This is a genomic window from Stappia indica, assembly GCF_020177335.1.
Classification (GTDB): domain Bacteria; phylum Pseudomonadota; class Alphaproteobacteria; order Rhizobiales; family Stappiaceae; genus Stappia; species Stappia indica_B.
This window is the reverse complement of the sequence record NZ_JAIVMG010000013.1, coordinates 55323-110579: the sequence shown is the minus strand read 5'-3', so window position 1 is coordinate 110579 and position 55257 is coordinate 55323. Positions and strand designations below refer to the sequence as shown.

General features: G+C 65.8%; 58 protein-coding genes and 1 tRNA gene (2 of these 59 running past the window's edge). 29 read left to right on the top strand and 30 right to left on the bottom strand.

The window, feature by feature from the left end; translation table 11 throughout:
• Both folE and hisI read left to right on the top strand, forming a co-directional pair.
• Window positions 1–388 carry the 3' portion of a GTP cyclohydrolase I FolE gene (gene folE, locus LC062_RS17050; protein ID WP_224912233.1) on the top strand. It extends 248 nt beyond the left edge of the window, so only the last 388 of its 636 coding nucleotides appear in the window; its start codon lies off the left edge, out of view; the stop codon is at window positions 386–388.
• A gap of 28 nt (window positions 389–416) precedes the next feature.
• Window positions 417–875, top strand: coding sequence for a phosphoribosyl-AMP cyclohydrolase (gene hisI, locus LC062_RS17045; protein ID WP_224912232.1), 459 nt, complete (start codon window positions 417–419; stop codon window positions 873–875).
• A 273-nt stretch (window positions 876–1148) separates the two neighbouring features.
• Here the strand turns inward: hisI and LC062_RS17040 are convergent, their stop codons facing one another.
• Together LC062_RS17040 and LC062_RS17035 are read right to left on the bottom strand one after the other, a co-directional pair.
• Complete coding sequence (locus LC062_RS17040; RefSeq protein ID WP_224912231.1) at window positions 1149–1580, bottom strand: CBS domain-containing protein; 432 nt, start codon at window positions 1578–1580, stop codon at window positions 1149–1151.
• A gap of 153 nt (window positions 1581–1733) precedes the next feature.
• Window positions 1734–2504, bottom strand: coding sequence for a rhomboid family intramembrane serine protease (locus LC062_RS17035; RefSeq protein ID WP_224912230.1), 771 nt, complete (start codon window positions 2502–2504; stop codon window positions 1734–1736).
• Between the two features lie 369 nt (window positions 2505–2873).
• Here LC062_RS17035 and LC062_RS17030 point away from each other — a divergent pair, with 369 nt between their 5' ends.
• From LC062_RS17030 to LC062_RS17020, 3 genes are all read left to right on the top strand, one after another.
• Window positions 2874–3527 carry a PAS domain-containing protein gene (locus tag LC062_RS17030; RefSeq protein WP_224912229.1) on the top strand — a complete coding sequence of 218 codons (654 nt, stop codon included), beginning with the start codon at window positions 2874–2876 and terminating at the stop codon, window positions 3525–3527.
• 182 nt (window positions 3528–3709) lie between these two features.
• The gene (locus LC062_RS17025) at window positions 3710–4330 is read left to right on the top strand and encodes a PilZ domain-containing protein (protein WP_224912228.1); all 621 of its coding nucleotides are present in this window, start codon (window positions 3710–3712) and stop codon (window positions 4328–4330) included.
• Window positions 4331–4838: 508 nt separating this feature from the next.
• Window positions 4839–5456: a transglutaminase-like cysteine peptidase gene (locus tag LC062_RS17020; protein WP_224912227.1), complete on the top strand. Its 618-nt coding sequence runs from the start codon at window positions 4839–4841 to the stop codon at window positions 5454–5456.
• Between the two features lie 159 nt (window positions 5457–5615).
• Here the strand turns inward: LC062_RS17020 and LC062_RS17015 are convergent, their stop codons facing one another.
• A complete protein-coding gene (locus tag LC062_RS17015; protein WP_224912226.1) occupies window positions 5616–6149 on the bottom strand; it encodes a gamma carbonic anhydrase family protein in 534 nt (177 codons plus the stop codon).
• A 64-nt stretch (window positions 6150–6213) separates the two neighbouring features.
• Window positions 6214–6531, bottom strand: a complete 318-nt coding sequence (locus tag LC062_RS17010; RefSeq protein ID WP_224912225.1) for a DUF6949 family protein — start codon at window positions 6529–6531, stop codon at window positions 6214–6216.
• A gap of 237 nt (window positions 6532–6768) precedes the next feature.
• On the opposite strand from LC062_RS17010, the gene LC062_RS17005 reads away from it, so the two are divergent.
• Window positions 6769–7485 (top strand): hypothetical protein, encoded by a 717-nt coding sequence (locus LC062_RS17005; RefSeq protein WP_224912224.1) that lies wholly within the window; start codon window positions 6769–6771, stop codon window positions 7483–7485.
• Between the two features lie 117 nt (window positions 7486–7602).
• Here the strand turns inward: LC062_RS17005 and LC062_RS17000 are convergent, their stop codons facing one another.
• Together LC062_RS17000 and cysE are read right to left on the bottom strand one after the other, a co-directional pair.
• On the bottom strand, window positions 7603–7818 hold the full coding sequence (locus LC062_RS17000; protein ID WP_224912223.1) for a DUF3126 family protein: 216 nt from the start codon (window positions 7816–7818) through the stop codon (window positions 7603–7605).
• 280 nt (window positions 7819–8098) lie between these two features.
• Window positions 8099–8938, bottom strand: coding sequence for a serine O-acetyltransferase (gene cysE / locus LC062_RS16995; protein ID WP_224912222.1), 840 nt, complete (start codon window positions 8936–8938; stop codon window positions 8099–8101).
• Window positions 8939–9317: 379 nt separating this feature from the next.
• Here cysE and LC062_RS16990 point away from each other — a divergent pair, with 379 nt between their 5' ends.
• Window positions 9318–10145 (top strand): enoyl-CoA hydratase, encoded by an 828-nt coding sequence (locus tag LC062_RS16990; protein ID WP_224912221.1) that lies wholly within the window; start codon window positions 9318–9320, stop codon window positions 10143–10145.
• Between the two features lie 664 nt (window positions 10146–10809).
• Here LC062_RS16990 and LC062_RS16985 read toward each other — a convergent pair.
• Window positions 10810–11679 (bottom strand): alpha/beta fold hydrolase, encoded by an 870-nt coding sequence (locus tag LC062_RS16985; protein WP_224912220.1) that lies wholly within the window; start codon window positions 11677–11679, stop codon window positions 10810–10812.
• Complete coding sequence (locus LC062_RS16980) at window positions 11676–12428, bottom strand: alpha/beta fold hydrolase (protein ID WP_224912219.1); 753 nt, start codon at window positions 12426–12428, stop codon at window positions 11676–11678. The genes LC062_RS16985 and LC062_RS16980 overlap by 4 nt, the downstream gene beginning before the upstream one ends.
• A 244-nt stretch (window positions 12429–12672) precedes the next feature.
• Here LC062_RS16980 and LC062_RS16975 point away from each other — a divergent pair, with 244 nt between their 5' ends.
• The 6 genes from LC062_RS16975 to LC062_RS16950 all read left to right on the top strand — a co-directional run bounded on the left by LC062_RS16975 (window position 12673) and on the right by LC062_RS16950 (window position 16858).
• Entirely contained in the window at window positions 12673–12918 is a 246-nt protein-coding gene (locus LC062_RS16975) for a zinc-finger domain-containing protein (protein ID WP_224912218.1), read from the top strand.
• A 63-nt stretch (window positions 12919–12981) separates the two neighbouring features.
• Entirely contained in the window at window positions 12982–14208 is a 1227-nt protein-coding gene (locus LC062_RS16970; RefSeq protein ID WP_224912217.1) for an FAD-dependent monooxygenase, read from the top strand.
• Between the two features lie 109 nt (window positions 14209–14317).
• Entirely contained in the window at window positions 14318–15064 is a 747-nt protein-coding gene (locus tag LC062_RS16965; RefSeq protein WP_224912216.1) for a competence/damage-inducible protein A, read from the top strand.
• A 13-nt stretch (window positions 15065–15077) separates the two neighbouring features.
• Window positions 15078–15584: a xanthine phosphoribosyltransferase gene (gene gpt, locus LC062_RS16960; protein ID WP_224912215.1), complete on the top strand. Its 507-nt coding sequence runs from the start codon at window positions 15078–15080 to the stop codon at window positions 15582–15584.
• Window positions 15585–15683: 99 nt separating this feature from the next.
• A complete protein-coding gene (locus LC062_RS16955; protein ID WP_224912214.1) occupies window positions 15684–16055 on the top strand; it encodes a hypothetical protein in 372 nt (123 codons plus the stop codon).
• Window positions 16056–16153: 98 nt separating this feature from the next.
• Window positions 16154–16858, top strand: coding sequence for a L,D-transpeptidase (locus tag LC062_RS16950; protein WP_224912213.1), 705 nt, complete (start codon window positions 16154–16156; stop codon window positions 16856–16858).
• A gap of 34 nt (window positions 16859–16892) precedes the next feature.
• Here the strand turns inward: LC062_RS16950 and sfsA are convergent, their stop codons facing one another.
• The 3 genes from sfsA to LC062_RS16935 all read right to left on the bottom strand — a co-directional run bounded on the left by sfsA (window position 16893) and on the right by LC062_RS16935 (window position 19320).
• A complete protein-coding gene (gene sfsA / locus LC062_RS16945) occupies window positions 16893–17600 on the bottom strand; it encodes a DNA/RNA nuclease SfsA (RefSeq protein ID WP_224912212.1) in 708 nt (235 codons plus the stop codon).
• Window positions 17601–17675: 75 nt separating this feature from the next.
• Complete coding sequence (locus LC062_RS16940; RefSeq protein WP_263625760.1) at window positions 17676–19100, bottom strand: TrkH family potassium uptake protein; 1425 nt, start codon at window positions 19098–19100, stop codon at window positions 17676–17678.
• 134 nt (window positions 19101–19234) lie between these two features.
• Window positions 19235–19320 (bottom strand) — tRNA-Leu (locus LC062_RS16935).
• A 309-nt stretch (window positions 19321–19629) separates the two neighbouring features.
• Here LC062_RS16935 and map point away from each other — a divergent pair.
• Both map and radC read left to right on the top strand, forming a co-directional pair.
• Entirely contained in the window at window positions 19630–20463 is an 834-nt protein-coding gene (gene map, locus LC062_RS16930; protein ID WP_224912210.1) for a type I methionyl aminopeptidase, read from the top strand.
• Window positions 20464–20561: 98 nt separating this feature from the next.
• The gene (gene radC / locus LC062_RS16925; protein ID WP_224912209.1) at window positions 20562–21272 is read left to right on the top strand and encodes a RadC family protein; all 711 of its coding nucleotides are present in this window, start codon (window positions 20562–20564) and stop codon (window positions 21270–21272) included.
• A gap of 73 nt (window positions 21273–21345) precedes the next feature.
• On the opposite strand, the gene LC062_RS16920 is transcribed toward radC, so the two are convergent.
• Both LC062_RS16920 and LC062_RS16915 read right to left on the bottom strand, forming a co-directional pair.
• On the bottom strand, window positions 21346–22749 hold the full coding sequence (locus tag LC062_RS16920; protein WP_224912208.1) for an MFS transporter: 1404 nt from the start codon (window positions 22747–22749) through the stop codon (window positions 21346–21348).
• 290 nt (window positions 22750–23039) lie between these two features.
• Window positions 23040–23564, bottom strand: coding sequence for a flavin reductase family protein (locus tag LC062_RS16915; protein ID WP_224912207.1), 525 nt, complete (start codon window positions 23562–23564; stop codon window positions 23040–23042).
• Between the two features lie 405 nt (window positions 23565–23969).
• Here LC062_RS16915 and LC062_RS16910 point away from each other — a divergent pair, with 405 nt between their 5' ends.
• The 4 genes from LC062_RS16910 to LC062_RS16895 all read left to right on the top strand — a co-directional run bounded on the left by LC062_RS16910 (window position 23970) and on the right by LC062_RS16895 (window position 27651).
• Complete coding sequence (locus tag LC062_RS16910; protein ID WP_224912206.1) at window positions 23970–24491, top strand: cupin domain-containing protein; 522 nt, start codon at window positions 23970–23972, stop codon at window positions 24489–24491.
• A gap of 118 nt (window positions 24492–24609) precedes the next feature.
• Complete coding sequence (locus LC062_RS16905; protein ID WP_224912205.1) at window positions 24610–24909, top strand: Dabb family protein; 300 nt, start codon at window positions 24610–24612, stop codon at window positions 24907–24909.
• Window positions 24910–25048: 139 nt separating this feature from the next.
• Window positions 25049–26275, top strand: coding sequence for an acyl-CoA dehydrogenase family protein (locus LC062_RS16900; protein WP_224912204.1), 1227 nt, complete (start codon window positions 25049–25051; stop codon window positions 26273–26275).
• Entirely contained in the window at window positions 26275–27651 is a 1377-nt protein-coding gene (locus LC062_RS16895; RefSeq protein WP_224912203.1) for a carboxylesterase family protein, read from the top strand. The genes LC062_RS16900 and LC062_RS16895 overlap by 1 nt, the downstream gene beginning before the upstream one ends.
• Here the strand turns inward: LC062_RS16895 and LC062_RS16890 are convergent.
• Entirely contained in the window at window positions 27624–28493 is an 870-nt protein-coding gene (locus LC062_RS16890) for a PaaX family transcriptional regulator (protein ID WP_224912202.1), read from the bottom strand. The genes LC062_RS16895 and LC062_RS16890 overlap by 28 nt on opposite strands.
• A gap of 329 nt (window positions 28494–28822) precedes the next feature.
• Between LC062_RS16890 and LC062_RS16885 the strand changes: the two genes are divergently transcribed.
• Window positions 28823–31108, top strand: a complete 2286-nt coding sequence (locus LC062_RS16885; protein ID WP_224912201.1) for a putative bifunctional diguanylate cyclase/phosphodiesterase — start codon at window positions 28823–28825, stop codon at window positions 31106–31108.
• Window positions 31109–31147: 39 nt separating this feature from the next.
• Here LC062_RS16885 and LC062_RS16880 read toward each other — a convergent pair whose 3' ends face one another.
• Complete coding sequence (locus LC062_RS16880; RefSeq protein WP_224912200.1) at window positions 31148–32107, bottom strand: ArgK/MeaB family GTPase; 960 nt, start codon at window positions 32105–32107, stop codon at window positions 31148–31150.
• Window positions 32104–34788, bottom strand: a complete 2685-nt coding sequence (ppdK, locus tag LC062_RS16875) for a pyruvate, phosphate dikinase (protein ID WP_224912199.1) — start codon at window positions 34786–34788, stop codon at window positions 32104–32106. The genes LC062_RS16880 and ppdK overlap by 4 nt, the downstream gene beginning before the upstream one ends.
• Window positions 34789–35163: 375 nt before the next feature.
• Here ppdK and LC062_RS16870 point away from each other — a divergent pair, with 375 nt between their 5' ends.
• Window positions 35164–36975: a tetratricopeptide repeat protein gene (locus LC062_RS16870; RefSeq protein WP_224912198.1), complete on the top strand. Its 1812-nt coding sequence runs from the start codon at window positions 35164–35166 to the stop codon at window positions 36973–36975.
• A complete protein-coding gene (locus LC062_RS16865; protein WP_224912197.1) occupies window positions 36965–37909 on the top strand; it encodes a 4-(cytidine 5'-diphospho)-2-C-methyl-D-erythritol kinase in 945 nt (314 codons plus the stop codon). The genes LC062_RS16870 and LC062_RS16865 overlap by 11 nt, the downstream gene beginning before the upstream one ends.
• Before the next feature lie 53 nt (window positions 37910–37962).
• On the opposite strand, the gene LC062_RS16860 is transcribed toward LC062_RS16865, so the two are convergent.
• Window positions 37963–38979 (bottom strand): polyprenyl synthetase family protein, encoded by a 1017-nt coding sequence (locus LC062_RS16860; protein ID WP_404829741.1) that lies wholly within the window; start codon window positions 38977–38979, stop codon window positions 37963–37965.
• A gap of 214 nt (window positions 38980–39193) precedes the next feature.
• On the opposite strand from LC062_RS16860, the gene LC062_RS16855 reads away from it, so the two are divergent.
• Window positions 39194–39448, top strand: a complete 255-nt coding sequence (locus LC062_RS16855) for a putative signal transducing protein (RefSeq protein WP_224912195.1) — start codon at window positions 39194–39196, stop codon at window positions 39446–39448.
• Entirely contained in the window at window positions 39445–40260 is an 816-nt protein-coding gene (locus LC062_RS16850) for a tRNA1(Val) (adenine(37)-N6)-methyltransferase (RefSeq protein ID WP_224912194.1), read from the top strand. The genes LC062_RS16855 and LC062_RS16850 overlap by 4 nt, the downstream gene beginning before the upstream one ends.
• A gap of 7 nt (window positions 40261–40267) precedes the next feature.
• Here LC062_RS16850 and LC062_RS16845 read toward each other — a convergent pair whose 3' ends face one another.
• Window positions 40268–40537, bottom strand: a complete 270-nt coding sequence (locus tag LC062_RS16845; RefSeq protein WP_224912193.1) for an usg protein — start codon at window positions 40535–40537, stop codon at window positions 40268–40270.
• Between the two features lie 264 nt (window positions 40538–40801).
• Between LC062_RS16845 and LC062_RS16840 the strand changes: the two genes are divergently transcribed.
• Together LC062_RS16840 and LC062_RS16835 are read left to right on the top strand one after the other, a co-directional pair.
• Window positions 40802–41734, top strand: a complete 933-nt coding sequence (locus LC062_RS16840; protein ID WP_224912192.1) for an AAA family ATPase — start codon at window positions 40802–40804, stop codon at window positions 41732–41734.
• 5 nt (window positions 41735–41739) lie between these two features.
• The gene (locus LC062_RS16835; RefSeq protein WP_224912191.1) at window positions 41740–43011 is read left to right on the top strand and encodes a vWA domain-containing protein; all 1272 of its coding nucleotides are present in this window, start codon (window positions 41740–41742) and stop codon (window positions 43009–43011) included.
• Between the two features lie 29 nt (window positions 43012–43040).
• Here LC062_RS16835 and LC062_RS16830 read toward each other — a convergent pair whose 3' ends face one another.
• The 11 genes from LC062_RS16830 to LC062_RS16780 all read right to left on the bottom strand — a co-directional run bounded on the left by LC062_RS16830 (window position 43041) and on the right by LC062_RS16780 (window position 52101).
• Window positions 43041–43766 (bottom strand): LrgB family protein, encoded by a 726-nt coding sequence (locus LC062_RS16830; RefSeq protein WP_224912190.1) that lies wholly within the window; start codon window positions 43764–43766, stop codon window positions 43041–43043.
• Window positions 43763–44155, bottom strand: coding sequence for a CidA/LrgA family protein (locus LC062_RS16825; protein ID WP_224912189.1), 393 nt, complete (start codon window positions 44153–44155; stop codon window positions 43763–43765). The genes LC062_RS16830 and LC062_RS16825 overlap by 4 nt, the downstream gene beginning before the upstream one ends.
• A gap of 180 nt (window positions 44156–44335) precedes the next feature.
• A complete protein-coding gene (locus LC062_RS16820; RefSeq protein WP_224912188.1) occupies window positions 44336–44953 on the bottom strand; it encodes a YeeE/YedE thiosulfate transporter family protein in 618 nt (205 codons plus the stop codon).
• Between the two features lie 12 nt (window positions 44954–44965).
• Window positions 44966–45481 carry a YeeE/YedE thiosulfate transporter family protein gene (locus LC062_RS16815; protein WP_224912187.1) on the bottom strand — a complete coding sequence of 172 codons (516 nt, stop codon included), beginning with the start codon at window positions 45479–45481 and terminating at the stop codon, window positions 44966–44968.
• Window positions 45482–45695: 214 nt separating this feature from the next.
• Window positions 45696–46214, bottom strand: a complete 519-nt coding sequence (locus LC062_RS16810) for a L,D-transpeptidase (RefSeq protein ID WP_224912186.1) — start codon at window positions 46212–46214, stop codon at window positions 45696–45698.
• 189 nt (window positions 46215–46403) lie between these two features.
• Window positions 46404–47507 carry a branched-chain amino acid ABC transporter substrate-binding protein gene (locus LC062_RS16805; protein ID WP_224912185.1) on the bottom strand — a complete coding sequence of 368 codons (1104 nt, stop codon included), beginning with the start codon at window positions 47505–47507 and terminating at the stop codon, window positions 46404–46406.
• Window positions 47508–47712: 205 nt separating this feature from the next.
• A complete protein-coding gene (locus tag LC062_RS16800; protein ID WP_224912184.1) occupies window positions 47713–48075 on the bottom strand; it encodes a DUF6867 family protein in 363 nt (120 codons plus the stop codon).
• Between the two features lie 190 nt (window positions 48076–48265).
• On the bottom strand, window positions 48266–48994 hold the full coding sequence (locus LC062_RS16795; RefSeq protein WP_224912183.1) for an ABC transporter ATP-binding protein: 729 nt from the start codon (window positions 48992–48994) through the stop codon (window positions 48266–48268).
• A complete protein-coding gene (locus LC062_RS16790; RefSeq protein ID WP_224912182.1) occupies window positions 48994–49839 on the bottom strand; it encodes an ABC transporter ATP-binding protein in 846 nt (281 codons plus the stop codon). Before LC062_RS16790 ends, LC062_RS16795 begins: the two co-directional genes overlap by 1 nt.
• Entirely contained in the window at window positions 49836–51161 is a 1326-nt protein-coding gene (gene livM, locus LC062_RS16785) for a high-affinity branched-chain amino acid ABC transporter permease LivM (RefSeq protein WP_224912181.1), read from the bottom strand. The genes LC062_RS16790 and livM overlap by 4 nt, the downstream gene beginning before the upstream one ends.
• 4 nt (window positions 51162–51165) lie before the next feature.
• A complete protein-coding gene (locus LC062_RS16780; RefSeq protein ID WP_224912180.1) occupies window positions 51166–52101 on the bottom strand; it encodes an ABC transporter permease subunit in 936 nt (311 codons plus the stop codon).
• 477 nt (window positions 52102–52578) lie between these two features.
• Between LC062_RS16780 and LC062_RS16775 the strand changes: the two genes are divergently transcribed.
• From LC062_RS16775 to LC062_RS16765, 3 genes are all read left to right on the top strand, one after another.
• Window positions 52579–53478: a LysR substrate-binding domain-containing protein gene (locus LC062_RS16775; RefSeq protein ID WP_224912179.1), complete on the top strand. Its 900-nt coding sequence runs from the start codon at window positions 52579–52581 to the stop codon at window positions 53476–53478.
• A 142-nt stretch (window positions 53479–53620) separates the two neighbouring features.
• Window positions 53621–54151: a flavin reductase family protein gene (locus tag LC062_RS16770; RefSeq protein ID WP_224912178.1), complete on the top strand. Its 531-nt coding sequence runs from the start codon at window positions 53621–53623 to the stop codon at window positions 54149–54151.
• Between the two features lie 46 nt (window positions 54152–54197).
• The gene (locus LC062_RS16765; RefSeq protein ID WP_224912177.1) at window positions 54198–55205 is read left to right on the top strand and encodes a P1 family peptidase; all 1008 of its coding nucleotides are present in this window, start codon (window positions 54198–54200) and stop codon (window positions 55203–55205) included.
• A 12-nt stretch (window positions 55206–55217) separates the two neighbouring features.
• Here LC062_RS16765 and LC062_RS16760 read toward each other — a convergent pair whose 3' ends face one another.
• On the bottom strand, window positions 55218–55257 hold the 3' end of the coding sequence (locus LC062_RS16760) for an indolepyruvate ferredoxin oxidoreductase family protein (protein ID WP_224912176.1). 3458 nt of this gene lie beyond the right edge of the window; 40 of the gene's 3498 nt are visible here — the last part of the coding sequence; the start codon falls outside the window, past its right edge; its stop codon occupies window positions 55218–55220.

Genomic DNA, 55257 nt, shown 5'->3' with positions numbered 1-55257 from the left:
TGACGACATCGTCCTGGTGCGCGGCATTCCGTTCTTCTCCCATTGCGAACACCACATGCTTCCCTTCGTTGGCGAGGCCCATGTGGCCTATTACCCGTCCGAGGGCGTGGTCGGCTTGTCGAAGATCGCCCGGGTGGTCGATATCTTTGCCAAGCGCTTGCAAACGCAGGAGAACCTGACCGCGCAGATCGTCGGCGCGCTGGACACCCACCTTGCGCCCCGCGGCATCGCCGTGATGCTGGAAGCCGAGCATCAGTGCATGACCATGCGCGGCGTGCAGAAGCGCGGCGTCTCCACCATCACCACCCGCTTCACCGGCGTCTTCCAGGACGACCCGAACGAACAGGTGCGTTTCATGAGCCTGGTTCGGGATCCCCGGCGCGGCTGAGCTGACCCAAACAACAAACGCCGGATCCATGACCGAACACACGCACTTTGCACCGCGTACCAGCAAGACCGAAATCGAACTGGGCACGGCCTTCCAACCCAAGTTCGACGCCGATGGGCTGATCGGCTGCGTCGTCACCGATGCGGATGACGGCACCGTGCTGATGGTCGGCTACATGAACGCCGAAGCACTGCGCCGGACCATCGACACCGGCGAGGCCTGGTACTGGAGCCGCTCGCGCCAGGAATACTGGAAAAAGGGCGGCACCTCCGGGCAGGTCCAGTCGGTGGTCGAACTCCTCACCGACTGCGATCAGGACGCGCTGGTCATGAAGGTGCGGGTCGCCGGCAATGGCGCCACCTGCCACGTGGGCTATCGCTCCTGCTTCTATCGCAAGGTGGTGCAGGGGCCGGACGGCGAACCCGCGCTCGAATCGACCGGCGCGGAGCGGGTCTACGATCCGGCAACCGTCTACGGCGCCGGCTGATCGAGATCGGGCGCGCACGGCTGCTCGGCGTCAATCCACTAAAACGATTTCCCCTCGGCTCTCCGATCCCGGCTCGGGGGCCGGGATGACGCTGAGGCGCGGGGCAAGGGCTGTTTTGCTCCTGACATCGCCTCACACTCCGCGTCTTCCCGGACGCGGCAAAGCGAAGATCCGGGACCGGGGAGCCACGACATTTCGGTTCCAGCCGATTGTGGACGCGCGCCGGCCGGAATTGCCCCGGCCCGCGCAACGCCCGGTCAGGTCATGGCCCGATCAGGTCATGGCGATGTAATTGCGCATCTCCTCCGCCTCGCGCTCGATCTGCGCGATCCGGTGCTTGACCACATCGCCGATCGACACCAGGCCCGCGAGCTTGCCGTCCTGCACCACCGGCACGTGACGGAACCGCCCGCCGGTCATCCGCGCCATCACCGAATTGACCGTCTCCTGCCCGTCACAGGTCTCCACGTTCTTCGTCATATAGGCCGACACCGGCTTGTCGAGCGCCTCGACCCCATCCTGCGAGACCGCCCGGACCACATCCCGCTCCGAGATGATGCCAACGATCGCATCCTTGTCGCCGGTGATCACGATGGCACCGATCCGCCGCGCGCAAAGAATGGCACAGATCTCCCGCAGGGGTGTCGCCGGCTGCTCGGTGGTGACCTCACGCCCCTTCTCGTTCAGTATCGATGCGACCGTCATACGCGCCTCCTCGCCTGCTCCCCCCCGTCGCCGCGAACACCCGCACACGAACAGGGCTTCAATGCCCCATCATGACAAATCTGCGTGCGTTCGCAATGCGCAAAGACCGCAGCGCGGATGTGGCTGGCGCGGGACCGCAAATGCGGGCGTCGCTCACCCGCGACCGGCGCGCACCGGATCAAACAGCCGAAACAGCAGGAAACCGGCAAGAAAGCCGCCGATATGCGCTTCCCAGGCAACGCTGCCGCCCTCACCGGCGAGCGGGACCGACCATAGGCCGAACAACAGGTTGATGGCGAACCACACCCCCAGAAAGGCAATCACGCTGGGATTGGCGAGCGAGGCGACAAGCCCGGTCGCGGGCACCCGGTAGGCGAGCGCATCCGTGCGCCGTATCGCCCCGAGCGGCCCGCCCATCTGGAAAACGAACCGTGTCGCCGCCGCCATCTGGCCGGAGATCGCCGCCGAGGCGCCAATCATCGGCACCGCCTCGCCGAAATGCGCCAGAAGATGCACCAGCGCACCGGCAATGGCGCAGACCGCCGACAACAAGAGAAACCGCGAGGGCCCGAACCGGCGCGCCACCGCGCTGCCGAAGACGGTCATCCAGAGCACGTTGACGAACACATGCGACCAGCTTCCATGCAGGAAGGCATAGGTCAGGAAGGTCCACACATCGCCCGCCGCGCCGCCGGGCAGCGTCATCCCGCCCATCAGCGTCGGGTCGTAGCGGATCGGCAGGAAGGCGAAGGTGAGCAGCACCTCCCGCGACAGATCGACCGGCAACCAGCCATCAATGGCATGGATCGCGATCAGCAAGACGGCCAGCGCCGTCACCACGCCGGGAAGATTGAACACCGGCTCCGGCACGTCGGGGCCAGCCGGTGCGGGCGGTTGCGGATCGGCGGAAACGGGATCGGTCATGGGCCTGCCTGAAAGCTGAGGACAGTCTCCCTTACGCAACTCCGCGGGGGTGATCAAGCCAGAGCCCCTCGCCCGCTGCCCTGGCGACCGCCTCCTCGCCGCGGGTGCCCGGCAAGCGGCTCGGGCTCCCCCGCTTCTGCAGCGCTCTTCAAGGAGGTAAGCGCCCCGACCCAACCCCAGGACCAGCCAGGCCCCTTCCACGGGGACCTCTTCACCCTTTGTTAACCCTAACAGAGAGTTAAACGCGCCCTCACCCGGGCTGGCACGCCCCCTGCTTCGTAGAGCCGGAGACCTTCTTTCGTCCCTTATTTTGTCCCGTTGCGGGACAGCCGGGGCGCAACAGACCGAAACTTCCGGGGGACAGGGACGATGAAACATCCAGTGACGCAACGGCTCTATGAATATTGGGACGGTTTGCGCGGTGCCCGCCCCGCTCCCGACCGCAGTGAGATCGAGCCGGGTCGGATCCGCAACATTCTCGGCGATACCTTCATTCTGGAGGTGCTGGGGCAGGACACCTATCGCTTCCGCCTTGCCGGCACCCGGCTGTGCGCTCTGCACTGCCGCGAACTGAAAAACCGCAATATTCTGCGGGGGTGGTCCGAGGAGGACCATGAGGCGCTCAGCACCCTGCTGGCCGCGACCAGCGAGGATGCGGCCGCCGCGGTCATCGGCCTGACCGGCTACACCGAACGGCGTCAGTCGGTCGACATGGAAATGCTGCTGTTGCCGCTGCACATTCCGGGCGAGGGATGCAGCCGGGTGCTCGGCTCCTGTGTCGCTTTGGAACAGCCTTATTGGGCCGGGATGCATCCGATCCTGTCCCAGACCATCAAGAGCGTTCGCCTGCTGTGGCCGGACGAGCGACCGGCCTTCCTCAGCACGGCGGCGCCGCAGTCGCGCTTGCCCCGGTCCGGGATCGTGCCGGCCGTCACGGCCGCCGAAGCGGCAAGCGCCATGCTGCCGACGTTCGGCGCCCGGCAGGTCCAGCATCTGACCGTGATCGACGGCGGCAAGCAGTAGCCCCTGCCTGACGGGGACAATCGGCGGGCCGAGCGCCCGCCGCCCCTTCCTGAAGAGGTGGTATGGCATGCCTTGCGCACGGGCGGGCATTACCCTCTGTTAACCCTCCCGGCGTATTTTTGATCTCGCAGTGTCCGCGCGGTGCATCCTGCCGTTGGCACCGGGAACAAGGCTGACCATGGATGGCATACGCCATAGCAAGACAACCTGACAAAGAGACGCCCGCCAAGCGGTTCGATCGGCGCCGCCACAGCCGCGTTGCTGTCAATGTTCTCGGCCGTTTCATGCTGGAGGACCGGCGGGAGTATCCCTGTCAGGTCATCAACATGTCACCCGGCGGCGCAGTCCTCATCGCCCCGGTTCAGGCAAAGATCGGCGAACGGGTGGTTGCCTATCTCGACCATATCGGCCGGATCGAGGGTGAGGTGGTGCGCGAGATCGAGGGCGGCTTCGCCATGCGCATCAACGCACCGCTGCGCAAGCGCGACAAGCTCGCCAATGTGCTGACCTGGCTGGCCAACCGCGACAGCCTCAATCTCGAGGAAGATCGCCGGCACGAGCGTTTTACCCCGAAGAACCCGGTCACCCAGATCGTCCTGGCCGATGGCCGCAGCTACCGCTGCCGCATTGTCGACGTTTCCTTGTCCGGCGCGTCCCTCAAGGTCGAGGTCAAACCGGAGATCGGCATGTCGATCCAGCTCGGCAAGATGCGGGCCCGGGTCGTGCGCCATTTCGAGGATGGCATCGCCGTGGAATTCGCCCATATCCAGAACCGGGACCTCTTGGAGCAGCACATCTCCTGAATCCCGCCAAGGCGTTTCTCGCCGGCGCTTATCCCCGGTCACCTCACCTGCGGCCGCGATGCGCCAAATGCGCTGCCTTGACGCCGAATTGACACCGCCCGCCCGGATATTGTCCGGCGCCAGGAACAATTTTTCGAAAATTTGCACAGCATTCCAGCTCCACAAGACAGAGCGCGCACGCGCCTGACCGCCGGGAGACTGCCGACGCGCGGCTGTCCCCTGCCGCGACAACGGATGCCATCGCGGTGGCGCCCGCCCCTTGCCGAAGGTCCGACAATCTCTTGATTCACAATAGCTTTTAAAGCCCGCGGCAAACCTGTGAGCCGCCCGGCGGCGCGATTTCTCACTCTCGGAAGAAATTGAATCAAATTTTATTCAAATCAGAATTCAATTTGAATAAAACTTATATCTACTTATCGCGTACTTTGAACTAAATGCGATGACGCCACTTAGATCAGGATAAAATCGGGAAAGTCATAGTGAAGCCAGCCTTGGGGAGGGCTTCAACATGAGAAACTCGAAATTCGCACTGACTTTTGCTTTTGCCGCCATGACACTCATGGCCGCCGGAACCGCCCTCGCGGAGCAGAGCACCGGCCGTTTCATGACCATTTCCGGCGGCGCCCGCGCTCCGGTCGGGCACACCGGGTTCTGTTCGGAAAACCCGAGCGCCTGTCGCGGCGGCACGAACAAGCCCGTCGTCGTCAAGCTCGACCGCTCGCGCTGGAACGAACTGCTGGCGGTCAATGCCGAGGTCAACAAGCGGGTTCGTCCGGTCACCGACATCGAGCTGTTCGGCGTCGAGGAATACTGGACCTACCCGGACAGGGGCGCCGGCGACTGCGAAGAATACGTGCTTGAAAAGCAACGGGTTCTGAAGGCCCGGGGCTGGCCGGAAAGCGCCCTTCTGATCACCGTGGTCAAGGACACCAACAATTCGGGACATGCGGTGCTGACCGTGCGGACCGATCAGGGCGACATCATCCTCGACAACCAGATGGAAGCGGTCCTTCCCTGGTATTCGGCCCCCTATCGCTTCGTCAAACGCCAATCGTCGACCAACCCGGCCCGGTGGGCCGCCATCAGCGACGAGCGCGTCAGCACCGTGGCGAGCATCAGCGACTAAGCGCCCCGGAGGCAGCCCGACCGCCAACGCTTCGAACTCGACCTGGCCACGTCCCCTCCCCACCCAAATCGGGCCGGGTTGAAGAGCCGGTCCTTCGGGACCGGCTCTTTTCTTGGCCGGGGATCGAGGGGCCGGAACATCGAGGTTTGCGACGGCCGGTCAGAGGGTAACCGGCTGCAGCCCGGCCCGATAGCGCCGCCAGTTGCGCACATAGCCGCGCGCTGACGCCGCCGTTCCCTCGCCTGAAGGATCGTCAAGGGTCCGCACCACCCGCCCCGGCATGCCGACCACCAGGGAATTGTCGGGAATCTCCTTGCCTTCGGCGATCAGCGCATTGGCGCCGATGATGCAATTGCGGCCGATCCGGGCGCCGTTGAGCACGGTCGCTCCCATGCCCACCAGACTGTTGTCGCCAATCGTGCAGCCGTGCAGGATCGCCTTGTGGCCAATGGTGCAGTTGCGGCCGATCGTCAGCGGAAAACCCATATCCGTATGCAGAACGCAGCCGTCCTGGACATTGGAGCCCGGGCCGACCGTGATCCGCTCATTGTCGCCGCGCAGCACCGCGCCGAACCAGACGCTGGCCTCCGCCTCCAGAAGAACATCGCCGATCAGCACCGCATCGGGGGCGATCCAGTAATCGCCCTCTGCGGGCAGCGCCGGCTGGCGGTCATCGAGGCGGTAAAGCGGCATCGGGCAACTCCTCACGTCCGTGAAACTGACGAAATCCGGCCGGCACATCGCCCGCCCGCCGCCGTTATAGCAGAATGAAGAGTGCCAGATGCATCACCAGCACCCCCGAGCAGACGCTCCACATTCCGGCGATGGTAGAGGACGCAACCAGCCAGCCCAGCGGCCGCTGTTCGATCCGCCGGCCGCGAATCGCATGCCGCATGATGATAAAGGGTCCGGCGAAGAGGCACATAACGCAGGTCGCCACCCCTTTCAGCCAGGTCTCCACCGAAATCGAGAACCGGGGCGGCTCCCCCGTGACAAGCTGATGGAAGCTGCCGAGAATGCCGGCCGCCACAAAGCCGGCACACCCGATATAGGCGGCGATTGCCAATTCGCTCATCGCGCGTTAACCCCCCGTTAACCATTCAGCAGGAATGCTTGATCAATTACGCTACGGGGGCTCCAGCAATTTGCGTGCCGGGCAGGTCGGACCGATAACGAACTGGTAACCATAAATGGCGAGCAACATGTCCCGCGTGACGTATCGTTGTGGGATCGATGTCCCGCGACGGGACACGCGGCAAGGCGGCCGGATCAAGCGCCCTCCCGTTCGCGCTCGCCGCCCGGGAGGCGCCGCATGATGCCTCTGACCCTTCCGGAAAGCACGGGAATGCGCGCCCGGCACTTCACGCCGATGGTCGTGGCGCTTGCGCTTGCCGGGGTCGCGTTTCTGTTTCACATCATCGGCGGCTGGATCGCTTACACCGATGACAGCTCGCGCTGGAGCGGCAGCGCCGAAACCATTTCTCTCGAACTGGCGAATACCGCGCTCAACGTCCCGGCCAATCTGATCCGCCATCCGGAGCAGCGCCAGCCCGGCGCGCGGCTCGACCGGCTCGACCTCGCCATGCTCTGGCCCTCCGGCGAAGGCTATTCAGCCGCGGCCGCCCGCGACTTCAGCGACACCGGCGACACCTCACCGGTGATTCTGGTCACCTTGCAGGCGGACGATCAGTCGATGGATACGGACGAGCGCTTCGCGCGGGTCCTGCGCTCGCTCGCCGCCGGCGAGGCGTTGCCCGGACCAGGTGGCCTGTCCCTGTTGCCGCTGTCCGGCGATGGCACCGCCGGTACGGATTTCGTCGCGCACACCACCGCCGCGAGCGGTCCGGCCTACGCGGCACGCTGCTTCACGCCGCGCGACAAGGCGCTGGCGGCCAATTGCGAAAGAACGGTCCGGTTGGGAGAAGAGATGCTGCTGACCTACCGATTCCGCCAGGCCCATCTGGCGGACTGGCAGGCCCTGGACGGGCGCATTTCCGCGCTGGTGGCATCCTTCGGCGCGCCGCTCTGAGCGGCACACCCCGCGCCTGAGCGTGGGGTCTCACCTGAAAGCGACAGTGCCGCCGGCGACGGCGGGCCGCCTTGTTGAGAAAGGCGAAACCCGCGCTGGTCGCAGGAAAAGACCCGATCAGGCCTCTTCGAGATCGAATTCGAGAATGGCCATCTGGAAATTCCAGCACAGGTCCTCATCCTCGTCATCCCGGTAGATCACACCGATAAACTCATCGCCGATATAGACCTCGGCGGAATCGTCCTTCTTCGGACGCGCCCGGACAGTCAGCGTCGACAGTTCGAACTTCTTTTTCAGATAGGCTTCGAGCTTGCGGATTTCGTCGGGCTTCACATGCGCCTCCTGTTGCATCATGGCCACCGCAGCCTGGCGGCGGCACGGAAAGGTCCGGACCCGGCAGAGCAGGCGGACGAGCCTACTCGCCCCCTACCACGGCCAATTTGTGGCCGCGAAAGACAAGCGGCGATCCGAACGGGGATCGCCGCCTTGCCCGCGCTCGCGGACAAGGGCCCGGCGCGTGACCGCACCCTACACATTCAAAAGGCGCTGCCAAGGCAAATGCCTTGCCTATCCCCACACCAACGGCGCGGCGACGAGAGCCTCCCGCGCCGGATCAGCTCTCCTTGCTCTCGCCGTTCTCGGCGATCAACTGGTTCATGGTCCGCGACGGCTCGGCGCAGCCCGCCTGCCCCACCACCCGCGCCGGCACCCCGGCCACGGTGGAGTTCGGCGGCACGTCGCTCAACACGACCGAGCCGGAGGCCACTTTGGAACAATGACCGATTTCCAGATTGCCCAGCACCTTGGCGCCGGCGCCGATCAAGACGCCCGCGCGGATCTTCGGATGGCGATCACCGCTCTCCTTGCCGGTACCGCCCAGGGTCACGTTCTGCAGGATGGAGACATTGTCTTCGAGAAGCGCCGTGGCGCCGATGACGATGCCCGTCGCATGGTCCATGAACACCCCGCGCCCGACCGGCACCGCCGGATGAATGTCGACCTGGAAGATCTCCGAGGAGCGGCTTTGCAGGTAGAGGGCGAAATCCTTGCGCCCGCGCTGCCACAGCCAATGGGCCAGCCGATGGGTCTGCAGCGCGTGGAAGCCCTTGAAATAGAGCAACGGCTCCAGAAACCGCGTGCAGGCCGGATCCCGATCATACACGGCAACCAGATCGACCCGGAATGTGTCGGCGATCTCCGGCGCATCCGCCAGCGCCTCCAGATAGGTCTGGCGGATCAGCGACGGGGAGACCACCACATGGCCGAGCCTGTCGGCAAGGCGGTGGACCACCGCCTCCTCCAGCCGGTCGTGATTGAGAACCGTTTCATAGGCAAAGGACGCAAGCGCCGGCTCGCAATGAACCATCGCTTCGGCTTCGGCGCGCAGGCGCTCCCAAACAGGGTCATGGCGCGGCAGCGTCGCCGCGTCCGTCAAGGGGGTGGATTGCGGCATACTGGCCTCCTGTTCGCCATCCCCGCGCTCTCGTTTCGCAGGCGGCGGGCCGTTCGCATTCTGGGACCGGCGCGCCCTGGCGTGGCACCTCCGGTCCGACCTGTGATGTGTCGCGGCCGCCCGCGCCCCACCTGTCGGCGAGCGCCGGCGGGCCAGCGACGTTCAGCGGATGATATAGCGATTGCCCCCCAAATGACCATAGGTTCGCCCCACCGGAAAATGGTAACAAGGCAGCGGCGCCTTCCCGCTCCGGGATTTTCTCCCGCGCCGCAGGCGTGCATCGACGCCTCCGGCACGGATGGACAACCCGGCTGCGGGCTGTCAAAACCACCATTGCGTGTATTTACGCGGAAAATGCAGCCACATGACTGGAGGAACCATGTCCACCGCATCCACCACCGACACCGCCGCCAATGCGACCGCCCCCGGCAGGATTTCCGTGTGGAGGGATGGGCCGATCGGCTGGATCGCCATCGACAACCCGGCGCGTCGCAATGCGGTTGGCCTGGCCATGTGGGAGGCGCTTCCCAAGGCGGTGGACCAGCTCTGCGCCGAGGCCGAGACCCGCATCATCGTGCTGCGCGGTGCCGGTGACAGCATCTTCGTCGCCGGCGCGGATATTTCCGAGTTCGAGACCACGCACCGCGAGCCCGCCTCCGCTCGCGCCTACGAGGCCTCCAACACCGCCGCCTTTGCCGCCCTTCGCAACTGCCCGCTGCCGACCCTCGCCATGGTCCGCGGCTTCTGCCTCGGCGGCGGCCTTGGTCTCGCCGCGGCCTGCGACATGCGGATCGCCGACAGCACGGCCCGCTTCGGCATTCCCGCGGCCCGGCTTGGCGTCGGCTACCCACCCAGCGCCATCGCCGACGTCACCCGGCTGATCGGCCCCTCCCGGGCCAAGCTGCTCTACTTCAGCGCCCGGCGGATCACCGCCGAGACCGCTCTGGAGTTCGGCCTGATCGACCTGCTTGCCGCCGACGGTGCGCTGGAGGAGGAAACCACCACCCTCGCCCGGGAAATCGCCACCAGAGCGCCGCTGACGATCAAGGCCTCCAAGACCGCCATCGACGCGCTGACCGCAAGCCTGGCCCCGGCGGATCTGCTCCGCTGCGAAGCGCTCGCCAACGCCTGTTTCGACAGCGCAGACTTCGCCGAAGGGCGGACCGCCTTCATGGAAAAGCGCGATCCGGTCTTCCAGGGACGATAGCCGTTCACGGAGACGACAGACGACAGCCGGGACGCACGGCCTGCGCCCCGGCGGAAACCGCAACCGATCCGCCCCGTGAAAGCGATTTGTTAACCCTCAGCATGCAACATCAGGTTGCTTGAGGGGGCACAGGCGCGGCACCCGCCGCTGCCATCCATGCTTGACGACACCGAAGCAAAATGATTCGGTATCGAAACGGCGCGGCAAGTGATTCTCACCCTTGCGTCTTTTCCGGCCCGGCACCCTTTGCCCGGATCGCCGATGAGAGTTTACATGAAGCCGTTCATCCAACAGATGAACGGAACCCTCATTCTTTACATGAACTTCAACATTTCAACGCAAGCCCCTGAGGGGACTCGCACTTCCCCGCGCACTTGAATCGATGTGTGAGGCCAGTTCATGCGACGGGTGAAGCGAGCGAGCGGTCAGGCCGCCTGAGTGGAATGACAAAGCCCCTTCGCTTCGAAAGAAAAAGAAAAAAGGGGGGGGGGGCGCCCTCCTGGACGCAAGCACAGCCGAGACCCGGGATTGGCAACGCTTCACCTGTCGGCTCCAGCCGCTTGAAAACGCGCGTCTTTCGCCCCGAGATCCCGGGGCACACCTCAGCGTACCCGGGATGAGGTCGAGGGAAATCTGCCCCTTGTCGGCAGGCTGAGGCAGCCGGTCAGGCCGCCTTCAGCTTCGACAGGAAGGTCTCCACCGCACCGGCGAAAGCGTCATTGCGATCGCCGGCAACCATGTGGCCAGCACCCTTCACATCCGCGTATTCGGCATGGGGCACCAGCGACAGGAACTCCTCCACATGCTCGTCGGCAACGAGCTCGGAGCGCGCCCCGCGCACCAGAAGCACCGGGATCTCCAGCGCCCGCGCCGCCGCCATCAGCTGCTCCTCGATATGCCTGGGTTCCGCCTCGCGGATATCGCGCTGGGTCAGGAAGCGCGGATCCCAATGCCAGCGATAGCGACCGTCATCGTGCAGGCGCAGGTTCTTGGCAAGCCCATCGAGGCTGGACGGGCGCGCCCGATGCGGCAGGTACTCGGCGATGGCATCCGCCGCCTCCTCCACATTGGCGAAACCCTCATGCATCCGCTCGGCCATGAAGGAGATGACACGGTTCACCCCGCCCGGATCGACCCGCGGGGTGATATCGACCAGCACCAGCGCCGACAGGGTGCCGGGCCGCAATTGCCCTTCCGCCAGCAGCGAGGCGATGCCGCCGAGCGAGGCGCCAATGCCGACCGGTCGCTCCCCACCCTCGGCGGCCAGCGCATCGGCAACGGCAACAACGTCGCGGCCATAGTCCCGGAAGTCATAGCTCCCATCCTCGACCCAGGCGCTGTCGCCATGGCCACGCTGATCGAGGCTCCAGGCCCGCAGGCCGAGCGCCGCGAGGCGCTGGCCGGCCGCATCCCAGGCGTGACGGGTCTGCCCGCCGCCATGCAGCAGCAGCGCAGGCCGGCCGCTTTGTCCATAGACATCGGCGACGAGGCGATTGCCATCCGCCCCGCTCAATTCCACCGTTGTCGCAGTCATGCTCTCTCCTCCAGAAAGTCGACAACCCCCGCCTTGTACACCTTGTCGCCAACCGCGATCATGTGGTCGCGATTGGGGATCTCCAGCACCTTGGCATTGGGCATCAGCTCCGCCAGCTTCTGCGGCGAGCCGGCAATATCGTCCCGGGTTCCGACCGCGACCAGCACCGGTTGGACGATGCGCGCCACCTCCTCTTCGGAAATGCGCTGACGCGAAGAGCGCATGCAGGCGGCCAGCGCCAGCCGGTCGGATTTGGTCTGCTCGGCAAAGGCCCGGAAGGCACGGCCGGTCCGGTCGGTGACATCGGACAGCCGCGCCGCCTCCAGCGCCAGGGCGATCGGCTCCGGGTTGCCGACGCCGGTCACCATGCCGTAACCGAGCCCGCCGAAGACGGCGCTGCGCACCCGCTCCGGATGGTTCAGCGTCAGGAAGGCGGTGATCCGCGCGCCCATCGAATAGCCCATCACATCGGTACGCTCGATGCCAAGATGATCCAGAAGCCGGCGGGCATCCTCGGCCATCGCCGGGGCGCCGTAATCGTCCGGATCGTGGCTGCCCTCGCTCTCGCCATGACCACGATTGTCGATCGCGATCACCCGGCGCCCGCTCTTGACCATCAGATCGACCCAGCCGGGATAGACCCAGTTGACATCCTTGTTGGAGGCGAAGCCATGGATCAGAAGGATCGGCTCGCCCTCCCCCTCATCGAGATAAGCGAGGCGCAACCCGTTGGAGTCGAAATACGGCATTCGTACATAACCTTGACGTAAACGTAAAATGACAGGCCGCATACGATAGTGCCAACCCGCCGGCAAGGAAAGCCCCGCCTGCGGGGGCCGCTCCCGAGGCCGCTTGCCCGTGCTGCGGGCGCCCAGTCGCCTCCGACACCGATTTCCCACGGCAAAAAGCGCTGCTTGGCTCTTCTCAAACAGCGACTTCCTGCGTATGGTCCGCGCCATCAGACAATCAACATCAGCAACACGGGTTGGTCCGATGGCAGACGGTGTCGTCCCACATTTCCAGAACGATCGCGGCATCGAGATGATCGAGGTTGGCGCCAAGGAGTTTCAGTGCATCGGCGCGCGTCCGCCGTTCGATCATCCTCATGTCTATCTCGACATGGGTCATGAGACCGAAATCGTGTGCCCCTATTGCTCGACCCTCTACCGCTTCAATCCGAAGCTGGACGCGGGCGCGGCCGAGCCGGCCGATTGCGTCTGGACGCCGAAGGCGGCCTGACGACGCCGGACACCCCCGCGCGGGGGACGTCTCCTTCGCGCAGCGGCCGGGAACCGTCACCAGATGTCAGCACCTGAAACCAGCCCGTCCCGACACGCCGATGCGGCAGACCCTCATGATCGGCTGTTCATTGCCGGCGCCGGCATCGGCGGGCTGACCGCAGCCCTTTGCCTTGCGCGCGAAGGCCGGGCCGTCACCGTGCTGGAGCGGGCGGAGACCCTTGCCCCGGTCGGCTCCGGCCTGCAGCTTTCTCCCAATGCCATGCATGTGCTGCGCGGCCTCGGACTGGAAGAGGAGCTGCGCCGCCACGCTGTCGCGCCCGAAGCGATCCGCATCCTCTCCGCCCGCAGCGGCAAGGACCTTGCCCGCATTCCGCTCGGAGCCCATGCCGAGGCCCGCTACGGCGCGCCCTATCTGGTCATTCACCGGGGCAACCTGCAGGAAACGCTGCTGAGAGCGGCCCGCGCCTGCCCCGACATCACCTTGCGCCTCGGCGCGGACCTGCGCGATGCCCGGCAAAGCGCGGACGGCGTGACCCTCGAGATCGAGACCGCCCACGGGACGGATCATCTCTCCGGCGCCGCGCTGATCGGTGCCGATGGGGTCTGGTCCGTGACCCGGCGCCGGATCATGGGCCTGCGGCAAGCGGTGTTTTCCGGCCGCACCGCCTACCGGGCGGTGATCCCGATCGACAGGATCCCCGAGGAATGGCGCAAGGTCACCGGCCTGTGGCTCGGCGCCGATGCCCATGTGGTGCATTACCCGCTCTCCAGCGGCCGGCAGTTCAACATCGTCGCCCTCGTCAAGGAAGACTGGCACGAGGAAACCTGGTCGGCCCCGGCCGCCCGCGCCGATCTGCTTGCCCGCCTCGAAGGCTGGCCGCCGGCCTGCCGCACCTTGCTGGAGCAGCCGGAAAGCTGGCTGAAATGGGCGCTGTGCGGCATGGAGCCGGGCATGAGCTGGATCAACGGCCGCTTCGCGCTGCTCGGCGACGCCGCCCATGCCATGCTGCCCTTCGCCGCCCAGGGCGCGGCCATGTCGATCGAGGATGGCGCGGCCATCGCCCGCAATCTCGCCCGCACCCCGGATCCCGTCAAAGCCTTGAAGGGCTATCAGTCGGAGCGGCAGGACCGGGCGGAACGGGTGCTGCGGCTCGCCCGCTCCAACGACCGGGTCTATCACCTGGGCGGCCCGCTTGCCCTTGCCCGCGACGCGGTGATGCGCTCCCTGCCGCCGGAACGGCTTCTCGCCCGCTTCGACTGGCTCTACGGCTGGCGCCCACCGGAATGACGATGCGCGGTGACATCTTGAGCAGGCCGCCCGCTTCCGCTAAAGCCGGAGATCACGGGTCGGACGGTCACAGTCCGCCCCATTGCAACCGTGGAGACCTTGCGTGCCCATGACCGCCAGCGCCACTGAGGAAATCGTCACCGCCGGTTTCGTCGTCATCGGCGACGAGATCCTGTCCGGCCGGACCAAGGACAAGAACATCGGCACCCTCGCCGACTTCCTGACCGAGATCGGCATCGACCTGTGCGAGGTGCGGATCGTTCCCGATATCGAGGAGCGGATCGTCGAGGCGGTCAACGCGCTGCGGCCGCGCTATACCTATGTCTTCACCTCCGGCGGCATTGGCCCGACCCATGACGACATCACCGCCGATGCGATCGCCCGCGCCTTCGGCGTCGGCATCGACTTCGACCCGCGCGCCATTGCCATTCTCGAAGCCTTCTATCCCGAAGGCGGCATGACCGATGCGCGCAAGCGCATGACCCGTATTCCCGACGGCGCCGATCTGATCGAGAACAGTGTGTCCAAGGCGCCTGGCTTTCGCATCGGCAACGTGCATGTGATGGCCGGCGTGCCGTCGATCATGCAGGCCATGCTGGAGGCGATCCGCCCGACGCTGACCACCGGTCCGCGCCTGCAGTCGCGCGCGCTCGATGCCGACCTGCCGGAGAGCCGGATCGCCACCGCCCTGCGGGAAATCCAGTCCGCCCACCCCGGCGTGATGATCGGCTCCTACCCGCGCTCCAAGGACGGGCGCTTTTCCACGCAAGTCGTGGTGCGCTCCCGCGATACCGCCCTTCTCGACGCGGCCGCGCGCGATGTCGAAACCGCCATCGCCGCCGCCATCGCCTCCTGAACAGGACAAATTCATGGAAAACCAGCAACCCAAGGCCTTTCCCGTTTCCTGGGACCAGTTCCACCGCGACAGCCGCGCCCTCGCATGGCGCCTGTCGGGTCAGGGCAAGTGGGAAGCCATCGTCTGCATCACCCGTGGCGGGCTGGTGCCGGCCGCCATTGTTGCCCGCGAGCTGGGCATCCGCATGATCGAGACCGTCTGCATCGCCTCCTATCACGACTACGAGGAACAGGGCGATCTGCAGGTCATCAAGTCCGTCGACAACCGGGTCATCAACCTGGATGGCGGCAAGGGCGCCAGCGTGCTGGTGATCGACGATCTGGTCGACACCGGCGGCACCGCGCGGGTCGTGCGCGAAATGCTGCCCGACGCCCATTTCGCGACCGTCTACGCCAAGCCCATGGGCCGGCCGCTGGTCGACACCTTCGTCACCGAGGTCTCTCAGGACACCTGGATCTACTTCCCCTGGGACATGGGCTGGCAGTTCCAGCCGCCGATCGCGCACAGCACGCAAGGGTAGCGACAGAGCTTCCCGGCTGGCGCAAAGGTGATCCGCAGGTCGCGCAAAGGTGAAACCGCGCCCCTATTTCGGCACATTTTCAACGCCTATACCTGAGCGATGATGATTTCGTTTCGCCGCCGCTGGCGCGCCCTGACCCTGCTGCTCATGCTGGCGGCCCTGCTGAACGCAGGGGCGACCCATGCGCTTGCCCGGTCTGCGGACGGACTGGCGGTTGCGGCAGGTCTTGTCATCGCCCCACAGGGCAGAACTGAAAACGCCACCGACCGGGCCAATGCGGCGCGGCCGGATGGAATGCTAACGCGGTCGATGACGACACAACGCTGCACCGGCGGCCTCTGTGCTCCGTTCCTTCCGGCAAACCATGCCGATGAAACCGCCTTCCTGGCTCCGTCCCCCCCCTTCGAAGCCAGGCCCGACCGGGCCGCCCCGGCGCTGACCCGCCCGGTCGCCACACCGCCTCCCCGGTGAGACGGGCGGGCAACCGCCCGCGCCCTGTCCTCACCGGCCCCGCGCCACACCCGGCGACCCGCCCGTCGCACCCTGTCCCTACATGAGCTCTTGATCCGATGATCCATATCGAAGACGCCGACACGCCCCGTCTCTCGCGCCGCGCGCTGATCGCAGGTGCCGCCAGCCTGGCCGTTGCCGGCTGCACCAACACCGAGCGCCGCCTGTTGCCGGCCGAACCGGCCGGTCCGATCCTCAGCGCCAAGGACCCGTACTACCTGGCAATGTATGGGCCGATGCCGGAAGAGAAGTTCCCTGTGCCGGCCATCAACCTGCGCCGCGTCGACCCAACCTACTATCGCCAGGTGGTCGACTACGCCACCGCCGAGCGGCCGGGCACCCTGGTGGTCGATACCCCCAACCGGTTTCTCTATCTGGTCCAGGAAAACGGCAAGGCCATGCGCTACGGCGTCGGCATCGGCCGCGCCGGCTTTTCCTGGGGCGGACGGGCGCGGATCGCCTACAAGCGCGCCTGGCCGCGCTGGACCCCGCCGGCGGAAATGATCCAGCGTCAGCCGGAGCTGGAAAAATACCGCAATGGCATGGAGCCTGGCCTGCAGAACCCGCTGGGGGCACGCGCGCTCTACATCTTTGAGGGTGGCAAGGACACGATCTACCGGGTGCATGGCACGATGGAGGAATGGACCATCGGCAAGGCGGTCTCCTCCGGCTGTGTGCGGCTCTTGAACCAGGACGTGATCGACCTGGCCTCGCGCGTGCCGAACAACTCGCCCATCGTGGTCATTCAGGGCGCCGCCGCCTGACGCACCCCTTGATCAAAAGCGCCGCCCTTGGAGATCAAAGGGCGGCGACACTGACCAGCCGGTCCGCCACGATCTCCTGCGGCGTCACCCGGCAGCCGATGGCATAGGCCTCCACGCCGCGCCGCCGCGCCGCATCGAAGGCCGCGCCATAGGCCGGGTCGATGTCGCGCGCCAGCGACAGCCGCTCGCAATCGGGCCGCTGCACCAGATAGACCATCGCCGCCCGCGCCCCCTGATCGACCATGTCGGCCATCTCATCCAGATGCTTGGCCCCGCGCGCCGTCACCGAATCGGGAAATTCGGCAAGACCGGGCGTGCGCATCAGGTGCACGTTCTTCACTTCCACATAGGTCGCCCCGCCCGTCTCATCCTCCAACAGGATGTCGATCCGGGAATTGCGCCCGTATTTCACCTCCCGGCGCAGTCCGGCGAAACCGGCAAGCTCGGGGATCAACCCGGCGTGGAGCGCCTCCTCCACCAGCCGGTTGGGATGGGCCGTGTTGATACCGACGAAGGCGCCATCCGCCTCCACGATCTCCCAAGAGTATTTCAGCTTCCGCTTGGGATTGTCCGATTGCGACAGAAAAACCCGCGCCCCCTCGTCCTTCAATCCGAGCATCGCGCCCGGGTTGGCGCAATGGGCGGTGACCTCCTCGCCGGTTCCATCGAGCACCACATCGGCGAGGAACCGCTTGTAGCGGCGCAACAACCGCCCGGGAATCAGGGGAGAGGAAAACAGCACGTCGGGAGAACCTCCAGCGAAAAAGCATCCGCGCCACAGCCAGACATCGGCAAGGCGGAAACATCTTGAGAAAGATCAGCGCGACCAGAAGTCCGGGTCAAGAAGCACCAGAACGGTGAACAACTCCAGCCGGCCCATCAGCATGGCAAAGGACAGGATCCATTTCGCGCCATCCGGCAGGGAGGCGAAGTTGCCCGAAGGACCGATGATCGGCCCGAGCCCCGGCCCGACATTGCCCACCGCGGTCGCCGCAGCCGACAGGGCGGTCACAAGATCCAGATCGAAGCTGGCGAGCATCAGGGTGATCACCCCGACGGTGCCCATGTAGACCACGAGGAAGGCCAGCACCGAGAAGGATAGTTCATTGGTCAGCCGGGTCTTGCCGTATTCCTCCGCCAGAACCCGGTTCGGCCGGACCATGCGCCGCAGATGCGCCCGGACGGTGCCGAAGAACACCAGGAAGCGGAACATCTTGATGCCGCCGGTGGTCGATCCGGTACAGCCGCCGACGAACTTCAGAAGCAGGGCCAGAACGACGATCGGCGGGCCCCAGGTGGTGTAGTCGCCATAGGCATAGCCGGTGCCGGTCACCACCGAGATCATGTTGAACGTGGCCATCCGCACCGCATCGCCGAACGGCACCCGGTGCTGCAGCCCGAGATAGACGGTCACCACCATGCAGACCAGCGCGACGAAGCCGAGAAACGCGCGCACCTGCGGATCGCGCCACAGGGCAATCGGCTGACCGCGCAGCGCCTGGATGATCAGCACGAACGGCAGCGAGCCGATCAGCATGAAGGTGATGGCGACCCAGGCCGTCACCGGATTGGCGAAATAGCCGAAGGACAGGTCATGGGTCGAATAGCCGCCGGTGGCGATGGTGGTGAAGGCATGGTTGACCGCGTCGAACACGCTCATGCCGGTGCCCCAGAAGGCCAGCGCGCACATGACGGTCAGGAACAGGTAGGACACGCCGATCAGCCGCACCAGCTCGATGGAGCGGGCGACGATCTTCTCGCTCCGGTCGGAGTTTTCGGTCTGGAACAGCTGCATGCCGCCGATCCGCAGGAACGGCAGCAGCACGATCGCCATGACGATGATGCCGACCCCGCCCATCCACTGCATCAGCGAGCGCCAGACAAGAAGCCCCGGCGGCAACCCGTCAAGACCGGAGAGCACGGTGGAGCCGGTGGTGGTGAAGCCGGACACCGCCTCGAACACCGCATCGGCATAGCCGACGCCGAGCCAGAGGAACGGCAGCGCGCCGAAGGCCGGCAGCGACATCCACGCCAGTGTCGTCAACACGAAGGTCTGGCGCATGTTGAGGCCTTCGGCCAGCGCACCGCCGACCGCGACCGACAACAACAGGCCGACCAGCCCGGTGACCAGCGACGACATGACGAAGGCCTGCCAGTCCGCGTTGCGGGCGGCGACGTCGACAATCGCCGGAATCAGCATGGCGGTCGCCAGCCCCACATAAAGGAAGCCGAGAACGTTCAGCACAGGGCGCAATGAAATCACGTCCGGATCGTCCCTCGTCGTCTACATGCTGCCAAGCGAAGCATGTCGCCCGAACCGATTGCCATTGCCACCATCGTGGCCGTTGAAACTGTCCGCCCGGCTGGGCGGGAACCTGGTGCGGACGGCGGGACTCGAACCCGCACGGCGCATGGCCGAGGGATTTTAAGTCCCTTGTGTCTACCGGTTCCACCACGTCCGCGCGTCTCCTGCCTACCCGCAGGACGCCCCCCGCGCAAGAGGCAGGAGCACCACGGCCCCGACAAGGAAATAAGGCCGCACCTCCCTTCAACCCGATTGCACCTCCCACACCGGCGATTTATGGCTATATAGAAGGAACACTCTGGCGCTCCCGCAACGCGCTCGCAGCGGCCTCGCACGACGAGAACCGCGCCCGATATCCGGGTGAAGGCCCGATAATCGGGTGAAGGAACGCGGTTCCACCGAAGGCGACAGGCCTTTTTGCGGAACGCAAGCGCCCGCCAGGCAACAGACAGCACACGGGATCACGATGGTCACTTACATTGACGCCGCGACGGCACCGCTGAAGAACACCGGGCAGATCCGGCTCTACGGACCGGAGGATTTCGAGGGCATGCAGCGCGCCGGACAGTTGACGGCCAGGTGCCTCGATGCCCTCGTCGATTTCGTCCAGCCCGGCGTCACCACCAACCAGATCGACGCCTTCGTCTTCGACTTCGGCGCCCAGCACGACGCGATCCCGGCGACCCTGAACTATCGCGGCTACACCAAGTCCTGCTGCACCTCGATCAACCACGTGGTGTGCCATGGCATCCCCAACGACAAACCGCTCAAGGACGGTGACATCGTCAACATCGACGTCACCTACATTCTCGACGGCTGGCATGGCGATTCCAGCCGCATGTATGCCCTGGGAAAGCCGAAGCGCGCCGCCGAACGGTTGATGGATGTGACTTACCAGTCGCTCCTGCGCGGCATCGAGGCCGCCCGCCCGGGCAACACCACCGGCGACATCGGGGCGGCGATCCAGACCTATGTGGAGGCCGAGCGCTGCTCCGTGGTGCGTGATTTCTGCGGCCATGGGGTCGGCCGGCTGTTTCACGACATGCCGAACATCCTGCATTACGGGCGCCCCGGCGAAGGCGTGGAGTTGAAGCCGGGCATGATCTTCACCATCGAGCCGATGGTGAATCTCGGCCGGCCGCATGTGAAGGTCCTGTCCGATGGCTGGACGGCGGTCACCCGCGACCGCTCACTGACGGCGCAATACGAGCACTCGATCGGCATCACCGCCGATGGCTGCCAGATTTTCACCCTGTCGCCGGCAGGGCTGGACAATCCGGTAGATCGCCCGGCAAGCTGAAGCCCCGCTGCGGATCATGATCCAGATGCGGGCATCACCTCCGGCTGGCCCTTCCGAAACGGATGTCCCCGCCCAGCCCTGCCTCACGGAGACCGGCCATGAGCGAGGATGACAGCGGATTTGCCGAAGCCGCCGCTCAGCCGCATTACCATGGCCATCGCGACCGGCTGCGCCAGCGGTTTCGCGATGGCGGGCATGAAGCCCTGCAGGATTACGAACTGCTGGAGCTCTTGCTGTTCTCTCCGATCAAGCGGGCGGACACCAAGCCGATCGCCAAGGCGCTGATCGCCCGTTTCGGCTCCTTCGCCGAGGTGCTCGCCGCCCCGCCTGCCCGCCTCAAGGAGGTGCGCGGTGTGGGCGATCGGGTGGTCGACGATCTGAAGCTGGCCCATGCGGCGGCGGAGCGTTTCCTGCGGGTGAAGGTCCAGGGCAAGCGGGTGCTGTCCTCCTGGTCCGCCGTGCTCGATTACGTGCGCACGGCCATGGCCTTTTCCGATCGCGAGGAGTTCCGCATCCTGTTCCTGGACAAGAAGAACGCGCTGATCGCCGACGAGGTGCAGCAGCGCGGCACGGTCGACCATACGCCGGTCTATCCGCGCGAGGTGCTGAAGCGTGCGCTGGAGCTCTCGGCCAGCGCCATCGTGCTGGTCCACAACCATCCCTCGGGCGACCCGACGCCGTCGCGCGCCGACATCCAGATGACCAATCAGATCGCCGAGATCGCCAAGCCGCTCGGCATCGTCCTGCACGACCACATCATCGTCGGACGCGAGGGCCACGCCAGTTTCCGCGGGCTGCAACTGCTGTAGGAAGACCGGCCGGCTCCGAAGAACCGGCCGGCCCATACCGAGCCATCAGCCCGGTTGCGTTTCGCTCCCGCCGTCAGGCTGCGGGGCGTTCGGCGAGGCTGGCGCCGGAGAACTCGGCCTCCTCTTCGCTGTCATCGCTCAGATCCTTACCATTGGTTTCCGGCGACACCACGGTGGCGACCAGAACCAGGAAACAGAGCACGATGAGATAGATTTCAAACAGCCAGGGCTGACCCGAGGAATACAGCCATGCCTGCAGGTACGGCGCCGTTCCCCCGGTCACCGCCCCCGCGACCGAGAACGGCAGCCCCATTGCCACGGCACGAATATGGGTTGGGAACTGCTCGGGGAAAAATGCCGGCATGATGGCCGTCGGCGCCGAGATCAGCAGCATGCCGACGCCCATATAGACGGCAAGGCGCCAGATCTCGCCCTCGCCGCCCGACAGGATCAGCGACAGCGGGATGATGGCGATCATGGATCCGATCGAGAAGACATACCAATTCAGCTTCCGGCCATAGCGATCCGAAATGCGGCCCCAGGCCATGAGGCAGAGAATGAAGAAGATGTTGGCGGCCACGCCGACCCACATCACCGGCCCCGGATCCATGCCGAGGGCCCCGATGGCGAAGGTCGGCGCCATCACCGCCCACACGTAGTAGAGAACCGTACCGCCAGCGGAAAGCGCGAAGACGCGCAGGCACGCCCGGCGATACTTCCACACATTGGCCCATCCCCCCTGGCGCGCGGCACGTCCCGGCGCGGCCGCCGCCTGCTCGGCCGCCTCGGCCTTGGCCCGGAACATGGGCGTCTCATCCAGATGACGACGCAGGTAGAGCGCATAGACCCCAAGAACGCCGCCGATCACGAACGGGATACGCCAGGCCCACTCCTCGACGCCACTCGCCCCGACGGTGCTGGTCAGCCCCGCGCCGAGCGCGGTGGCGCACATGACGCCGATGGTGACGAAGACAAACACGGTCGAGGACCACGCCCCCCGCTTGTTCGCCGGCGCCATCTCGGTGACATAGGTGAAGGAGGAGACGACCTCACCACCATGTCCAAACCCTTGCAGCAGACGCCCCACGAGAAGGAAAACGGCAGCAGCGGCCCCAATGCTGCCGTAGGTGGGCGAGATGCCGATGAGCAGGCTTCCAGCCGCCGTCAGGAGCATGGCGAAGGTCATCGCGGGACGGCGCCCGCGACGGTCGGCGAACCAGCCGAAAAACACCCCGCCCAGCGGGCGCATGAAAAAGCCGGCGGCGAAGATCGCCAGGGTTCCCAGCAGATCCGTCAGCGGATCGTCACTGCGGAAGAACTGGCGCGCGAAATACGGCGCGAAGATCGAATACGCCGCCCAATCGTACCATTCGAGCGCATTGCCGACACCGACGCCGACAATGATCTTGCGCTTCTCGCGCCCGCTTGGCAGCGAGGATGAAACAGATGTCTGAGTGCGTGAAGTAGCTGTTGTCATAGCATGTCTCCATGACTTGAAGGCAGCCGAGCGACAGCGCTCCCGCCAAAGGCAGGTGACGCGCGCCACACGGGCTCGCGGAAATCCGATTGACGTGATGGTGGGGGAAAACAGGCGACGCACCGCCCAGCGCGCCTTGATGCCAAGGACGACAAAGCCAGTCAGGCACCCGCTTTCAGGCACCCGCTCCGGAAACGGTCGCTCCGGAAACGGTCGCTCCGGCAGGCCTTTCAGGCAGACCTCTGCCGCCCGCCGGCGCGCGTCACGCCTTCTCCCACGCGCGCGTGACGCTACTGCGCCGTCATCCCCGCCGGTTCCATGGCGAGCTGCGTGAACCGGGAGCCGTGAAACACCAGCGGCGCGGTTTCTCTTGCGACCTCGAGGTCGTGAATGAACAGCAGGACGGCGTCGTGATCGCCCGTCGCATGCACATCATGGACACTGCATTCGAAATAGGCGGCAGACCCCAGGATGCGGATCGCCCCTGTCGGACTTGCGACCCGCTCGACGCCGGAAAAACGCTCCGATCTGTTCCGGCCTGCCAATTGCCGGCAGGTCTCCGCATGATCGACACCGAGGATCGACACGCCAATGCGCTCGGCCTGGGACAGCAAGGACCATGTGGACGACGATTTCTGAACGAAAACCGCCGCAAGCGGCGGGTCCAGCGAAACCCCGACCGTGAAGCTCGATGCCACCAGGACCTGGGGCTCCCGGTCGATCTCCGCCGCCAGGGCCGCGACCCCGGACGGGAAATGGCTGAACGCCTCCCGCAATCTCTGCTGCCCAATGGCAGACACCAACGCAACAGTCATGATGAATGTCCTCCTCCTCGAACTCCCATGCTCCCGGCGCCAAGTCGCCCCCCGCGAGCACCCAACAATCTCATTCCGAAGTTTTTGCGGGCGTCAGATTTTCACAACTTCAGAACCCGCCCGTGCACTTCCCGCCCTACGGAGCGCAGGACGCCTTCGAACGCCGGAGCCAGAAACCACATCCTGAAAGGCGCGTCTCTTCCTTCACTATTTTCGCAATCTCATGGCGAAAAACGCATTTCCGGCCCGCCTACGCCCCCCTTCCGAACCGCCCCTCCTCAAGAGCGGCCCGACAAGCTGAACGTCCGATAGTTTAGGTCTAATATATCATTTAATTTGCGTTCGCAATATTTTTGACATATCAAAAAAACGGACGCCGATTGGCGGCGGAGGAGAGGAGAAGCCATGACCACCGACCCCACAAAGCCGGAAAACCGAATCTTCGTGATCCGCGAGGCGGAGCGAGAGAACCTTTGGTTCCTTGGCGACCTCATCCAGCCGATCATCACCACGCAGATGACAGAGGGCCGTTTTCAGCTCGCCCTGACCCACTCCAAGGTCGGGTCGGAACCGCCGCTGCATGAGCACAATGGAGAGGATGAGATCTTCTACCTTCTGGAAGGGAAGATCTCCTTCTGGTCGGCCGATGCCGCCGTCACGCTGGGACCGGGCGACTGCATTCTCATGCCCAAGGACGTGCCGCACATCTTCCAGGTCGACCCGGACTCCGAAGCGAAATGGCTGGTCATGTCCGCTCCCGGAGGCCTTGACGAGTTCTTCCGGGCGGTGGCCATCCCCGCCGACTACGCCGCACCGCAGGCGGGATGGAAGATGGACGAGGCCACTGAAAAACGCCTGACCGATGCCTGCGACCGCTTTGGCATCACGCTGATCGGCCCTCCCGGCACCCGCCCCCAGGCGATCTGATCGCCCCGGCAATCGGGACCGCGCCAGGAGGACCGCTTCCGGCGCACCGCATCTCGGGAGGATGTCGTGGCGCGCATCCTCCCGCCGGAAGCCCCACCGCAAAGACGGGTTCGATGTCATGTACACCCATATCGTCCTGCTGAAACTGTCTGGACTGGACGCCGATTTTCACAGCCAGACCGAGGCGCTCATCTCAGAGCTGAAACAACAGCTCCCTTATGTCCGCAGCTACGCCTTCGTGAGGAACGAGGCACGCCGGTCGTCGGGATACGACTGGGCGATCCTGTCCAGCTTCGACACGGCGGCGGACCATGAGCGCTATCAGGCGTCCCCAATGCACCGAAGGATCCAGGACTTCATGGAGCGCTACATCGACGGGCTCATCGTCTGCGATGCCGCGACCGCCCCGGCGCCCTAGGGTCTGGACCGACATTTCCAAACCACTGTGACCGGGGGCCTCGGGGAGAGGACCGCATCGCGGCGAAGGACCGTCGCCCCCAGCCATCTTCATCAAACCCGGCGCCCGACGCCGGAGACGTTGCGACAGGAGGAACACAATGTCTCACGCTCTTGCTTCCCAGCTCAGCCCTGTGACCATGCGGCACGCCCCCTCGGCTGAGGACACCGCCCGTATTGTCGAGAACATCCACCGGATCGGCCCGCTGCTGCGCGAAAACGCGCTGCTCGCCGATCGCAATCGGGTCCTGCCGCAGGAAACCGTCGACGCTTTGGAAACGACCGGCGCCTGGCGCATCTCGACCCTGAAGCGCTATGGCGGCGAAGAGGGCGGCGCCGCCATGCTGCTTGAGGTGGCAAGGGCGGTTGGGTACTACGACCCGGCGGCGGCCTGGTGCGTCGTCATCTCCAACGGCTCCGTCATGCTGGCCAACCGTTTCAGCGACGAGGCGCTGGACGAGGTCTTCGCCGATGGCCCGGTCCGGGCCGCGTCGATCTTCGCCCAGCCGCAAGGCACGGCCGTCCCCGACGGCGATGGATGGCGGATCAACGGCAAATGGCCCTTCGCCTCCAACAGCTCCCATTCCGAATGGGCGCTCGGCATTCTCTTCATCAAACGCGATGCGGAAAGCGAGCCCCAGGTCGGCTTCGTCCTGATGCGGCGCGGCGAGTACGAGGTCAAGGACACCTGGTTCACCCTCGGCATGCGCGGCACCGGCTCCAACACCATGGTGGCGGAGGACCTGTGGGTCGCCAACAACCGCGTGATCACCTTCGAGGATCTCATGGGCACCGGGCCGGAGCGTGACCCGCACGCCACCTTCGGCCGCCGGCTGACCCCGCATCTGGCGATGTCGACCACAATCCAGTCCCCGTCGCTCGGCGCCGCCTATGCCGCGCTCGACTACGTGACGGAGATGTCGCACAAGCGCGGCATCACCTACACCTGCTACACCAAGCAGACCGACTCCGGCGCATTCGTCCAGAACCTCGGAGCCGCCAGCATCAAGATCGATGGCGCGCGGCTCTTGCTGGAACGGGCGGCGGCCCAGATCGACGCCGCCGCATCCGGTACCGACCCCATTCCGCTTGCGGTGCGCGCCCGTCACCGCGCCGGGATCGGCCACGCCGGACATGAGCTCGTCGACGCGGTGAACGACCTGTGCTGGCTCCATGGCACCGCCGCCTTCGCCGAGAACAGCCTGCTTGGCCGCATGTGGCGCGACATCAACACCGGGACCCGCCACGCCTCGATCACCGCACCGATGGGCTACGAGCTGCACGGCAACGGACAGACCGGCACCGACTACATTTCCCTGAAGCTCTAATGGCTGACCGTCCCGGACGTCCCTCCGCGCGCCTGCAACACGATGGCGTGAAAGTCGATGCGTGGTACGGGCTGAGATACGCAGAAACGCCGGCCCGGTTCGCGCCCCCCGCACCAGCGGGGGGCCGCCTTGAAGTGGAGACCTTGAGCGAGGTCCCCATCTTCCCCCAGCGCCCCAGCCGGCTGGCGGCGGCCATGGGGACCGGGCGCCCCAACCCGCAAGCCGAAGACGCCTTTTTCATAAATGTCTGGGCGCCTTCGGACGCGCAGGGCTTGCCGGTTCTGCTCTTTGTCCACGGCGGTGCCTGGATGACCGGCGGCGGCGCGATGGACTGGTACGATGGCCGGGTCCTGGCCTCCAGAGGCCTTGTCGTCGTCACGGTCAATTATCGCCTGGGCGCGCTCGGCCATCTGGGGCGGAACGATGCCCATGCGCTGCCGCTGCCGGCCGCCGATCTGCTGCAGGCGCTGCACTGGCTGCGGGACCGCACTCACAGCTTCGGCGGCGATCCGGATCGCATCACCGTTGCCGGACAATCGGCGGGCGGCTGGTACGCGCATCTGCTGTCCGTTCTGCCGCAAACGCGCGGATTGCTCCATCGCGTCAGCCTGATGAGCATGGGGACGCGGCGACCCTGGTCGCCGCGGCGGCAGGCGGATGTCACCCGCAAGACAGCCGAATACCTCGGCGCGGCGGAGATCGACCACGCGCCCGTGGACGAGGTGATGCGCGCGGGGCTTCAGGCGCTCGGAGCCACAGCCCCGCCCCCCGCCCTCGGGCACGCCCCTTCCGCGTTCCTTCCCGTTGCCAGCGCGGCGGTGCCGGATCGGTTGTTCGATCCGGAATGGGCCGCCAAGGCGTGCCATGCCGAAGCGGTCAGTCTGCGCACGACGGCGGAGGAAAGCGCCATGTTCCTCTTCACATCGCCGGACCATAAAAACGCGACGCAAGCGCAGGTCGACGAAGCCCTGTCCAGCTGGGCACCTGAAGATCTGCCTGCCACGCTCCGCCGCGACGGCGCCTACGCCGGCGACACAAGTGGCCTTTCGCCCTATCGCCAGCTTGTCGCCGCCTCCTCCTGGCGCCAGTTCCAGCGGTTTCCGGCCCAGTACCACGCGGCCTTGCGCGAACAGGGCCATCGCTCCCATCTGGAGATCTTCGCAGAAGAGAGCGCCATGCCGGGCCTGCACAGCGGCCATTGCCTCGATCTGCCGTTTCAGTTCGGCCGCCGATGCGCCTGGGACGACGCTCCGATGCTGCAAGGGTGTGATGCGGAACGCTTCGAAGCGGTGTCCCGCCGGCTGATCGGCGGGCTGGTCGCCTTCGTCACGGGAGAGGCCCCGCGCGATCAGGCGCCGATCACCTCATCGACATAGCGTTCCGACATCGGCTTCAGCACCCGGTTGAGGTCGGCGAAAACCCTGCGGGCGGTGATGCCGATCCAGTCGGACGGCAGCAGCTCGGGCGGCAAGCCGGGATCGAGAAACGGCAGGCGGCGCCATTGGGTCACCATCGGCACATAAAGGCGGAAGGCTTCGCGCTGGGCCTCCTTGCCCTCGGGCGGCAACGACGACCAGCGCGCCAGCTCCGGCTCAAACGCATCCAGGAAGGCGCGGTAGTCGCTGGCCAGTTCGTCGAGATTCCACCACCGGGCCACCTTGGCCCGCAAGTCGCCGGAACCGATCGGCTCGGAGACGAAGAACTCCACATAATCGGACAGCTCATGCACCTGCATGTATTCGAGCGCTTCCTTGCGCAAACGGATCGGCGCGATGCACAGACCGGGCGCGACCGTGCCGAACCCCATCCGCGCCAGCCCGGCACGGATCTTGTGACGTTTCCTGCGCTCACTTTCCGGGACAGAAAACGAGGCCAACAGCCACGGATCGCCGATACTTGCCGCGCGCGGACAGAAGATGCGCTCATCGCCCGCCACCATATGCGGCTCAAGATCGCTTGAGAGCAGATAGCCATTGGCACCGCCGACCTTCTGGCTTGCCAGCACCCCTTTCGTCTTCAGCCGGGAAATCGAGGAGCGCACGCTGGCGGGCTCGTAGCCGAGTTCGGAAAGAAGCCGCACCAATGCGGCGACCGGTATGACCTTGCCAGCGGGCCGGCCGTAGAGGCCGAACACCGTCACGATATACCGATGGTGCGCCGGTTGTTCGTGGCCACCCGGTTCCCGTCCGGCAAGGATTTCATCGACGGCGCTCGACAAACGACACTCCTGTCTGCGCTCCCCGACACGGCAATGCCAAACCGACCCGTTCCGCCCCCCTCACCTGACCAGGATCTTTGGAAAACCGAAACGCGATGCCCCGCGCGGGAAACGCGCTTGAAACTCATCTTGCTGTTCCACTAATCGCTCACGCTCGCGAATGCCAGCCCCTGCAAGGCGCAAACGGAATTCCCCCAAGGAAGCGGCCGGCATCCTCCCGCCGCGCGCCGCCGGGAAAAGCCTTTCTTTTCTAAACAGGGGTTAACCACGCCTCCACGCTAATTGTTAAAACTAACATGCAACCTTGCCGGTACGCAGGTGAGGTCTGGATGACGCCCAAATTTTCAAATGACGGTACGCGCCTGGCGAATACCATCCTGTTCCCGGTTGTGGGACTGGTGTTGGTCGCCATTGCGTTTTCCGTCACTCTGATCATCTATACGTCGAGATCGGCCGATATCGCTGCCATGCACAGCGAACGGGACCTCTTGCGCGGCAGCACCCGCCTGCAACTCCAGATGATGGCCAAGGAGCAGGAAGGCGTCGCCGTCTGGGACCAGGCCTTTGTTCATTCCCGCCCTGAGAGCCTCGACACCAGTTGGCTCGATGTCAACATCGGCCGCTGGCTGTTTCAGAACCACGGCCACGAACGCTCGCTGGTGATCGACGAGGACCGTTCGGTGATCTACAGCGCCGCCAACGGCCTGTGGAGCCGCCCCGCCGACACGGCCGAACTGGTCGACCAGATCTGGCCCCTGATCACTCGCACGCGGGCCCGCTTCATCAACGGCTACACCCGGCTTTCCTCAGGGATGTCCGTTCTGGAACGCCCCGCCGCCGGCTTCACCCGCTCGATCCACGAGATGGGCTTCGTCGCACTCGATGACCGCCCTGCCTTCGTCTCCGTAACCGCCATTGCCCCGGAGGTGAAACGCTTCGTCGCCACCCGCCGTCCGCCCGCCGTGCTGGTCAGCATCAAGAAGCTGGACGCAAACCGCCTGGAAGCCCTGGCCCGCATGTCCGGAATCGACCGGCTTCAGGTCGCCTCTCCGGCGGCTTCCTCGTCCGCCCCCATCTCGGACGAGACCGGCGCATATCTGCTGAAAAACCCCCGCGGACAGATCGCCGGCCGGCTGATCTGGCGCTCGGCAACCCCCGGCTCGGCGATCCTGTCCGGTGTCGGCCCGGTGCTGTTGCTGCTGGCCGCCGCCATCGCAACCCTTACCGGGCTGGTGCTGTTCTATATCCGCCAGACCACCCGCCGCCTTGCCCGCAGCGAGGCCAGCGCCCAGCACGCGGCGATGCATGACAGCCTGACCGGCCTTGCGAACAGGGATTTCTTCGCCGCCCGCTTTCGCGCGGAGCTGGCCGAATGGCAAAAGACCCATGGCGCGATTGGCGTAATCTACGTCGACCTCGATCACTTCAAGGACATCAACGACACCCTGGGACATGCCGCCGGCGACGAGGTCATCCGCGAGGCGGCGCGGCGGCTTCGCATTCTCGTTCCGGACAACGCCACCATCGCCCGCATCAGCGGCGACGAGTTTGCCCTGCTCCTGCCCGGCTGCCCCGGCCGCACGGCGCTGGAGGCGGTGCTGAAGCGCATGCAGAGCCGCTTCGCCGTCCCGATGTACATCGGCGGGAGCCATCTCTACATCAGCCTCAGCGCCGGTGCCGCGATCGCGCCGGAAGACAGCCTGTCGATGGGCGAACTCCTGCGCAAGGCCGACATCGCCCTCTACGCGGCAAAGGCGGACGGGCGTGGCCGCTGGGCCTTCTTCGAACAGAGCATGGAAGAGCAGGTACGCACCCGCGAGAACCTCGCCCATGCGCTGCGCCGGGCGATCGACGACGAACGCCTGCATGTGCTGTACCAGCCGCAAACCACCATCGACGGGCGCACCGTGCTCTCCGTCGAGGCGCTGCTGCGCTGGACCGATCCGGAGATGGGCGCGATCAGCCCCAGCGTGTTCGTGCCCATTGCCGAGGAAACCGGCCTGATCAACGACCTTGGCCTTTATGTGCTGCGCCAGGCCTGCACCGACGCAAGGGCCTGGCCGCATCTCGGCCTCGCCGTCAACGTCTCCCCGACCCAGTTCCGCCATCCCCGCTTCATCGACGACCTGCGGGAAACCCTGGAGCAGGCGGGCTTCGACCCGGCGCGGCTGGAAATCGAGGTGACCGAGACCGTGTTCGCCACCAGCAGTCCGGAGGTGATGGAAACCCTGACCCGGGTGCAGGAGATGGGCGTGCGTGTGGCGCTCGACGACTTCGGCGTCGGCTATTCCAGTCTCAGCTACCTGCGCCGGTTTCCCTTCAACACCCTCAAGATCGACCGCAGCTTCATCGCCGACCTTGAAATCGGCGCCCACGCCCATTCGATCCTGTCGACGATCATCGACCTGGGCGAGGCGCTTGGCATGAAGGTGGTCGCCGAAGGCATCGAAACGGCGCAACAGGTCGCGATCCTGCAGCGCACCAATTGTGACAAGCTGCAAGGGTTCTTCATGTCCCGCCCGGTGCCTCCGGAGCAGATCCGTGGGGTCGAGGACCGACTGGCGGCCGGGCAGCCGGTTGCCGCCGCCGGCGCCGCACTGACCATCAGCGCCTGAGCCGCCGCGCCCGGACCAGAGGCCGCGCGAGGAAGGCGCTCAGTCGAGGCGGACCACCAGGCCGAGCCGTTCGCGCATCTTCTGATCCAGCGCGCCGATGGCGCTGAACGGACCCGGACATTCGGCCAGCATCTCGTCGACGGCGCACAGCGACAGGCCGACGGATCCGAAGCGGCGGGTGATCGCGTCACGCACCCAGTGACGCTGCTGCTCCGCCCGCCGTCTGTCGCGCGCGCCGCAGCGGACAGTCTCCGCGCCAAGCCGGTCGCAGCGGTCGACGAATTCGGCGATCCCCTCACCGCTCGCCGCCGAGACCAGCACCACCTCGGGCAGATCGCCCGCACCGGCCGGCCGGGTCAGGGTCAGCGCGCCGGCCACATCGGCCCGCGCGCGGGTCGCCAGGGCACCCATGTCGGCTTTCGTCACGGCAACGATGTCGGGAAGCTCCATCACACCGGCCTTCATGAATTGCAGGCTGTCGCCGGAGCCGGGTTGAATGCACAGCGCCAGCGTGTCGGCCACCTGCGCCACATCCGCTTCCGACTGACCGATGCCGACCGATTCAACGATCACCCGGTCCATCACCGCGCGCATCACCACCACGGCGGCAATGGCATCGTCCGACAGGCCGCCAAGCCGATCGCGGGCCGCCATCGAGCGCACGAACACGCCGTCGTCTTCCGGATCGGTGGCAAGACGGGTGCGGTCGCCGAGCAGCGCCCCGCCGGTGATCTGCGAGGAGGGATCGACGGCAATGACACCGACGCGCTCACCGCGTGCCCGGCACGCCTGGATCAGTGCATTGGTCAAGGTGGATTTGCCGACGCCGGGCGGGCCCGTCAGCCCCAGCACCGTTGCCCGTGCCGCGCGCGCCGCCGCGTCGAGAAAGCCGGCAAGCATCAGGGAGCCGCGTTCGGTTTCGACCGCGGACAGCGCCCGCGCCAGAGCGGGTTTGCCGCCCTGGCGCAGTGCATTGATGGTGGCGGGCCGGCGGCTCATACGTCTCGCTGCTGAGCATCGCCATGGGCAAGGGCGGCCTGCGCCGCCGCCAGCCGGGCAATCGGCACGCGGAAGGGCGAACAGGACACGTAATCGAGGCCCACCCGCTCGCAGAAGGTGATCGAATCCGGATCGCCGCCATGCTCGCCGCAAATGCCGAGCTTCAGGTCGGGCCGGGTCGCGCGACCCCGCTCCGCGCCGATCTCGACCAACTCGCCAACCCCTTCCTGATCGAGCGACACGAACGGATCGCGCTCGACCAGCCCCAGGCGCTGATAGGCGCCAAGGAAGGAGGCCGCATCGTCCCGCGAGATGCCGAAGGTGGTCTGGGTCAGATCGTTGGTGCCGAAGGAGAAGAACTCGGCGGATTCGGCGATCTGACCGGCGCGCAGCGCGGCGCGCGGCAGCTCGATCATCGTCCCCACCTGGTACTCGATGGCCACGCCGCTTTCGCGCGAAACCGCCTCGGCCATTGCGTCGATGCGGGCCCGCACCAGATCCAGCTCGGCCTTCATGCCGACCAGCGGCACCATGATCTCCGGGGTGACCGGCGCGCCGGTGGCCTTGGCCGCGGCAACCGCCCCCTCGAAGATCGCCCGCGCCTGCATTTCGGCGATTTCCGGATAGCTCACCAGGAGCCTGCACCCGCGATGGCCGAGCATCGGGTTGAACTCGTTGAGGCTGGTGACCCGGTCCCGCAACAGGTCCGCGTCGATGCCCATCGCCTCGGCCACCTCTGCGATTTCCTCGTTGCCATGCGGCAGGAACTCATGCAGCGGCGGATCGAGCAGGCGAATGGTGACCGGCAGCCCCTGCATGATTTCGAACAGCTCGGTGAAATCGCCGCGCTGCATCGGCAAGAGACGGGCAAGCGCCGCGCGCCGGCCTTCCTCGCTGTCGGACAGGATCATTTCGCGCACAGCGAGAATCCGGTCGCCATCGAAGAACATGTGCTCAGTGCGACACAGACCGATGCCTTCCGCGCCGAAGGCCCGCGCCGCGCGCGCATCCGCCGGCGTTTCCGCGTTGGTACGCACCGCCATGCGGCGGGCCCCGTCGGCCCACTCCATCAGCCGGCCGAACTCGCCCGACATTTCCGGCTGCAGCATGGGCACCTCGCCGGCCAGCACCTGACCGGTGGTGCCGTCGATGGTGATCACATCGCCCCGGGAGAACTTGCGGCCGGCGGCGATCACCGTGCCGGAGCGATAGTCGATGCGCAGCATGCCGGCACCGGAGACGCAGGGCTTGCCCATGCCGCGCGCGACCACCGCCGCGTGGCTGGTCATGCCGCCGCGCGTGGTCAGGATCCCTTCCGCCGCATGCATTCCGTGGATGTCTTCCGGGCTGGTTTCCACCCGCACCAGGATCACCGCACGGCCCGCCGCCTTCGCCTCTTCCGCATCGTCGGAGGAGAAGACGATCTCGCCGGAGGCCGCGCCGGGCGAGGCCGGCAGACCGCTGGCGAGGATATCCCGCGCCGCCTTCGGGTCGATCATCGGATGAAGCAACTGGTCGAGCGCCGCCGGATCGACCCGCATCACCGCTTCGGATTGGCTCAGAAGCCCTTCGTCCGCCATGTCCACGGCGATCTTCAGCGCCGCCTTCGCGGTGCGCTTGCCCGCCCGGGTCTGCAGCATCCACAGCCGGCCACGCTCGATCGTGAACTCCAGATCCTGCATGTCGCGATAATGCGCCTCAAGGCGCTCGCAGATCTCGGTGAACTGGGCAAAGGCCTCCGGCATCGCCCGCTCCAGCGACAGGGCGTCGGAGCCGGCGGCGATCCGTGCGGCCTCGGTGATGTCCTGCGGGGTACGGATACCAGCCACCACGTCCTCGCCCTGAGCATTGATCAGGAACTCGCCGTAAAGCGCCTTTTCGCCGGTGGAGGGGTTGCGGGTAAACGCAACGCCGGTGGCCGAATCGGAGCCCATGTTGCCGAACACCATGGCCTGCACGTTGACCGCCGTGCCCCAGGTGCCGGGAATATTATGCAGCCGGCGATAGGTGATCGCCCGGGCGCTTTCCCAAGAGGCGAACACCGCGCTGATCGCGCCCCAAAGCTGCTCGTGCGGATCCTGCGGGAAGGGCCGGCCCAGCTCTTCCTCCACCAGCGCCTTGTAGCGCGTGATCAGCTGGCCCCAGTCTTCGGCGCTGAGGTCGGTGTCCAGCGTATGGCCGTTTTCGCCCTTGAAGCTTTCAAGGATCTCCTCGAACGCGTGATGGTCGAGGCCCATCACCACGTCGGAATACATCTGGATGAAACGGCGATAGCTGTCATAGGCAAAGCGCGGATCGCCGGAGGCCTCCGCCAACGCCGGCACGGTTGCATCGTTCAGGCCAAGATTGAGCACCGTGTCCATCATGCCGGGCATCGACACCCGCGCGCCGGAGCGCACCGACACCAGAAGCGGGTTTTGCGTATCGCCGAACCGCTTGCCGGTGATCCCGCCGATCGTCTCCAGCGCCGCGTCGACTTCGGCCTGAAGGCCGTCCGGATAGGTCTGGCCGTTCTGATCGTAATGGGTGCAGACTTCAGTGGTGATCGTAAATCCGGGAGGAACCGGCAGTCCGAGATTGCTCATCTCCGCGAGATTCGCGCCCTTGCCACCGAGAAGGTTCCTCATCTCGGCGGTTCCCTCGGCCTTGCCGTCGCCAAAGCCGTAGACCCACTTGGTCATTGCCTGCATCCTCTTGTCCTGACGGCACGCACGCACCGTTTCGCCCGGGCCCGCTCCCGCCCCGGTTGGGGTTCCACTTAAATGATGCGCTGCGGGAAACAAAGGTTTTTCGCACGAAGTGCTGGCGCGGAGCATTGCCGCCAGCGCCCGCCCACCCATATTCAGGGAAAGTGAACGTCGCGGTTTTGTGACATTTTTCGCTCCCCCCTGCCCTCCACTGCGCCGGTGACGGTCCGGGAGCGAGGGGATCGGTGTTCCGCAAGGCCGGGCCGCCGGCTTGCGGCGCGGTCACAATGAGGCCATCCTCAGGTCACGTATTGATGCAAATGAGTCGGTTCCGCGCTCACGGCAGCAAAGGTCAGCAAGTCCCCTATCATGATGCGATGCCCCGTTTTCCGCCGCCCCGAGTGCTCCGCGCCTCACAAGCATGAGGCCTTCAGACGCGCACGGGCCGCCCGTGCCGTCGCGACCGGCCTCGCGCTTGCCCTCCTGGCCGCTCCCGCGCCGAGCCGGGCGGAAGCGGCTCCGCAACAGACCGGCACCGCCGAGGAGCTGCCGATCACGCTCAGCGGCAGCTACCTTGCCGGCCGCTATGCCGGCCAGACCAATGACCTTGCCAATGCCGCTGCGTTCTTCGCCGAGGCGCTGACGGCGGATCCGGGCAACCCGTTCCTGCTCGACCGCGCCTTCGTGCTGCAACTCGCCAATGGCGACATCCAGGAAGCGCTTGACTTGGCGCAGCGGCTCCAGATCGAGCAATCCGATCATTTCATCGCCCGGCTGCTGCTCGCCACCGATGCCTTTCGCGCCGGCGAATACAATGAGGCAGCCATCCTTCTGGACAGCGAGGCACGCGGTCCGCTGGCGGAACTCACCTCCGGACTGATACGCGCCTGGGCGCTGGCGGCCACCGGCGAGTCCTCGCGCGCGCTCGATGTCATCGCCCGGCTTGAGGGACCGAGCTGGTACGCCGTGTTCAAGAGTTATCACACCGGCCTGATCCAGGATCAGGTGGGACAGAACGCGGCCGCGCTGGAGAATTTCCGCGACGCCTACGAGACCGATCGCGGCGCGCTGCGGGTTGTCGACGCCTATGCCCGCTCCCTCGCCGCAAGCGGCGACAGCAAGGCCGCACTGGACCTCCTGACCGAATACGACAAGATCGTGCCCGATCATCCTTCCCTCAAGGCAACTGGGAGACTGATCGAAAGCGGCGAAACACCTCCCGTCATGGCCGCCACCCCGGCGGCGGGCGCTGCGGAAGTGCTCTACGGCCTCGGCGCCGCAATCGGCCGCGACGGCGGCGAGGAACTGGCGGCGGTATTCCTGCAACTGGCGCTGTACCTCGACGAAGACGCGGATGTGGCCTCCATCGCTCTTGCCGCGCTGTTCGACCGGCTTGGCAATCCGCAGCGAGCCATCGACGTCCTGGAAGGGGTGCGGGAGGCTTCGCCCCTGAAGCGCGATGCGGAAATCCAGATCGGCCTCAATTACAATGCCCTCGACCGGTTGGAGGAAGCACGCGCTCATCTCGCCGCTCTGGTCAAAAGCGACCCGTCCGACATTGAGGCGGTGTCCGCCCTCGGCAACGTCTTCCGCGCCCGCAAGATGTTCAAGGAGGCGGAGGAGACCTACAGCACCGGCATCGCCACCCTGGCAAAGCCGGAAGGCAAGCACTGGACGCTGTTCTATTATCGCGGCATCTGCCGGGAACGGCTGAAGAAATGGGACGAGGCGGAAGCCGATTTCCGCCGTTCGCTCGACCTCTGGCCGGACCAGCCGCTGGTGCTCAACTACCTCGGCTATTCGCTGGTCGATCAGGGCAAGAAGCTCGATGAGGCCCTGGAAATGATTCGCAAGGCCGTCGAGCTGCGGCCCAAGGATGGCTACATCGTCGACAGCCTCGGCTGGGCCTATTACCGGCTCGGCCGCTATGACGATGCGGTGCGCGAACTGGAAAAGGCCGTGGAATTGCGTCCGGAGGATCCCGTGATCAACGATCACCTGGGTGATGCCTATTGGCAGGTCGGCCGGCGGCTCGAAGCCCGGTTCCAGTGGAACCATGCGCGCGATCTGAAGCCGGAAGAGGACATCCTGCCGCTGATCCTCGACAAGATCGAGAAAGGCATGGCCGAAGCGGAGCCCCTGCCGACCACCAAGGCGGACCCGTCGGGAAGTGGCGGCTGACGCAAAGGGCCGCTCCATGGCGTCGTCCTCCACCACGCGCAGCCGTCTTGCGCCTGCGAAAGTCAACTACGCCCTGCATGTCACCGGCCGGCGCGCCGATGGCTATCACCTGATCGACAGCCTCGTCGGATTTCCCGCGATCGGCGATAGGGTGACCGCCAGCCCCGCCGCCGAAGGGTTCGACCTTGTCGTCTCCGGCCCCTTCGCCGAGCCGCTGGCAAGAGCTGGCAACATGGCGGAAAATCTGGTGCTGCAGGCCGCGGGCGCGCTGGCACACCATGCCGGCATCGCACCGCAGGGCCTGCATCTGACCCTTGAAAAGAACCTGCCCATCGCCGCCGGCATCGGTGGCGGCTCCAGCGACGCCGCCGCAACGCTCAAGCTCTTGCGCGATCTCTGGGCGCCGGATCTTGCCGACGCGGAGCTTGCCCGGATCGGCCTTGCCCTCGGCGCGGATCTGCCCATGTGCCTCAACGGCCGGCCGGCGCGCGTCACCGGCATCGGCGAGACCGTCACCGCCGTTCCGCCGCTGCCCGATCACACCCTGCTTCTGGTCAATCCGGGCACCTGCATCGCCACACCAACCATCTTCAAGGCGCTGACGCGGCGCGACAACCCCCCCTTGCCGGACCTGCCCCGCGGCGGCTTTGGGTCTCTGGAGGATTTTGTCGACTGGCTCGGCGAAACCCGCAACGATCTCGAACCGCCGGCGATCGACACCGCCCCGGTGATCGGCGAGGTGCTAGCGGCACTCCGCCAGCATCAGCCGATCCGCCTGGCCCGTATGTCCGGCTCCGGCGCCACGTGCTTCGCGATTGTGGATAACGCGGTGGAGGCGGGCGAAATCGCCGCGCGCATCGCCGCGCAACACGCGAACTGGTGGATTCGCTCGGCCCCGGTCATCTCAAGTCAAGGCACCGCCGACGGCACCTGACGGAGGCGGCACGCCGCCTCTTTTTCTCTTTTCGGAAAGCGCTTGTCGGCCGGTCAGCAGATCCGGGCGATGCAGAAATCGACCGCTTCGGCCAGGGCATCGCGATGGGCGCCCGCCGGAACAGCCTCCAGCGCCGACAGCGCTTCGGCGCCGAAGTCACGGGCGCGTGTCACCGTATCGGCCAGCGCATCGGTCGTCCGCATCAGAGCAACCGCCTGCTCCAGATCGCCGTCGCGCACGTCCCGCTCTTCCAGGCAGCGGCGCCAGAAGGCACGGTCCGCATCCTGACCGCGCTGAATGGCGAGGATCACCGGAAGGGTAATCTTGCCCTCGCGCAGATCGTCGCCGGTGTCCTTGCCCAGATCGCTCGCCGAGCCGCCATAATCCAGCACATCGTCGACAAGCTGGAAAGCCAGCCCCAGCGCCATGCCATAGCTGCGCGCCGACGCGCGCACCGATGCATCGGCCCCGGCGATCACCGGCCCGACCTCGGCGGCAGCAGCGAACAGCGCCGCCGTCTTCGCCTCGATCACCTCCATGTAGCGCGCCTCGGTGGTGCCGATATCCTCCGCCGCGCCAAGCTGCATCACCTCACCTTCGGCGATCACCGCCGAAGCGCCCGACAGGATGCGCAGCGCATCCAGCGAGCCCACATCGACCATCATCTTGAAGGCCTGGCCCAGCAGGTAGTCACCGACCAGAACGCTGGCCTGGTTGCCCCAGAGCTTGCGCGCCGCCAGTTTTCCGCGCCGCATGTCGCTTTCGTCGACCACGTCGTCATGCAACAGCGTCGCGGTGTGCATGAACTCCACGCTCGCCGCCAGCCCCACATGGCCGTCGCCGCGATAGCCGCACAACTCCGCCATCGCCAGCGTCAGCATCGGCCTGAGCCGCTTGCCGCCGGAGGAGATCAGGTGGCGCGCGATTTCCGGTATCAGGTCGACATTCGAGCCGGCCTTCGACAGGATGAGCTCGTTCACGGCGGACATTCCACCGGCGGTCAGATCGACCAGCCGTTGAATACTCGCCGCGTCGGACCGCGTCTCGCGGAGAGGAACGACAACACCCACCTTGAAAACCTTTTTTGCTTGACGGTTCGGCGGGACAATAGGTCCGGCATCAACGTCGGGCAAGCCATCTTTCGATGCACCCACCCCGGAAGACAACCGGTGGAGTAAATTGCCGCACCCGACGGGTCCGACAAGAGCCACGTGAGCAACGGTTTCCTTCCCGGCGGCGGCGCTCTATCCTCCCCATCACCAAATCACCCGATGGTAACACAGCATGGTCCCGTTGCTTCGCACCAATGACATGGTGCTGATCTCCTTTGTCGAAGCGCTGCTTGCCGATGCCGGCATTGCCCATTTCGTCCTCGACGGCAACATGAGCGTGGTCGAGGGCTCGCTTGGCATCCTCGCACGCCGGCTGATGGTCGAGGAGGAAGACCTCGAAAGCGCCCGGCGCATCCTGCGCGAGGCCGGCCTTGGCCATGAGCTTGGCGCCGACACCGCCCCGGCAGCGGGCGGTGCCGGCAAATGAGCGCCGCCAGCGAGAGCGAGCCCGCACCGCTCGCCGCCCGAAACATCACAAAGGATGCCTTTCTCGGCGGACAGGTGCAGATCCTGCAACCGGCCAAGGGCTTTCACCGGGCCGGCCTCGATGCGGTCTATCTTGCCGCCGCCGTGCCGGCGACAACGAAAGGCCATGTGGTGGACCTGGGCTCCGGCGTGGGAACAGCCGGCTTCTGTCTCGCCGCACGGTTGCCGGACGTCAGGGTCACGCTGGTCGACCGCGACCGGCAGGCGCTGGCCCTCGCCCGCGAGGCGCTCGACCTCCCGGAAAACGCGGCCTTTGCCGGGCGAACGACCCTGCTGGAAGCGGATGTCACCGCCAGGGGACGGGAGCGGCACGCCGCCGGCCTGACGCCCTCGCTTGCCGATCACGTGGTGATGAACCCGCCCTACTACACGGGTGGACGTTTTCGCGCCTCGCCGGCAAGCGCCCGGGCCGGGGCTCATGTGCTGGAGGCCGAAGGGCTGGAGCCCTGGGCCCGGGTGGCGACCGACATCCTCAAGGAAGGCGGCAGCCTGACCGTCATCTTCCGTGCCGATGGCCTTGGCGAGCTGCTTGAGGTGCTGCCGGGCCGCTTTGGCGCCATCGACGTCATCCCCTTGCGCCCACGCCCGGAGGCCGCGGCCACCCGGATCCTGATCCGCGCGATCCGCGCCAGCCGCGCCCCCTTGCGCCTGCTGCCCGGCTTCGTGCTGCACGAAGGCTCGGGCTCCGACTTCACGCGCGAGGCCCGTGCGGTGATGCGCGACGGCGCTGGCCTCACCCTGCCGCCGCGCTAGGGTCCGGTCAGTGGATCGGAAATTCCGCGTCGAGCAGACGCCAGTCGGTCGGGCCGATCAGGTCCCGATGCGCCACCATCACCGAATGCAGCTTGCCGTCGAGATCGCGCTGCCAGAAACGCAGGAAGCGGCTCAACTCGGGAAATCTGGGCGCCTTGTCGAAGGTCTGCCAGAGAAAGCTCTGCAACAGGTCCGGATGGTCGGGCATATGATAGAGGATCTGCGCCGTCAGCAGCCCGTATCCATCCAGTTGACGGGAAAAGTCCGAAGTCTTCATGACCGAACCTCCTAAGGTTTCCCCACCCCCGGGACCGTTCATCGTTCCCGAGTTTCAGTCTCTAGAGAATATGGTTAACGAGACGTTAAAGGACAGCCACGACAGCCTGCCGAACACTTGATCGTGACCGGGGAGGATCGCGGCACACCCTGTTGCCCTGTACCCTGCCAATTCCGGCAAAAGGCCTTTATGATCCGGGAAACGCGCAAGATGGCACCCTGTCGCTCAAAGGGTGCGGACCCCAACCAGCATTCGGGAGGTCAGATGACTTCGCAGCCCCTGCCCGCTTCCATCGACGACACCCAGAAGCTTCTGGACAGCCAGGGCTATGTGGGCGACCGCGCCCTGGCCACCGTGCTGCATCTGGCGCTGCGGATGAACCGCCCCTTGTTCCTGGAAGGCGAGGCCGGGGTGGGCAAGACGGAAATCGCCAAGGTCTTGTCGAGTGCGCTCGGCCGTGACCTGATCCGCCTGCAATGCTACGAGGGGCTCGATGTCTCCACTGCGGTCTATGAATGGAACTACGCCGCGCAGATGGTCGAGATCCGGGTGTCGGAAGCCGCCGGCGATGCCGATCACGAGGCCCTGTCCAAGGATGTGTTCAGCGAGCGCTTCCTGATCCGCCGGCCGGTGCTGCAGGCGCTGCAACCCTCCCTGAAAGGCCCGCCGGTGTTTCTCATCGACGAGCTCGACCGGGCGGACGAGGCCTTCGAGGCCTTTCTGCTGGAGGTGCTGGCCGACAATCAGGTGACCATTCCCGAGCTGGGCGTCGTCCATGCCGAGGCCCCGCCCATCGTCATAATCACCACCAACCGCACCCGCGAGATCCACGACGCGCTGAAGCGCCGCTGTCTCTATCACTGGGTCGACTATCCGGACGCGGAGCGCGAGCTGGAGATCGTCCGGCGCAAGGTGCCGGGCGCCGCCGAACGGCTCAGCCGCGAGCTGGTCGCCTTCGTGCAGAAACTGCGCAGCGAGGAAGATCTGTTCAAGCAGCCCGGGGTCGCCGAAACCCTCGATTGGGCCACCGCCCTGACCGAGCTCAACGAAATCGCCCTCGATCCGGACATGGTCTCCGACACCCTCGGCGTGCTCCTGAAGTATCAGGACGACATCGACCGGGTGCGCGGCTCCACCGCCCGGCGGATGATCGACGAGCTGCGCGCCGCATTCGATCGGGAAGCGGCGGCGGATTGACGGCGATGCCCCCACTCGACAGCCCCCCGCCTGACAGCGCCGCCCCCTCCCATGACGGACGGATCGCCGACAACATCGTCCATTTCGCCCGCACCCTGCGCAAGGCCGGCATGCCGGTCGGGCCGGCCAGCGTCGTCGATGCGGTGCGCGCGGTCGAGCTTGCCGGCATCCGCAGCCGGGAGGACCTCTACTGGACGCTGCATGCGGTGTTCGTGCGCAAGCACGACCACCGGGTGATCTTCGACGAGGCCTTCCGCATTTACTGGAAGTCCCGCGGGCTCGTGGAAAAGCTCTTGTCGATCCTCTCGCCCGTGGCGCCGCCACGCACTGAGCCGGACAAGCCGAAAGCCGGGCAAACGAGGGTCGCGCAGGCGTTCCAGGCCACCCGGGACCGGCAATCCCAGAGCGAGAAGGAAGAGCTGGAGGTCGACGCCCGGTTCACCGTTTCCGGCCGCGAGCTGTTGCAGCGCAAGGACTTCGCGCAGATGAACGCGCAGGAGATCCGCGCCGCGCAAGCTGAGCTTCGGCGCATGGTGATGCCGATCGAGAAGATCCGCCAGCGCCGGCTGGTGGCCGCGGCCCGTGGCCGCATCGACCCGCGCAGCACCCTGCGCGCCACCTTGCGCACCGGCGGCGCCATGATCGCGCTAAAGCACCGGCGGCCCGACACGCGGCGCCCGCCGATCGTCGCCCTGTGCGACATTTCCGGCTCCATGAGCCAGTACACCCGCATCCTCCTGCATTTCCTCCATGCGCTGACCGAGGAGCGGCGCAACGTCCACACCTTCCTGTTCGGCACGCGGCTGACCAATGTCACCCGGCAGCTGCGCATGAAGGATCCGGACGAGGCGCTGATCGCCTGTTCGCAAGGGGTGGAGGACTGGTCCGGTGGCACCCGCATCGCCACGGCGCTCGCCGATTTCAACAAGCACTGGTCCCGCCGGGTGCTGTCCGGCGGCCCATTGGTGCTGCTCGTCACCGACGGGCTGGAGCGGGACACGGATGAGGATCTGGCCCGGGAGATGGACCGGCTGCACCGCTCCTGCCGGCGGCTGATCTGGCTCAACCCGCTGCTGCGCTTCGACGGTTTCGAGGCCCGCGCCAAGGGCGTGCGAGCGATGCTGCCGCATGTGGACGAATTCCGGGCGGTGCATTCGCTCGATGCGGTGGCCGACCTTTGCCGGGCGCTCGGCGGGGAGAGCGGCAATGGCGGCGAGAGCACCGATCCGCGCGCCTGGCTGCGCGCCGCCGACCGAGCGGAACGCGCCCGCGCCTGACCTTTCGCGCCAGAAAGCCGGCGAAGGCGCTACAGCGACACGAAGAGCTGCCACAGAAGCGGCAGCAAGATCGCAGTGGCGATGGCGTTCAGCCCCATCGCCAGCCCGGCGAAGGCGCCGGCGGTCTCGTTGACCTGCAGCGCCCGCGCCGTGCCGATACCATGGGCGGCAACGCCGATGGCAAAGCCGCGCGCCCGCCAATCGCGCACCCGCAGAAGATCGAGCAGCGGCGGCCCCAGCGCCGCGCCGAGGATACCTGTCAGGATCACCAGAACGGCGGTCAGCGACGGCAGGCCGCCCAGCGCCTCGGCAATGCCCATGGCGACCGGCGCCGTTACCGACTTCGGCGCGAGCGAGGCAAGGGTCTGCGCCCCCGCCCCCATCGCCCAGGCGATGCCGACCGCCGAAAGAATAGCGCACAGCGAGCCGGCGATGAGGCTGACGCCAATCGCCAGCGCCGAGCGGCGCACGGTGGCGAGCTGTCGGTAAAGCGGCAGCGCCAGCGCCACGGTGGCCGGCCCGAGCAGGAAATGCACGAACTGCGCCCCGTCGAAATAAACCGCGTAGTCGGTGCCACTCACCAGCAGCAGCCCGCTGATCAGCGCCACCGCGATCAGCACCGGATTGGCCAGCGGATGGCCGCCAAGGCGACGGGAAAGAGCCAGCCCGGCCTGATAGGCGACAAGGGTCAGCGTCAGCGCCGCCAGTGGGCTGGCGGACAGATAAACCCAGATTTCGGCGAGCGGATCAGTCATTGGCCGGCCTCGGAGGGCTTGGTGGCCTCGCCCGGTTGCCTCATGCCGTCGCCGTCCCCGCGCAGGCACAGGCGCATGATCCCGGCGGTAACGGCAATAGTGAGCAAGGTGCTGATGAGCAACGACACGGACAGCGCCGCCCCCTCCCGCCCCAGCAGGCCGATGTGCAGGACAACCCCGACGCCGGCGGGCACGAACAACAGCGCCAGGTGGCCGAGCAACGCATCGCCCACGCCGGCAAGCGCCACGGGAATGCCGCCGCGCAGCACCAGCCCGGCGAACAGAAGCACCATGCCGACCACCGGCCCGGGCACCGGCAGGCCGGTGCCCGCCACCAGCATTTCGCCGGCAAGCTGGCAACACAGGATCACGGTCAGCGCGCCAAGCATCAAGTTGTCTCCCGTCAGGTGCTCCTTACGAAAACCGAGGGCACGAGAATGCCGCCTTGCCCCCGCCACGACAAGCCCGACGACAGTTGACCCCGGACACGAAAAATCCCTTCCCTCCCCGTTGGATCAAGGAGGAGGAAAGGGATTCTCAGGTTAGCGAAGGCGGCAATTTTGCCGGCGTTACTCCGCTGGGGCCGAATAGCCGCGCCCTGCCGGCACGGCATCATGCTCCAGAAGCGCCTCCGCCTTGTCCATATCCGCCTGCCACGGCACGAGCCGCTCCAGCACCACCAGGAAGGCCGCGAGCATTGCCGCAAGGATCAGGGCCAGCCCCCAGAACGGCAACGGCAGAAGGTCGGCGAAGGTGATCTTGCCGTAGCTGCCGAACGACAGGGCCGCACCGATCCAGTCGATGTTGTAGCCGTAGAAGATCGCCCCGGCGATACCGCCGGCGATCACCGCATAGGCGTCGCGATAGCCGGCCCCGGCCTGCGCCAGTGCCGTGCCCGGACAGGCGCCGGCAAGCGCGATGCCCACGCCAAGGATCAGCCCGCCGATCAGCACCGGACCGAGCGCGAAAGACTTCGGATGCAGGGCAACGCCGAAGAGGCCATTCAGCACCGCAAGTGCGATCAGACCGGTAATGGTCGCGGCGAGGAACATCTTCAGCATGGTGAAGTTGCGGAACTGAAACTGGCCAACAAGGACGCCCGGTTCCATCACCCGGCTTTTCTCCAGCGCGACCCCGAAAACGGCCCCCATGGCGAGGCCGAGCAACACGAGCCAGAATATCGACATGCTGGTGCCTCCTCAGATCTTCTTCATCAAGGCGGCTGTGAGAATGCCGCCCGCGAACATCGCCGCAACCGCGACGGTCGAGCCGACCGCCAGTTGCGCCATACCGGAAATGCCGTGACCGGACGTGCAGCCACCGGCGATCCGTGCGCCCAGAAGCAGGACGAAGCCGCCGACAAAGCCCAACGCCAAACGCGACCCCAGCGAGGTCACGCCGGTGAGCCGGGTCCAGGCGGGAGAAAACGTGGCCCGCCGGCTGCTCGACGCCCGGGCCGACAGCCACGCCCCAAGGGCGATGCCGATCACCAGCGCCGATTGCCAGATGTATTTGTCGGCACTCATGTACTTGGCGAAATAGGCGATATCGCTGACCCCGGCATCGAACAGGCTCGCGACCCAAGCCCCGGCGGTGACAAAGGAGGACGAAGCGCCAAGGGCCGTATCGACCAGGAGGAAGGCGGGAATTTGCAGCAAACCGATCACAATGCCCGCCACATAGGGCGACCAATGTCTCTTGGAGAGCGACAGCATGACAGGCTCCTATGTTTTTTATAATTTTATAATATTCGAATTCTTGAATTCAATAAATCCGGAAAAACCCGCAAACTGGTACGGCGCCCCCTCAGAGCCGCACCGGCCTGCAGGTGTCCGGCGGAAGGACGCCCTTCGCGCCTGACGAAAACCCGCCGCCGCCGTCAACACGGCAACGGCGGCGTCAGCTGAAAAGACTGGCAAATCATCGGCGTCAGTTGACGGCGACCACGGGCGTGCGCACGCCGACCCGGCGGAACAGATCGGCGATATCGGCGTTGTTCATGCGGATACAGCCATAGGACACCGCCCGCCCGATCAGCCCCGGTCGGTTGGTGCCGTGGATCGCATATTCGCCGCCCGCCAGCGTCATCGCCGCCACGCCCATCGGATTGTTGCGGGCCCCGCCGGGGATGACGGCGGGCAGATGCGGCAGGTCGCGCTTGACCTCCGCCGGCGGCGACCAGGCCGGGCGCACATGCATCCCCTTGATATAGGTCCGGCCCCGCCAGACCTTGCCGCGCTTGCCGACCGCGACCGGGTAGCGCAGGGCCGTACCGCCGCGCTGCACCAGATAGAGCCGCCGCTCGCTGTTGTGAACGACAATGGTCCCGGGCGCGAACCGGGCATCGCGAAAGGCCACCAGATCCGGCGCGGCGCTGGCCGCACCGGTCCACAAGATGACGCCGATCACCACGTAGATCGCCACCAAGCCCCAGATAACCTTGTGCATGACGACACCCCGCTTATCCTTGACAAAGAGTTTACGGGAAAGCGCAGACCGGCAGTACAAACGATTCGTGAAATCTCTTGTTAAGGTTATCAAGCGCGCTGCCACGAGCCTCCGGACATGCAAAAACCCCGCCCGGAGAACCGGACGGGGCTTCGCGATCCCGGGCGGTATCGGCCCCGGATGACAGTCTTACTTCAGGTAGTCGTAGTTGCCGTCCTTCCACTCGTAGAACACGTAACCGGGCAGGGTCACGTCGCCCTTGTCGTCGAAGGACAGGCTGCCGAGCACCGTGGCGAATTCGCCGTCGTTCAGCTTCTCGGTCACCGCGTCATAGTCGGTCGAGCCGGCGGCACGCACCGCATCGGCCCAGGCCTGGATCGCCGCGTAGGTGTAGAGCGAATAGCCCTCGGCGGTCCGGCCGGCGGCCTCAAGCGCCTTCACCACCGGAGCAGCGATCTCGTTCTTGCGCGGATCCGGCGAGAAGGTCATCAGCGTGCCGGAGCCGACATCACCGGTGATCGACCAGTATTCGTCGGTCACCAGCGCATCGCCCGAGACGAGGATCGTGTCCATGCCCTGTTCGGCCATCTGACGCTTGATGAGGCCGGCCTCGGTATGATAGCCGCCCACATAAAGAACGCCAATGTTCTCCGACTTGAGCTTGGACACCAGCGCGGTATAGTCCTTTTCACCGGCGGTGTAGGCCTCGTAGAGGGTCTCCTTCTTGCCGGCTTCGTTCATGTACTTCTTGGTTTCGTCGGCAAGACCCTTGCCATAGGCGGTCTTGTCGTGGATCACCGCAATGTTCTTGTCGGCGAAATTCTTGGCAAGGAAGGCACCGGCGACCTGGCCCTGCTGATCGTCACGGCCGCATACGCGGAACACGCCCGGACCGGGACGCTCGTCGGTGAACTTCGGATTGGTCGAGGCCGGCGAGATCTGGATGATCCCCTCTTCCGCATAGACCTGGCTGGCCGGGATCGACGAGCCGGAGCAGAAATGGCCTGCAACCAGCGCCACGTTCTTGCCGACCATCTGGTTGGCGACGGCAACCGCCTGCTTCGGATCGCAGGCGTCATCGCCCACTTCCAGAACCAGCATTTCGCCGTTGATGCCGCCGGCGGCGTTGATGTCCTCAACCGCCTGTTCGGCGCCGGCCTTCATCTGCGCGCCGAAGGAGGCGTACTGGCCGGTCATCGGCCCTGCGGTGGCAATGACGATATCGGCGAAGGCGGCGCTCGAAACACCCATGCCGACAACGGCGGCGACACTCGCCAGAAGAACCTTTTTCATAAAATAATCTCCCCTTGCTCCAGATGCATTTCGCGGCCCCCATCGGGCCGGTTGCTGGACCACTCTGGTCGCGGACTGTTTGCCCGCAAGTCGGCGGATTTTTCCGCCATGTGCCGAAAGAGTATCGCCTTTTCCATCAAAGTCGAGCACTTCGGCAGCTTCCCGCGAAAGGCGCGAAACGCCCCTCGCGAAAATGACAGGGCCCTCAGGCCCCCACGTCCCGCGCACCCGGCTTCAGGCGCCAGGAAAACGGGCTCGTCTTCTCGTAAAGCCAGCGATACTGCTGGGTCATCTGCCCGGTGCGCGTCACCCGCCAGCCGGTCAGCGACACCCCCAGCAGCAGCACGAAAGCCACCAGCCAGTGCTGAACGGACAGCAGCGTGCCTCCATAGAGCGCAAAGCTGAGGAACCGCACCGCCAACGACAGCAGAAAGGTGAACCAAACCAGCGTTCGCAAGGGCCGCCAGGTCAGGGCGCAGGCCCGCCCCGTCGCCCAGGCGGCCATGCTGCCGAGCACCAACGTGAGAATGATGAAGCCCGCAAGGCTCGTATCGTAGAGGAAACCCATCTTCGTCCTCCCAGGATCACGCGGCGAAGCCGATAGCGCGGGCATTCGCCAGACCGTGGATCAGTGGTGTTCGCCCGCCGCGGGGTGGCTCCGGCGCATGGCTTGAGCCAACCCCACACGGGCGTTCCAGGGCCGTGCCCCGCCCGATGCCGGATCCTCCCGGGCACCGGGCGGGGCAAGAGCCCGAACCTCAGTGACGACCGCCTTCCAGATAGGCCGCCTTCACCTCCTCCCGCGACAGAAGCTCGCTGCCCGTCCCCGACAGGGTGATGGTGCCATTGACCATCACATAGCCGCGATGGGCCAGCTTCAGCGCATGATAGGCGTTCTGCTCGACCAGGAAGACGGTCAGACCGTCGGTACGGTTCAACTCGGCGATCGCATCGAAGATCTGCTTGACGATCAGGGGCGCAAGCCCCAGCGACGGCTCGTCGAGCAGCAGCAGCCGTGGCCGCCCCATCAGCGCCCGGGCAATCGCCAGCATCTGCTGCTCGCCGCCGGACAGGGTTCCGCCGCGTTGCTCCTGGCGTTCCTTCAGCCGGGGAAACAGGGTGAACACCCGCTCCAGATCGGCATGGAAATGCGCCGGGTCGGCGACCGCCGCGCCCATTTGCAGGTTCTCCATCACCGACATGCGCGGAAAGATCCGCCGGCCTTCCGGAGACTGGGCGATATCCTTGCGCATGATCTCGTGGGTCGGAAGGTTGGTGATATCCTCGCCCAGATAGGTGATGGTGCCGTTGCGCGCCTGCGGCGAGCCGCAGATCGTCATCATCAGCGTCGACTTGCCGGCGCCATTGGCACCGATCAGCGTGACGATCTCTCCTTCATGCACGTCGATATCGACGCCGCGCAGGGCGACGATCTTGCCATAATAGGTTTCCACGCCCCGGACCTTGAGAAGGGGTTCCCTTTCCATCACAGCCCCACCTCCTCTTCGACCAGGTCGACCTCGTCGTCGGCAACGCCGAGATAGGCGGCAATCACCTTCGGATCGTTCTTCACCTCTTCCGGCGTGCCGTCGGAAATCTTCTCGCCATAGTCGAGCACGACCACATGGTCGGAGATTTCCATCACCACCGACATGTCGTGCTCGATCAGAAGCACCGAGGTCTCGTGCGTGTCGCGGATGTAATGCAGCAGGGCATTGAGGTCCGCGCTTTCCTTCGGGTTGAGGCCCGCCGCCGGCTCATCGAGGCACAACAGTTCCGGCATGGTGCACATCGCCCGGGCGATCTCCAGCCGGCGCTGGTCGCCATAGGGCAGATCGGCGGCCGCGTCATCGGCGCGGGCAAGCAGGTCCGTGCGGGCCAGCCAATAGCGCGCCCGCTCCACCGCCGCCCCTTCCGCCTTGCGAAAGCCGGACAGACCGAACAGACCGCCGACGGTGTAGTTCGACGCCACCATCAGCGGATTGTGCTGCGCCACCAAGAGGTTTTCCAGCAAGGTCATGCCGCCGAACAGGCGGATGTTCTGGAAGGTCCGCGCCACCCCGGCCATGGCCGAGATCTTGAAGTCCGGCATGCGCTCCAGCAAATGGCGCGCCCCCGCCTTGCGGCGCATGGTGATGCACCCTTCGGTCGGCTTGTAAAAGCCGGTGGTGCAGTTGAACACCGTGGTCTTGCCGGCGCCGTTCGGGCCGATCAGGGCGGTGATGTCGCCCCGGCCGACGTTGAACGACAGATCGTTCACCGCCACCAGGCCGCCGAAACGCATGGTGACATGCTCGACGGTAAGCACAGGATCGTTGTCCCAGCGGGTCATCCGTGGCCCTCCTGTACCAGATCTGCGGAAATGCCCTTGGCCTTGCCCTTGCTGAGGGTGATGGACGGTGTGCGGGTCGAGATCAGACCCCGCGGCTTCCAGACCATGATCACCACCATCAACAGGCCGAACACCAGCATCCGGTATTCCTCGAATTCGCGGAAGAACTCGAAGCCGCCGATCATCACCACCGCGGCGATGACGACACCGATCTGCGATCCGAGCCCGCCAAGCACCACGATCGCCAGGATCACCGCAGACTCGATGAAGGTGAAGCTCTCCGGCGAGATGAAGCCCTGCCGGGTGGCGAAGAACGAGCCGGCGAACCCGCCGAACATCGCCCCGAGCGCAAACGCCGTCAGCTTGGTGTTGGTGGTGTTGATGCCGAGCGAGCGGCAGGCGATCTCATCCTCGCGCAAGGCTTCCCAGGCCCGCCCCACCGGCAGCTTGCGCAGCCGCATGGTGACGAAGTTGGTGACCATCGCCAGCAGCAGAATCAGGTAATAGAGGAAGATGATCCGGTGAATGGAGTTGTAGTCGAGGCCGAAGAAAGCGGCGAAACCGCCCTCGCCCCGGGTGAATTCCAGGCCGAAGAAGGACGGCCGGGGAATGCCGGAAATCCCGTCCGGGCCGCCGGTGAACTCGTACCAGTTCAAGAGCACCACTCGGATGATCTCACCGAAGGCCAGCGTGACGATCGCCAGATAGTCACCGCGCAGGCGCAGCACCGGGAAGCCGAGAATGATCCCCCAGAAGGCCGACAGGATGCCCGCGAGCGGCAGGCAGATCCAGAACGAGAAGCCGAAATACTGTGCCAGCAGCGCGTAGGAATAGGCGCCCACCGCATAGAAGGCGACATACCCCAGATCGAGCAGGCCGGCGAGCCCGACAACGATGTTCAGCCCCCAGCCCAGCATGACATAGGTGGTCACCAGGATCGCCAGATCGAGATACTGCCGCGATCCGCGCGCGCCCAGCCAGTACATCAGCAGGAACGGCAGGGTCACGGCGAGCACGAACAACAGCGGCGTGACCAGATGGGCAACCGAAGAGAAGGCGCTCGCCTTCGGCATCAAGCCACTGACGACGCCGGTGACCGGCCGCTCGCTTTTCCATACGAAGAGATTAAGCAGGAGCCGCCCGAAGAACACGACGGCGACGGCGGTCGCAACAGCGCCCCAGCGATACTCGATCGCCAACCCGCCGATATCGACTTCGGTCTTCATGCCAATCATCAGGGAGAACAGGCCGAAGGCCACCAGTCCGCCCATGCCGGCATCCTTCACGGAGCCGGCGAGAAGGGTGTCTTTTTCCGCTGCCATGATCCTAGACCTTCTCCACTTCGGGCCGGCCCAGCAGGCCTTCAGGCATGAAGATCAGCACGATCGCCAGGATCGAGAACGCCGCGACATCCTTGTATTCCAGCGAGAAATAGCCGGACCAGAACGTCTCGATCAGGCCGATCAGCAACCCGCCGAGCATGGCGCCCGGCAACGAGCCGATGCCGCCCAGAACCGCCGCCGTGAAGGCCTTCACCCCGGCCAGGAAGCCGATGTAGAAGTCGATCACGCCATAGTAGAGCAGGAACATCAGGCCGGCGACCGCGGCCAGCGACGCCCCCATCACGAAGGTCAGCGAAATGGTGCGGTCGACATTGATGCCGAGCAGGGAGGCCATCTTGCGGTCCTGCTCGCAGGCGCGCTGCGCCCGCCCGAGCGAGGTCTTGTTGATCAGCAGGGTGAAACCGGCCATCAGAAGCACGGTGACGACGATGATCAGGATCTGCATGTAGCTGATCTGAACCGCGAACCCCTCGCCTCCCGACACGCTGTCGCTCAGCGAGAACCCACCCGAGATCAGCGGCTGCAGCGGCTTGTTGCGCGCCCCTTGCGAGATCTGGACGAAGTTCTGCAGGGCGATCGAGGCACCGATCGCGGTGATCAGCGGCGCCAGCCGGAACGACCCGCGCAGCGGCCGGTAGGCGACCCGCTCCACCGTCCAGCCCCAGATCGCCGTCAACGCCATCGCCAGAACGAGCACGAGCACAAGAGCGAGGATGAGCAACAGAAGCGGCGTCGCCGCGGTGATGCCCAGCGCCACGATCAGGATCAGCGCAATGAAGGCGCCGACCATGAAGATGTCCCCATGTGCGAAGTTGATCATGCCGATGATCCCGTAGACCATCGTATAACCAATGGCGATCAGGCCGTAGATCGACCCCAGCGTGACGCCATTGATCAGCTGCTGGAAAAAATATTCCATCTTCCCTGTGATCCCTCTGAAAAGCTGGTGGCTTTTGCCGTTCTCAGCTCGCCGCGCCTTGGCTCCTCCTCGGCGCGGCACTTGTAAACTTTACCAAGCTCCCAAATCCGAGACAATTCCTCTCAATTTGCCTTGCTCAGAAAAGAAAATCTTTCCCTGAAGCCATCCAGCGCGGAATGTCACCGCGCAACAGCCGGATACGCCTCCACCATAGGACGCTCACCCACCGGAAACGCAACCCCAAACCCGCCAGCGAATGTGCTTCGGATTGGTACGGCAGTCCGCACGGCACGCAAGCAAAGGTGACCGGCCCGAATTTGCCCGCATTCACCAAGGGGAACGCGCGCGCCAAACGAGACGGATCCAACGCTATGATGTGACGATTCCCCCCAATTCTCCCAAGAAGAAAAAAGTCACATATGAACCACCGGTTCAATTGAAAGTTCCCGACATTTCCGTTAAAAAAACTAAAGTATAATGTCCAAACAATTGCCCCCTCTCAATGCCCTCAGGGCCCTGGCCACCCTGGCGCGCACCGGCGGGGTCGGCCTTGCTGCCGATGAACTTGGCGTCACTCATGCCGCCGTCAGTCACCACTTGCGCAATCTGGAGGACTGGTTCGGCTCCACGCTGGTCCGGCGCAAGGGACGGCGCATCGAGCTGACCCCGGAAGCAGAGCGGATCGCCAGCACCATGAACGACGCGCTGGAGCGGATCGGCGCGGTCTGTCATGAGGTCGCCGAAACGGCGCGGCGCCCGGAGCTGCTGATTGCCTGCGTCCCCTCCTTCGCCACCCGCCACCTGATCCCGCGTCTGGTCGATTTCGGCGAGATCGCCCCCGCCATCCGGCTGCGCCTGCTCTATGCCCAGCATGGCACGCCCCAGGATGCGGATATTCTCATCGACTGGTTCGACACGCCGCCGCCGCAGGAGCGCTACCCGGTGTGCCTGCCCCTGCTGTCCGGCCACACCCGGCCGGTCTGCAGCCCTGCTCATCTGGCCACCCATGGGCCCTTCGAGACCGTGCACGACATCGCCCGCGCCCGCCTGCTGCATGACGAACGGCACGACGACTGGCGCGACTGGCTCGGCGAAAATAGCGAGCCCGTTGCGCTTGCCTCGGAAGGCCCGGTGTTCAACGACTTCAACCTTCTGGTCAGCGCCGTCGTCGCCGGCCACGGGGTGGCGCTCTGCGTGGAGACGATGATCACCGCGGAGCTGACCCGGGGCGACCTGATCCCGCTCACCGACACGCTGGGAAACCGGGAACGGGCCTACTGGCTGACCGCAATCCGCGCACCCAGCCCCGCCGCGCGCCGCTTCATCGACTGGATTTCCCAGCGCATGCCCGCTACTTCTCTCGGTAAGGCCGGCTGATCCGGCACAGCACCCCATCAGCCGGGCCCTACAGCCGGCGGAAACCAATTGGCAACGGGCCCAGATTACCCTTCCGGTCATGCCCCGCCAAAGCGCTCGCCGGGCAGAGGCAGTCCCGGCGACACGGCAATCGAGGACGCATATGAGCAACGGACCCGTCACCAGCCCAGGCGCACCGGATGCAGCAACGGGCCCGGTCGACGCCGCCGCCTTCCGCGAGGCCATGAGCCGGCTTGGCGCCGCCGTCCATATCGCCACCACCGATGGCCCCGGCGGGCGGTTCGGCACCACCGTCTCCGCCGTCACCTCGGTTTCCGACACCCCGCCGACCGTACTGGTCTGCGTCAACCGGCAGGCCCGCATCAACGCCTCGATCAAGCGCAATGGCATTTTCGCCATCAACACGCTGCCGGCCCATGCGGAGAACCTGTCCAATGCCTTCGCCGGCAAGGGCAACCTGCCGCTGGACGAGCGTTTCGCCCTTGCCCGCTGGACCCGGCTGGCCACGGGTGCGCCGATCCTGGAGAGCGCCCGGGTCGCGCTCGACTGCGAGGTGACCGAGATTTCGGAGGTCGGCACCCATTCGGTTGTCTTCGGCCATATCGTCGGCCTGTCGCTCGGCCAGCGCGGCCCGGCGCTGATCTATCTCGACCGCGCCTATCACCGCATCTGACCCGCCGCGCTGCCCTTCACCCCCGCTCCAACGGAAAGCCTCGCCCATGCGCCGCAACCTGATCACCGATGTTCCCGGGCTGAAGGTCGGCAATGCCGACGATCCCCGGCTGAAGTCAGGGGTGACGGTCCTGCTTGGCGACGCGCCCTTCACCGCCTCCGCCGCCATTCACGGCGGCGCGCCGGGCACCCGCGAGGTCGCCCTGCTCGATCCGCAATTCACTGTCGACCAAGTGGATGCGCTGGTGCTGTCCGGCGGCTCCGCCTTCGGCCTCGATGCCGGCGCCGGGGTTCAGGCGGAACTGGCCGCCATGGGACGGGGATTTGCCATCGGCAGCGCCCGGGTACCGATTGCCCCGACCGCGATCCTGTTCGACCTGCTGAACGGCGGCGACAAGGACTGGGGGGAAGCAACACCCTATCGCGATCTCGGCCGGCAAGCGGTCAAGGCCACAGCCGGCAGCTTTGACCTCGGCACCGCCGGCGCCGGGGCCGGGGCCACCACCGCCACGTTGAAGGGAGGGCTGGGTTCCGCCTCCGCCCAGCTCGACAGCGGCGCGACCATCGGCGCTCTCGTTGCCGTCAATGCCCTCGGCAGCGCCACCATCGGCGACACACCGCATTTCTGGGCCGCTCCCTTCGAACAAGACGGCGAGTTCGGTGGCCTTGGCTGGCCGGCGCCCTTTCCGCAGGACGGTGCGCGCCTGCGCACCAAGCTGGACGGCCTCAGCGAAGGGGCCAACACCACCATCGCCATTATCGCCACCGACCTTGCTCTGACCAAGGCCGAGTTGAAACGCCTGGCGGTGATGACCCATGACGGCTTCGCCCGGGCGCTGTGGCCGGCGCATACCGCACTGGACGGCGATCTGGTGTTCGCCCTGTCGACGGGCCAGCGCAAGCCGCGCGATCCGCTTGCCGAAACGGTGGAGCTGGGCGCGGTCGCCGCTGCCGTGATGAGCCGGGCGATTGCCCGGGGCATCCATGCCGCCAGCGCCGCGCCCGGCGATGTCGCGCCAACCTGGCGCGACCGCTTTTCCGGGCATGTCGGCTGACCGGACCGGCCGTTACTCTGCTGCGGCGACGATGATCCCCTCCTCGCGCTCC

Bases quoted from the DNA above. Each gene is read 5' to 3' on its own strand.
- hisI (WP_224912232.1), top strand. From the start codon at position 417: ATGACCGAACACACGCACTTTGCACCGCGTACCAGCAAGACCGAAATC.
- LC062_RS17040 (WP_224912231.1), bottom strand. From the start codon at position 1,580: ATGACGGTCGCATCGATACTGAACGAGAAGGGGCGTGAGGTCACCACC.
- LC062_RS17035 (WP_224912230.1), bottom strand. From the start codon at position 2,504: ATGACCGATCCCGTTTCCGCCGATCCGCAACCGCCCGCACCGGCTGGC.
- LC062_RS17030 (WP_224912229.1), top strand. From the start codon at position 2,874: ATGAAACATCCAGTGACGCAACGGCTCTATGAATATTGGGACGGTTTG.
- LC062_RS17025 (WP_224912228.1), top strand. From the start codon at position 3,710: ATGGCATACGCCATAGCAAGACAACCTGACAAAGAGACGCCCGCCAAG.
- LC062_RS17020 (WP_224912227.1), top strand. From the start codon at position 4,839: ATGAGAAACTCGAAATTCGCACTGACTTTTGCTTTTGCCGCCATGACA.
- LC062_RS17015 (WP_224912226.1), bottom strand. From the start codon at position 6,149: ATGCCGCTTTACCGCCTCGATGACCGCCAGCCGGCGCTGCCCGCAGAG.
- LC062_RS17010 (WP_224912225.1), bottom strand. From the start codon at position 6,531: ATGAGCGAATTGGCAATCGCCGCCTATATCGGGTGTGCCGGCTTTGTG.
- LC062_RS17005 (WP_224912224.1), top strand. From the start codon at position 6,769: ATGATGCCTCTGACCCTTCCGGAAAGCACGGGAATGCGCGCCCGGCAC.
- cysE (WP_224912222.1), bottom strand. From the start codon at position 8,938: ATGCCGCAATCCACCCCCTTGACGGACGCGGCGACGCTGCCGCGCCAT.
- LC062_RS16990 (WP_224912221.1), top strand. From the start codon at position 9,318: ATGTCCACCGCATCCACCACCGACACCGCCGCCAATGCGACCGCCCCC.
- LC062_RS16985 (WP_224912220.1), bottom strand. From the start codon at position 11,679: ATGACTGCGACAACGGTGGAATTGAGCGGGGCGGATGGCAATCGCCTC.
- LC062_RS16980 (WP_224912219.1), bottom strand. From the start codon at position 12,428: ATGCCGTATTTCGACTCCAACGGGTTGCGCCTCGCTTATCTCGATGAG.
- LC062_RS16975 (WP_224912218.1), top strand. From the start codon at position 12,673: ATGGCAGACGGTGTCGTCCCACATTTCCAGAACGATCGCGGCATCGAG.
- LC062_RS16970 (WP_224912217.1), top strand. From the start codon at position 12,982: ATGTCAGCACCTGAAACCAGCCCGTCCCGACACGCCGATGCGGCAGAC.
- LC062_RS16965 (WP_224912216.1), top strand. From the start codon at position 14,318: ATGACCGCCAGCGCCACTGAGGAAATCGTCACCGCCGGTTTCGTCGTC.
- gpt (WP_224912215.1), top strand. From the start codon at position 15,078: ATGGAAAACCAGCAACCCAAGGCCTTTCCCGTTTCCTGGGACCAGTTC.
- LC062_RS16955 (WP_224912214.1), top strand. From the start codon at position 15,684: ATGATGATTTCGTTTCGCCGCCGCTGGCGCGCCCTGACCCTGCTGCTC.
- LC062_RS16950 (WP_224912213.1), top strand. From the start codon at position 16,154: ATGATCCATATCGAAGACGCCGACACGCCCCGTCTCTCGCGCCGCGCG.
- map (WP_224912210.1), top strand. From the start codon at position 19,630: ATGGTCACTTACATTGACGCCGCGACGGCACCGCTGAAGAACACCGGG.
- radC (WP_224912209.1), top strand. From the start codon at position 20,562: ATGAGCGAGGATGACAGCGGATTTGCCGAAGCCGCCGCTCAGCCGCAT.
- LC062_RS16920 (WP_224912208.1), bottom strand. From the start codon at position 22,749: ATGACAACAGCTACTTCACGCACTCAGACATCTGTTTCATCCTCGCTG.
- LC062_RS16915 (WP_224912207.1), bottom strand. From the start codon at position 23,564: ATGACTGTTGCGTTGGTGTCTGCCATTGGGCAGCAGAGATTGCGGGAG.
- LC062_RS16910 (WP_224912206.1), top strand. From the start codon at position 23,970: ATGACCACCGACCCCACAAAGCCGGAAAACCGAATCTTCGTGATCCGC.
- LC062_RS16905 (WP_224912205.1), top strand. From the start codon at position 24,610: ATGTACACCCATATCGTCCTGCTGAAACTGTCTGGACTGGACGCCGAT.
- LC062_RS16900 (WP_224912204.1), top strand. From the start codon at position 25,049: ATGTCTCACGCTCTTGCTTCCCAGCTCAGCCCTGTGACCATGCGGCAC.
- LC062_RS16895 (WP_224912203.1), top strand. From the start codon at position 26,275: ATGGCTGACCGTCCCGGACGTCCCTCCGCGCGCCTGCAACACGATGGC.
- LC062_RS16885 (WP_224912201.1), top strand. From the start codon at position 28,823: ATGACGCCCAAATTTTCAAATGACGGTACGCGCCTGGCGAATACCATC.
- LC062_RS16880 (WP_224912200.1), bottom strand. From the start codon at position 32,107: ATGAGCCGCCGGCCCGCCACCATCAATGCACTGCGCCAGGGCGGCAAA.
- ppdK (WP_224912199.1), bottom strand. From the start codon at position 34,788: ATGACCAAGTGGGTCTACGGCTTTGGCGACGGCAAGGCCGAGGGAACC.
- LC062_RS16870 (WP_224912198.1), top strand. From the start codon at position 35,164: ATGATGCGATGCCCCGTTTTCCGCCGCCCCGAGTGCTCCGCGCCTCAC.
- LC062_RS16855 (WP_224912195.1), top strand. From the start codon at position 39,194: ATGGTCCCGTTGCTTCGCACCAATGACATGGTGCTGATCTCCTTTGTC.
- LC062_RS16850 (WP_224912194.1), top strand. From the start codon at position 39,445: ATGAGCGCCGCCAGCGAGAGCGAGCCCGCACCGCTCGCCGCCCGAAAC.
- LC062_RS16845 (WP_224912193.1), bottom strand. From the start codon at position 40,537: ATGAAGACTTCGGACTTTTCCCGTCAACTGGATGGATACGGGCTGCTG.
- LC062_RS16840 (WP_224912192.1), top strand. From the start codon at position 40,802: ATGACTTCGCAGCCCCTGCCCGCTTCCATCGACGACACCCAGAAGCTT.
- LC062_RS16835 (WP_224912191.1), top strand. From the start codon at position 41,740: ATGCCCCCACTCGACAGCCCCCCGCCTGACAGCGCCGCCCCCTCCCAT.
- LC062_RS16830 (WP_224912190.1), bottom strand. From the start codon at position 43,766: ATGACTGATCCGCTCGCCGAAATCTGGGTTTATCTGTCCGCCAGCCCA.
- LC062_RS16825 (WP_224912189.1), bottom strand. From the start codon at position 44,155: ATGCTTGGCGCGCTGACCGTGATCCTGTGTTGCCAGCTTGCCGGCGAA.
- LC062_RS16820 (WP_224912188.1), bottom strand. From the start codon at position 44,953: ATGTCGATATTCTGGCTCGTGTTGCTCGGCCTCGCCATGGGGGCCGTT.
- LC062_RS16815 (WP_224912187.1), bottom strand. From the start codon at position 45,481: ATGCTGTCGCTCTCCAAGAGACATTGGTCGCCCTATGTGGCGGGCATT.
- LC062_RS16810 (WP_224912186.1), bottom strand. From the start codon at position 46,214: ATGCACAAGGTTATCTGGGGCTTGGTGGCGATCTACGTGGTGATCGGC.
- LC062_RS16805 (WP_224912185.1), bottom strand. From the start codon at position 47,507: ATGAAAAAGGTTCTTCTGGCGAGTGTCGCCGCCGTTGTCGGCATGGGT.
- LC062_RS16800 (WP_224912184.1), bottom strand. From the start codon at position 48,075: ATGGGTTTCCTCTACGATACGAGCCTTGCGGGCTTCATCATTCTCACG.
- LC062_RS16795 (WP_224912183.1), bottom strand. From the start codon at position 48,994: ATGGAAAGGGAACCCCTTCTCAAGGTCCGGGGCGTGGAAACCTATTAT.
- LC062_RS16790 (WP_224912182.1), bottom strand. From the start codon at position 49,839: ATGACCCGCTGGGACAACGATCCTGTGCTTACCGTCGAGCATGTCACC.
- livM (WP_224912181.1), bottom strand. From the start codon at position 51,161: ATGGCAGCGGAAAAAGACACCCTTCTCGCCGGCTCCGTGAAGGATGCC.
- LC062_RS16780 (WP_224912180.1), bottom strand. From the start codon at position 52,101: ATGGAATATTTTTTCCAGCAGCTGATCAATGGCGTCACGCTGGGGTCG.
- LC062_RS16775 (WP_224912179.1), top strand. From the start codon at position 52,579: ATGTCCAAACAATTGCCCCCTCTCAATGCCCTCAGGGCCCTGGCCACC.
- LC062_RS16770 (WP_224912178.1), top strand. From the start codon at position 53,621: ATGAGCAACGGACCCGTCACCAGCCCAGGCGCACCGGATGCAGCAACG.
- LC062_RS16765 (WP_224912177.1), top strand. From the start codon at position 54,198: ATGCGCCGCAACCTGATCACCGATGTTCCCGGGCTGAAGGTCGGCAAT.